This window comes from Mesorhizobium sp. M0771, assembly GCF_040320155.1.
Lineage (GTDB): Bacteria > Pseudomonadota > Alphaproteobacteria > Rhizobiales > Rhizobiaceae > Mesorhizobium.
On record NZ_JAMYPC010000025.1, the window covers coordinates 1 to 57,671 of the forward strand.

41 protein-coding genes, 4 pseudogenes and 1 riboswitch (1 of these 46 running past the window's edge) are annotated in these 57,671 nt (G+C 58.4%); of the genes and pseudogenes, 17 read left to right on the plus strand and 28 right to left on the minus strand.

Translation table 11 applies throughout. The features are described 5' to 3' along the window. Nucleotides 1–840 precede the first annotated feature (840 nt). Together NKI05_RS27930 and NKI05_RS27935 are read right to left on the minus strand one after the other, a co-directional pair. A pseudogene (locus tag NKI05_RS27930) lies at nt 841–1,246 on the minus strand (DDE-type integrase/transposase/recombinase); the annotation flags it as partial. A gap of 179 nt (nt 1,247–1,425) precedes the next feature. Continuing rightward, nucleotides 1,426–2,091, minus strand: coding sequence for a GntR family transcriptional regulator (locus NKI05_RS27935; RefSeq protein WP_352793703.1), 666 nt, complete (start codon nt 2,089–2,091; stop codon nt 1,426–1,428). 1,009 nt (nt 2,092–3,100) lie between these two features. On the opposite strand from NKI05_RS27935, the gene NKI05_RS27940 reads away from it, so the two are divergent. Continuing rightward, nucleotides 3,101–3,247 (plus strand): hypothetical protein, encoded by a 147-nt coding sequence (locus NKI05_RS27940; protein WP_352793778.1) that lies wholly within the window; start codon nt 3,101–3,103, stop codon nt 3,245–3,247. Here NKI05_RS27940 and NKI05_RS27945 read toward each other — a convergent pair. The 3 genes from NKI05_RS27945 to NKI05_RS27955 form a co-directional block, all read right to left on the minus strand. After that, nucleotides 3,234–4,751, minus strand: coding sequence for a M81 family metallopeptidase (locus tag NKI05_RS27945; protein WP_352793705.1), 1,518 nt, complete (start codon nt 4,749–4,751; stop codon nt 3,234–3,236). The genes NKI05_RS27940 and NKI05_RS27945 overlap by 14 nt on opposite strands. A 156-nt stretch (nt 4,752–4,907) precedes the next feature. Beyond that, the gene (locus NKI05_RS27950) at nt 4,908–6,155 is read right to left on the minus strand and encodes an ATP-grasp domain-containing protein (protein ID WP_352793707.1); all 1,248 of its coding nucleotides are present in this window, start codon (nt 6,153–6,155) and stop codon (nt 4,908–4,910) included. A gap of 198 nt (nt 6,156–6,353) precedes the next feature. After that, nucleotides 6,354–13,427 (minus strand): hybrid non-ribosomal peptide synthetase/type I polyketide synthase, encoded by a 7,074-nt coding sequence (locus NKI05_RS27955; RefSeq protein WP_352793709.1) that lies wholly within the window; start codon nt 13,425–13,427, stop codon nt 6,354–6,356. A gap of 412 nt (nt 13,428–13,839) precedes the next feature. Between NKI05_RS27955 and NKI05_RS27960 the strand changes: the two genes are divergently transcribed. Together NKI05_RS27960 and NKI05_RS27965 are read left to right on the plus strand one after the other, a co-directional pair. Next, nucleotides 13,840–14,511 carry a 4'-phosphopantetheinyl transferase family protein gene (locus NKI05_RS27960; protein WP_352793711.1) on the plus strand — a complete coding sequence of 224 codons (672 nt, stop codon included), beginning with the start codon at nt 13,840–13,842 and terminating at the stop codon, nt 14,509–14,511. A gap of 201 nt (nt 14,512–14,712) precedes the next feature. Further along, the gene (locus NKI05_RS27965; RefSeq protein WP_352793713.1) at nt 14,713–14,871 is read left to right on the plus strand and encodes a hypothetical protein; all 159 of its coding nucleotides are present in this window, start codon (nt 14,713–14,715) and stop codon (nt 14,869–14,871) included. A gap of 347 nt (nt 14,872–15,218) precedes the next feature. Here the strand turns inward: NKI05_RS27965 and NKI05_RS27970 are convergent. From NKI05_RS27970 to NKI05_RS27980, 3 genes and pseudogenes are all read right to left on the minus strand, one after another. Continuing rightward, nucleotides 15,219–15,773, minus strand: a pseudogene (locus NKI05_RS27970) (transposase); the annotation flags it as partial. Between the two features lie 100 nt (nt 15,774–15,873). After that, nucleotides 15,874–16,548 carry an OmpW/AlkL family protein gene (locus tag NKI05_RS27975; RefSeq protein WP_352793715.1) on the minus strand — a complete coding sequence of 225 codons (675 nt, stop codon included), beginning with the start codon at nt 16,546–16,548 and terminating at the stop codon, nt 15,874–15,876. Between the two features lie 150 nt (nt 16,549–16,698). Continuing rightward, on the minus strand, nt 16,699–17,211 hold the full coding sequence (locus NKI05_RS27980; RefSeq protein ID WP_352793717.1) for a hypothetical protein: 513 nt from the start codon (nt 17,209–17,211) through the stop codon (nt 16,699–16,701). Nucleotides 17,212–18,567: 1,356 nt separating this feature from the next. Here NKI05_RS27980 and NKI05_RS27985 point away from each other — a divergent pair. The 3 genes from NKI05_RS27985 (at nt 18,568) to NKI05_RS27995 (ending at nt 23,481) form a co-directional block, all read left to right on the plus strand. Continuing rightward, a complete protein-coding gene (locus tag NKI05_RS27985) occupies nt 18,568–19,872 on the plus strand; it encodes a lysine N(6)-hydroxylase/L-ornithine N(5)-oxygenase family protein (protein ID WP_352793719.1) in 1,305 nt (434 codons plus the stop codon). Nucleotides 19,873–20,372: 500 nt separating this feature from the next. After that, nucleotides 20,373–21,152: a phytanoyl-CoA dioxygenase family protein gene (locus NKI05_RS27990; protein WP_352793773.1), complete on the plus strand. Its 780-nt coding sequence runs from the start codon at nt 20,373–20,375 to the stop codon at nt 21,150–21,152. A 325-nt stretch (nt 21,153–21,477) separates the two neighbouring features. Further along, entirely contained in the window at nt 21,478–23,481 is a 2,004-nt protein-coding gene (locus tag NKI05_RS27995) for a class I tRNA ligase family protein (RefSeq protein WP_352793721.1), read from the plus strand. Nucleotides 23,482–23,836: 355 nt separating this feature from the next. Here the strand turns inward: NKI05_RS27995 and NKI05_RS28000 are convergent, their stop codons facing one another. The 5 genes from NKI05_RS28000 to NKI05_RS28020 form a co-directional block, all read right to left on the minus strand. After that, the gene (locus NKI05_RS28000) at nt 23,837–25,294 is read right to left on the minus strand and encodes an NAD-dependent succinate-semialdehyde dehydrogenase (RefSeq protein WP_352793723.1); all 1,458 of its coding nucleotides are present in this window, start codon (nt 25,292–25,294) and stop codon (nt 23,837–23,839) included. Between the two features lie 98 nt (nt 25,295–25,392). Continuing rightward, nucleotides 25,393–25,788, minus strand: a complete 396-nt coding sequence (locus NKI05_RS28005; protein ID WP_352793725.1) for an insulinase family protein — start codon at nt 25,786–25,788, stop codon at nt 25,393–25,395. Between the two features lie 25 nt (nt 25,789–25,813). Then, the gene (locus tag NKI05_RS28010; protein WP_352793727.1) at nt 25,814–26,044 is read right to left on the minus strand and encodes a hypothetical protein; all 231 of its coding nucleotides are present in this window, start codon (nt 26,042–26,044) and stop codon (nt 25,814–25,816) included. Nucleotides 26,045–26,199: 155 nt separating this feature from the next. Next, complete coding sequence (locus NKI05_RS28015; protein ID WP_352793729.1) at nt 26,200–26,391, minus strand: hypothetical protein; 192 nt, start codon at nt 26,389–26,391, stop codon at nt 26,200–26,202. Between the two features lie 733 nt (nt 26,392–27,124). Then, the gene (locus NKI05_RS28020) at nt 27,125–27,343 is read right to left on the minus strand and encodes a hypothetical protein (protein WP_352793731.1); all 219 of its coding nucleotides are present in this window, start codon (nt 27,341–27,343) and stop codon (nt 27,125–27,127) included. A 343-nt stretch (nt 27,344–27,686) separates the two neighbouring features. On the opposite strand from NKI05_RS28020, the gene NKI05_RS28025 reads away from it, so the two are divergent. Then, the gene (locus NKI05_RS28025; protein ID WP_023671852.1) at nt 27,687–27,899 is read left to right on the plus strand and encodes a cold-shock protein; all 213 of its coding nucleotides are present in this window, start codon (nt 27,687–27,689) and stop codon (nt 27,897–27,899) included. 226 nt (nt 27,900–28,125) lie between these two features. Here NKI05_RS28025 and NKI05_RS28030 read toward each other — a convergent pair whose 3' ends face one another. After that, nucleotides 28,126–28,599 carry a Ros/MucR family transcriptional regulator gene (locus NKI05_RS28030; protein ID WP_023693512.1) on the minus strand — a complete coding sequence of 158 codons (474 nt, stop codon included), beginning with the start codon at nt 28,597–28,599 and terminating at the stop codon, nt 28,126–28,128. A 399-nt stretch (nt 28,600–28,998) separates the two neighbouring features. On the opposite strand from NKI05_RS28030, the pseudogene NKI05_RS28035 reads away from it, so the two are divergent. Next, nucleotides 28,999–29,603, plus strand: a pseudogene (locus tag NKI05_RS28035) (transposase); the annotation flags it as partial. Nucleotides 29,604–29,763: 160 nt separating this feature from the next. Beyond that, a complete protein-coding gene (locus NKI05_RS28040; RefSeq protein WP_352793736.1) occupies nt 29,764–30,768 on the plus strand; it encodes a glycosyltransferase family 10 domain-containing protein in 1,005 nt (334 codons plus the stop codon). A gap of 137 nt (nt 30,769–30,905) precedes the next feature. Here NKI05_RS28040 and NKI05_RS28045 read toward each other — a convergent pair whose 3' ends face one another. Further along, a complete protein-coding gene (locus tag NKI05_RS28045; protein WP_352793739.1) occupies nt 30,906–31,259 on the minus strand; it encodes a hypothetical protein in 354 nt (117 codons plus the stop codon). Nucleotides 31,260–32,199: 940 nt separating this feature from the next. Between NKI05_RS28045 and NKI05_RS28050 the strand changes: the two genes are divergently transcribed. Further along, entirely contained in the window at nt 32,200–33,258 is a 1,059-nt protein-coding gene (locus NKI05_RS28050) for a cytochrome-c peroxidase (protein WP_352793741.1), read from the plus strand. A 438-nt stretch (nt 33,259–33,696) separates the two neighbouring features. Here NKI05_RS28050 and metE read toward each other — a convergent pair whose 3' ends face one another. From metE to NKI05_RS28110, 11 genes are all read right to left on the minus strand, one after another. Then, nucleotides 33,697–36,048 carry a 5-methyltetrahydropteroyltriglutamate--homocysteine S-methyltransferase gene (gene metE / locus NKI05_RS28055; protein ID WP_352793743.1) on the minus strand — a complete coding sequence of 784 codons (2,352 nt, stop codon included), beginning with the start codon at nt 36,046–36,048 and terminating at the stop codon, nt 33,697–33,699. A 95-nt stretch (nt 36,049–36,143) separates the two neighbouring features. Beyond that, nucleotides 36,144–36,340, minus strand: a riboswitch (cobalamin riboswitch). Between the two features lie 312 nt (nt 36,341–36,652). After that, a complete protein-coding gene (locus NKI05_RS28060; protein WP_352793744.1) occupies nt 36,653–37,645 on the minus strand; it encodes an adenosine kinase in 993 nt (330 codons plus the stop codon). A gap of 97 nt (nt 37,646–37,742) precedes the next feature. After that, entirely contained in the window at nt 37,743–38,918 is a 1,176-nt protein-coding gene (metK, locus tag NKI05_RS28065; RefSeq protein ID WP_352662744.1) for a methionine adenosyltransferase, read from the minus strand. A gap of 53 nt (nt 38,919–38,971) precedes the next feature. Beyond that, nucleotides 38,972–40,309 carry a serine hydroxymethyltransferase gene (gene glyA / locus NKI05_RS28070; protein WP_352793747.1) on the minus strand — a complete coding sequence of 446 codons (1,338 nt, stop codon included), beginning with the start codon at nt 40,307–40,309 and terminating at the stop codon, nt 38,972–38,974. 838 nt (nt 40,310–41,147) lie between these two features. After that, entirely contained in the window at nt 41,148–41,465 is a 318-nt protein-coding gene (locus NKI05_RS28080) for a hypothetical protein (RefSeq protein ID WP_352793749.1), read from the minus strand. A gap of 5 nt (nt 41,466–41,470) precedes the next feature. Further along, complete coding sequence (locus NKI05_RS28085; RefSeq protein WP_352793751.1) at nt 41,471–41,998, minus strand: recombinase zinc ribbon domain-containing protein; 528 nt, start codon at nt 41,996–41,998, stop codon at nt 41,471–41,473. Between the two features lie 125 nt (nt 41,999–42,123). Then, on the minus strand, nt 42,124–43,359 hold the full coding sequence (locus NKI05_RS28090; RefSeq protein WP_352544093.1) for an NAD(P)/FAD-dependent oxidoreductase: 1,236 nt from the start codon (nt 43,357–43,359) through the stop codon (nt 42,124–42,126). Nucleotides 43,360–43,446: 87 nt separating this feature from the next. Beyond that, nucleotides 43,447–43,767 (minus strand): non-heme iron oxygenase ferredoxin subunit, encoded by a 321-nt coding sequence (locus NKI05_RS28095; protein WP_023762853.1) that lies wholly within the window; start codon nt 43,765–43,767, stop codon nt 43,447–43,449. Nucleotides 43,768–43,881: 114 nt separating this feature from the next. Next, nucleotides 43,882–44,892, minus strand: a complete 1,011-nt coding sequence (locus tag NKI05_RS28100; RefSeq protein WP_352544091.1) for a sterol desaturase family protein — start codon at nt 44,890–44,892, stop codon at nt 43,882–43,884. A gap of 34 nt (nt 44,893–44,926) precedes the next feature. After that, nucleotides 44,927–45,820, minus strand: coding sequence for a 3-methyl-2-oxobutanoate hydroxymethyltransferase (locus NKI05_RS28105; RefSeq protein WP_352544090.1), 894 nt, complete (start codon nt 45,818–45,820; stop codon nt 44,927–44,929). A 203-nt stretch (nt 45,821–46,023) separates the two neighbouring features. Next, entirely contained in the window at nt 46,024–46,986 is a 963-nt protein-coding gene (locus tag NKI05_RS28110) for a ribokinase (protein ID WP_352544089.1), read from the minus strand. Nucleotides 46,987–47,230: 244 nt separating this feature from the next. Between NKI05_RS28110 and NKI05_RS28115 the strand changes: the two genes are divergently transcribed. Further along, nucleotides 47,231–48,094, plus strand: a complete 864-nt coding sequence (locus tag NKI05_RS28115; protein ID WP_352793755.1) for an AraC family transcriptional regulator — start codon at nt 47,231–47,233, stop codon at nt 48,092–48,094. Nucleotides 48,095–48,254: 160 nt separating this feature from the next. Here NKI05_RS28115 and NKI05_RS28120 read toward each other — a convergent pair whose 3' ends face one another. Next, nucleotides 48,255–48,947 carry a hypothetical protein gene (locus NKI05_RS28120; RefSeq protein WP_352544087.1) on the minus strand — a complete coding sequence of 231 codons (693 nt, stop codon included), beginning with the start codon at nt 48,945–48,947 and terminating at the stop codon, nt 48,255–48,257. A gap of 458 nt (nt 48,948–49,405) precedes the next feature. On the opposite strand from NKI05_RS28120, the pseudogene NKI05_RS28125 reads away from it, so the two are divergent. Further along, nucleotides 49,406–49,808: pseudogene (locus tag NKI05_RS28125) on the plus strand (pantoate--beta-alanine ligase); the annotation flags it as partial. A gap of 103 nt (nt 49,809–49,911) precedes the next feature. Next, entirely contained in the window at nt 49,912–50,100 is a 189-nt protein-coding gene (locus tag NKI05_RS28130; protein ID WP_352793775.1) for a hypothetical protein, read from the plus strand. 906 nt (nt 50,101–51,006) lie between these two features. Here the strand turns inward: NKI05_RS28130 and NKI05_RS28135 are convergent. Then, on the minus strand, nt 51,007–51,945 hold the full coding sequence (locus NKI05_RS28135) for a LysR family transcriptional regulator (RefSeq protein WP_352544139.1): 939 nt from the start codon (nt 51,943–51,945) through the stop codon (nt 51,007–51,009). Nucleotides 51,946–52,250: 305 nt separating this feature from the next. On the opposite strand from NKI05_RS28135, the gene NKI05_RS28140 reads away from it, so the two are divergent. The 4 genes from NKI05_RS28140 to NKI05_RS28155 form a co-directional block, all read left to right on the plus strand. Next, complete coding sequence (locus tag NKI05_RS28140) at nt 52,251–53,618, plus strand: ABC transporter substrate-binding protein (protein ID WP_352793757.1); 1,368 nt, start codon at nt 52,251–52,253, stop codon at nt 53,616–53,618. A 126-nt stretch (nt 53,619–53,744) separates the two neighbouring features. After that, nucleotides 53,745–55,826: an acetate--CoA ligase family protein gene (locus NKI05_RS28145; RefSeq protein WP_352544085.1), complete on the plus strand. Its 2,082-nt coding sequence runs from the start codon at nt 53,745–53,747 to the stop codon at nt 55,824–55,826. Continuing rightward, nucleotides 55,823–56,770, plus strand: coding sequence for a MaoC family dehydratase (locus NKI05_RS28150; protein ID WP_352793760.1), 948 nt, complete (start codon nt 55,823–55,825; stop codon nt 56,768–56,770). Before NKI05_RS28145 ends, NKI05_RS28150 begins: the two co-directional genes overlap by 4 nt. Continuing rightward, on the plus strand, nt 56,767–57,671 hold the 5' portion of the coding sequence (locus tag NKI05_RS28155) for an ABC transporter permease (RefSeq protein ID WP_352793762.1). It continues 52 nt past the right edge of the window; only the first 905 of its 957 coding nucleotides appear in the window; the start codon lies at nt 56,767–56,769; its stop codon lies off the right edge, out of view. Before NKI05_RS28150 ends, NKI05_RS28155 begins: the two co-directional genes overlap by 4 nt.

Consider the following 57,671-nt stretch of genomic DNA (forward strand, 5'->3'; position numbering starts at 1 on the left):
GACTACTGCTGCCGGCAGTTCGGCGTAGGTGAGGCTGGCGACCGTATCGGCAACGTCTTGTGTCAGCGACATAGGTTCAAACCGCAATGAGGAACGGGAAGTCAAATGCAGCGCCTGCGCATCCTGTCGGGGCCGACAGCTGGTCTGGGCCCACTCAGTGGGAAGGTGGCTATTTCTGAATCCAGGCGTTCCAGCGATCGATCAGCATTGGCTTGTTGGCATTGGTCCACTCGGGGTCCGGGAACCACCATTTTGGAACTGATCTCCTCGGCCGATGGCATGTCGGCATCGCGCCGCATGCACATATGGCGTTAATAAGCGTTGCGTTTCCAGATTCATGAGAACTCCCTTCAATTGTAGAGATATGCCAGCAACGGCAGCCAAAACATCAAGCGGGTAAGGACGCGTGGCTGCGAGTGAAGTGGGCGTAACTTCGAAATAGCCGTTGAAGAGGCTGTAAGCGCCCATCAATTTTTGATCGCACATTTGCCAGAAATGTGATTGCGCATCCTCACAGCGGTGTTCGTATTACGCAAGGGGCGCGTTAACGGCGCCGCGTGTGAAAACGAGGAGCGCTCGTGCCAAATAGATCCGGCAGCTAGTCCGCCTCCTTAGCCGTGACGTTTTGCGGATATCCATGCATGTACAGTGCCAAAAGAAAGTCATGTCAAAACAAACGGTTGCTCTAATACTGCAGTGTCGTAAGTCCGACGTGGTCGGACATACGACAATGCAAACGTGGTTGAATTGCAGCGATCACCCGCGCGGATCTCCGAACGATACTGGCGGTGATTGGTTCAGGCCGCTGCACGGCGATGTCACGTCGTCTGCATATAAACGCGTTGAGACGGTGAGGGCTTTCCGTTCCGCGTTGGCCTGCAGGTGGTAAATACGTGTAGCGAGATCGGAGCGTTTCGAGCGGGGGGCGGGACGAAGAGATTGCGCAAAAGCCGAGACCGCTGCAGTGCTCCTGATGATCGGAAGCCTTGCATCGTCCGCTCCCGTTTTCGCAGCGGCACATGTGCATTCTCCGCCCGGTGTTCGATACCTTGTGCGACCGATGCTCGACGCCCGGCATCACCCTGTCGCCTGCTGCTCCATGTCGGTGATCATGCGCTTCGGCGCGACGCCTTGATTATTCAGCAGCCGCGTCAGCAAGCGCTTGGCCGCCTTGGTGTTGCGGCGGTTCTGGACGATCTCGTCGAGCACATAGCCATTCCTGGTCGACGGTGCGCCACAACCAGTGTCATCCTGGCTTGGCATGATGCGACCGTATCGGCCGCGCTGCTCGCGTCCCGTGGACGCAGCTAAATCAAAATACCGTACTCGATTGTATTGTGCCTTGTGAGCAATCGGATTCGATAAGGTGAATGACATCATCACTCACCCGCAGGATCGCAAAAGCTTGATTTAAAAACATCCTTTTTATTCAGGCTTTAAGATTTGCAGGATCCTTAGACGGGCGGTGAGTATATCATTGACTATCGCGGCCTGGACAGCGGCAGTGTTTCTTGCCTTAAGTGCAGAGATTGCAGCGTCGCGAAATCTCTCGCCGTCGTTGTCCTCAAATCCCCGATTTGCAAGCAGGCCCAGTGTGGGGCCGATTGTCACCCAAAGATTGTCGATGATCGCCAGAAGCCTGGGCGCTTTCGACTGGGCATATAGAGCGAAGTGGAACTTGGCGTTTGCCTCAATCTTCGCCTTGGTGTCGTGAGCCCTCCGATGCGTGCAATAGACCAGATGAAGATGCTCCAACTCGCGAATGAAGGTCGCCGAGGCATTTTCCGCCGCAAGTTCCACTGCCCATCCTTCAAGGTTGACGCGGATCTTCGTGATTTCCTCCAAATCTGACGCCCCCAGGCTTGGGGCGATAATGGTCTTTGGAGCTGGCATTGACAGGATTTTCTCGGACACGAGGCGCGTGATCGCCTCACGGACGGGCGTCACGCTGACCCCCAGCTGAGAGGCTATGGCGCGATGCGTGATCTTCTCGCCGGGCTTATACAAGCCACATCTGAGGCTTTCACGCACCATGCGGTATGCCCTCTCGGACAGGGTCGCCGTCTGTGGATGTTCGCCCAGATCGTTCATTCGTAGGCGCACGCCCGACGTCGCGAATTTGCCGCCATCAACGAGACGCGACTAAAAGGCAGAATTGTTCGCGCATTCACAGCAATGTCCTCGCTCTGACCGGCTTGTAGTCGCTTCGATATTAGCGTGTGGATCGTCGGTCGAAGTCATGGGTCGGATCTCCACATCGCCTCAAGAAATTTCTTGTGCATGTCGACTTCTACCGGATGGCTTGCAACTTCTTCATTGCCAGTATGCGGAGAGTTGCGATGTTGAAGGGCCGCCGAGTTGACCGGTCTGTCATCCTTTTTATGTTTGCTGGTACTTGGCCTACGATCTCAGACACTGCGCGGCCTCGAAGAGATGGCCGAGTAAGGCATTTCGTCGATCGCACCACCATCTTGCGGCGGACGGTTTGCTTCACGCCTTTGTTTCTGGAATGTTTCGATCGGGGGTGTCGCAGTATCACCGGCAGGTGGCCTGTCGACGAAGTCTCTTCCGGGGCGAGTTCTGGCTCGCTGGGCGCCGTGATTTGGCGACGGCGGGGCGCTCCCTCTGGCGAGCGCGGATGGGTTGTGGCAGGCCCGACCACCAAGTCACCGACGGCAGTCGAAGCAATGTCATAGATCGCCCATGGCTGCCGGGAACATTCGCGGATCAGCTCATCGCCTTTGTTGACACGGATCGCCTCAAATCCCGTTGCTACAATATAGGCATATAAGGTGGAAGCAGCCGGCAGGGCAATTGGATGAATAAGAACACGCCTAGGTACCTTGACATAGGGAAGATCGCTACTCGTCAACTCGAGTAGCTCGTGCTTTTTACTCGACAAATATGGCTGTTTTTCTCTGCCTTCTGCTAGGCTCCGTCGCCTGGTTTTGTCATGGCGCATGAGAGATTATACACATTATTTTGTACCTTCTGATGGGCCGCCCATCTGTGTTTTAAAATATCATTTTCGCGGCACGATAAAACCTATAGCGGGTTTGAGAGCGAGCAATTGCGTAAATATTAAGGTGTGTTTTGACTAATGCAGAAACTAGCTGAGCAACTCGTGAAGAAGAGCGCCGATCCGGAGATCCTCAGCCGCACAGAGACACTGATCGCACAGGAGGAGGCGATTGCCAGAAAGAAGCTCGATGCCTACCAGCGGTCTAGCGAGCCTAGTGTCGCGTGAATGCCTTATACGGTAAACGCTCCACCACTTGAGCCGCCACAATGGGCGCGTCATCCACACTGGTGTCCGGCCAGACCCGTGCGCGTTTTTTGGGGAAAGCACCTGGTACGAAATAGGAGAGGCCCGCGGTTGCAACATAGATAGTCGCTGCAACGCCCTCGAAATTCCGATTGAAGTGGAACTGAGACTTCATGACGACAAAGTCCTGCTCGCTGATATTGACGTCGTGGGATTCGAAAATGGCGCGATCAACGACGAATCCTGGCTTTGACGTGGCGATCACAAGGAAACGGTCATCAATCTCGATAAGGGCCGTCTTTCCCATGGAAGCGGATTCGTTGGCAAAACTGGGTCCAATGAGTTTGACATCCCTGTTGTTGAGCATCTTGACCACGCCTTCGACCTCGAAGGGCAGATATAGCGGGGTTACCTTGCCGCCGAGACGCATCTTGATTTTTGCGCCGACGCCGGCGGCATGTGCCTGAGCGACGGTTTCCGGATCATTGACCGTCATCGCGCCCTCGAGCTTCACAGGATGCTTAAGTGCGGCCTGCAGGATCAAGGTGCTGTCGCCCGGCGCGCCGGCCAGCGTCCGGTCACCAAGATCGGCAAGCGCCTTGGTGATGCCGCTCTTGTCCTTCGCAGCGGCATCTAGGGCCTCTCCGATCGTCACGGTTTCATCCTTGAAGCACTCGCGCAGATCCCAGAACTCCTGGGCGTAACCCTCCACGATCGCCTTGGCTTGCCTATATGGCCCGTTGCTCAGTATCACAGCGGCCTGACCCATGTCCGTTAGATCCGCAAAGCGATAGGCGTTGTAGATGCTAAGGTCCACCACTGGCGCTTCCGACTTCTCGAGCGCACGGGCACGTGCGTGCATTTCTTTAAGTGGGCTGAGATGAGTTTCGAGCCTGCCTGGGGCAATCATTCGGGTTTTCGCGAAAGTATAGACCGGGCGCAGACGGCCGTCCAGGACATCCAAAACCAATCTGACGACCTTCTTGCCATTGTCGTAGTAATCGTCATGGGGATTGTTCTTGCAGGCGATGCAGATGTCGGCTGCCTTCAACATCTGCGGCGTGATATTGGCATGAAGGTCGAGACCTACTCCGATGACTGCGTTTCCGCCGATGGCGCCGCGAATGTATGAGAGGAAGTCACCTTCCGCATCTTCGAACTCAGTCGTGGACATCGACCCATGCAGGTCCATGACAATCGCATCGGGCGCGAGCTTCTTGAGTTCCTCGCCCCAGAACTGCCGTTGCTCAATGTAGAAACCATGATCGATGGCGCCGCTCGGTGCGATCATCGAATCTGAAACGGGAAGGATTTCAATGTCAGCGCGTTCGATCAAGGCGTCAACGATCCCGCCGAGCGTCGTGCCATTTCCCTTGGCGGCCTCGATCACTGTCTCTCCGCGAACGACCGTGATATCTGCCGCCGCTGTCGCGGGCGCATATCCATGCGATTCATGAAACAGGCGTCCGACTGCTATGCGCTTCATAATACTAAACTCCTGAATGTCAGGGTTTGATCGCCAGGGACTTCGCGGTTACCTGCGCCGATGTATTGCTGCGTTTTATGCAGCGGTTTCAAGTTCACGGTGCGATGGACTGGCGGGCGTGCCCGGCACAGGGTGCGCCGGGGACAAGTGCTTGAGTTAAGGGGCCGCAAGCCGCTCCTGTTCGCCAGGGTTTGGGAATGGTGTGATCGACCAATCGATTAAGTCGATGGCACGCTGAAGTAACGCCTCTGTCAGATCATGGGTGGGTGAAGAGGCGACTACATATCCGATCATGTCTCGGAGATCTCCTTTCCTGACGATCGGTGTCTTGGGTTCAACATAGAATTTAACCTCGGCTACACCGGGTATGGCAGCCGCCCGACTGTCGCCTCCGATCCAATCGAGAGTGCCGTCGCGATCAGGAACCAGGAACCGCATGGCCGCAGTCTGCGAATGCCTTCTACGCAAATTCCATTTCTCGCCGATGACAAGCTTGATGTGCTCGGTGACCAGATCAACACCGTAAGCCAGCTGAACCATTTGGGGAATGCCTGCGCCATGAAGACGGGGATTGACTTCAATGATGATTGGGCCACGCATCGTCCACCGGAATTCAATACCCGCTGGCCCCCAGCCAAGGTCGAGAGCTCGCAAACAGCTCAGCGAAAGATCGGCGATACGCTGATGCTCGTCATCAGTCAGCGGGGCCGGAAAAGTGCACTCCCGACCGACAAAATGGGGTAAGGGGCCGAAGTCAGCGGTGCCAATTCCAATGATCTGATCTCCCATTATATCCGCCCAATAAAGGGGACCTTGTGCGAATTCTTCGACCAGTATCCTCGGTGGGGATTGCCATATGTGCTCCCCGCCCAAAAGATAGGTCGTATGTTCGGCTAACTCATCGAAGCTGCGGCACAGTCGGACACCTCTGCTGCCGGCACCAACTGCTGGTTTAAGAATTACCGGCAGGCCGATCTCCGCGGCAAAACTTTCCACCTCAGTAGCATCCGTTGCCAAGCGATAAGCAGGTATTGGAACGCCGGCCTCTGCGAGTAGGTGACGTTGCTTGAATTTGTCGCAGCATTGTTCGATGGACGTAGGGTTCGGTCCCGACAGATCGAAATGGCGGCAGAGCTTGCCAACTGTCGCATAGAACGAGTCCCCGACGGACGTAATGCCAGCAATGTCATAGGTTGCACGTAGCACGGAACATTCGTGGATCAGCGCAGCGAGATCGGCTGTATCGACACGGACTGCCTCAATTCCTTCGGCCCCAAGATAGTCGTACTGAGCTGGATCAGCCGACAGGACAATTGGATGAAGACCAAGTTGCAGAGCTGCTTGGACGTATAGCGGACCATTATACCTTGAACCTTCAAGCAGGATAAGCGCTCTTCTCGCCATTTGCGTTGTCTCCGACGTTGCGTGCTGTGCGGCGGTCCGAGCGTACATCGGCCGTGCCTGATCTCAGACCTTCTAGTGAACGTACCATTGTCAGCGATTTGCGGTCGCAAGATTCTGTAAATTTACTTCAAGGATTTGTTGCAACAGTTTGGTCGCCCACCCTTGTCCCGCTATGCGATCCGCTGATGGTGCCGTCGCTTAGTCGTTTCGATTGAGGTAATCTTTGAGCTTCGTTGCCAGGACCCTCACATGTGGCGGAGCCACCATCGTGTAGTGGTCTCCTGGCACTTCGTGGATTTCCAGGCGCGCCCTAGCGAATTGCTTCCACCCAAGATCGCCATCAGGTTCATTAGTGGATGTGCGCAGCCCCTTCCTGGCTGCAAAAAGAACGGACCTACTGTCGTTGAACCGAGGCGTATATTCGCGCAGCGCAATTTTATTTGCCTCGGCAACTGCCAGGATATTATTGAGCTGCGTTTCGCCCATTTCGGGTACGTTGCCTGCTTGCATTCCTAAATCCAGCAATGCTGTTACCTGACACTCACGTTTGATGGATTTCAGCTTTCGCCAATCTTTCTTCAGTGCAGGAAAAAGGACGCTCAATGTGACCGCTTGCTCGCTAAGCCAGTCAGGAATACGGCGGTCGCCGAGCAAGCGATGATACCGGTCGCTTGTGTGCTCTTCATCCTTGTGAAGCGCTTTGGCATCGAGCAGCCCAACTATTGCTACCTCGTCACCAGCATCGCGCAATTGGCAGCCCATTTCCCAAGCAATGCTACCGCCCATGGACAAGCCGACGAGTTGATAAGGGCCGCGTGGTTGTACGCTCTTGATAGCCTCTACGTATTCCCGCGCCATTTCCGGAATGCTCAGGTGAGGTCCTGCCTCACCATCCAGACCGCGCGCCTGCAGGCCGAAGAGCGGCTGCTCCGTGCCAAGTGCCTTAGCAAGAGGCGTATATAGAAGCACATGTCCCCCAAAAGGGTGGGGGCAAAACAGAGGCGTCCGTGAACCGCCGGTTTGTATCGGCACCAATGCGTTCGGACGCGCGCTTCTACGGGTCTTCGACAGGGCTGTTGCGAGCCCTCGTGGAGTCTGGTGTTCCAGCAGCAGGGAGACAGCCCATCTCTCTCCCGTGAGCTGCTCGATGCGATCGATGACGCTTAAGGCGCTCAACGAATCCCCACCAAGATCAAAGAAGCTGTCGGTCAGGGCAACCTCATCCAAGCCCAAAATGTCCCGATAGACCGCCGCAATTTGGCTGTCTAAAGCTACCTCAACGGACATCTCAACTACAGCCGGACTGCGCGCCCCTTCGTTCCCAGTCGGGCGATCGACGGATGCGACTGCAATATCAGGCTGATTCGAATCGGCATTTTGTTCCTGCTCCTTGGTGACGACCGGATCGAGCCAGTAACGCTTGCGATCAAAAGGATAAGGCGGGAGGGGGGTCCGCTGCGGGGGCTTATGATCGTGCAGGCCAGACCAATCTATGCGAACGCCGAAGGTCCATAGCTTGCCCAATGTCTGTAGCAGTCTCAGGCGATCACCTTGCCCATGATCGACTCCTGGCAAGGCGGCAAAGGCGATGGGGCTGCGCAGGTTGACCTTTGACTTGGACCGCTTGGAATGCCCCGTCAGGGCTGCGCCAGGCCCCACCTCAATGAAAAACTCGTGGCCCGATTGCACCAGCTGATCGAAGGCCTGGTGGAATTGCACCGTCTCTCGCAGGTTGCGGAGCCAATAGCTGCCGTCGAGCTGTACGTCCGGCTCAAGCCAGTCCCCGAGCACCGTTGACATGAAGGGTACTTGCGGCGCGCGCAACTCGACCTTTTCCGCATGAATCATAAACTCCTGCAGGATTGGATCGAGCAGTGACGAATGGACGGCATGGCTAGCGCGTATCTGTTTGCTCGCAATACAGTTCACCTGCAATTGCTTTTGAAATGCTGCGATCTCGGATGAGGCCCCCGACACGACGCAGTGACGTGGACCATTTATTGCCGCCAATGAAAGGCGTTCGTTCCAATAGGGCTGGAGCTCTTCCGGCGATAGGCTGACAGCAATAATCCCGCCGGCGGGCACACGCGACGTTAACTGTCCTCTTATCAGCGTCAGTCGGATAGCATCAGGTAACGAGATAATGCCCGCAAAATGAGCGGCTGCATATTCGCCGATGCTGTGGCCGATCACAGCTGCAGGGAAAACCCCCCACGACATAAAGAGCTTCGTCATTGCATACTGCGTAGCAAAGATGACAGGCTGTATCACCGTCTCCAGCTCCGGCTCAAGCTCGCCATGAGATTTGCCTTCGCAGTAGAGCAGGGGGCGGAAATCGATATGTGCGAGCTCATCAAGCCAGTTTGCGCATTCGTCGATGGCGTTGCGGAATACCGGCTCTTCTTCATAAAGCTCCCGACCCATTCTGATCTGCTGCCCGCCCTGGCCGGAGAACATGAACACGATGCGGTGTTCACTGCTTGACGCCTCTCCAGACGTGCCCGCATTCAGTGCCGCCTGATCGAGTTGGTCGGCTAGTTCCCCCAAATCGGATCCGACGAAATTTGTGCGATAGCTAAGAGCGGCTCGACCTTTTTGCAAAGTGTATGCAATGTTCGCTGCGCTGTGCTGAATATCGTCTCGGCGCATAAAGCCGGCCAGTTGCCGGAGCATTTCAGTTAGTGCCGGCCTGCTCGCCGCTGACACCGGAAAGACGTGCAGCCTGCTGCCGCCTTGCTCATCGGTCCGCGCCGGAGCCTCCTCGAGAATCGCGTGCGCATTCGTGCCACCGATGCCAAAGGAGCTGACCCCGCCGCGCCTTGGCGTACCACCTTTGGGCCAAGCGGTGCAGGTCTTGGTTACGAACACCGGGCTCTCTTTGAAGTCGATATTTGGGTTGGGCTTATCAAAATGCAGGCTGGCGGGAATGACCCCCCTGTTCAGCATCGTGGCGACTTTGATCAATCCCGTCACACCCGCTGCGGCGTCGAGATGCCCGACATTTGCCTTCACCGAACCTACCGCGCAGAATTGCTTCCTCGCTGTGTGGGAACGGAAAGCCTTGGTCAGGCCAGAGATCTCGATGGGGTCGCCAAGGTAGGTTCCCGTACCATGCGCCTCGACGTAACCAATGGTGTCCGCAGAGACCTCAGCAGCGGAGAGGGCAGCTTGGATTACCGCTGCCTGTCCTTCAGCACTGGGGGCGGTGAACCCTATCTTGGCAGCGCCATCATTGTTGATGGCGGTCCCCTTTATGACTGCCCAGATATAGTCCCCATCTCTACGGGCATCGCTCAGCCGTTTGAGCACGACCACCGCTGCTCCGCTGCCTCTCACCGTCCCTTGTGCTTTCGCATCGAACGCACGACAGTGGCCGTCAGGGGACAAGATGTGGCCTTGTTGATGGAGATAGCCTTTTCCATGGGGCAGGGAAATCGATGCACCGCCTGCCAGCGCCATATCGCACTCATAGCTCCGCAGGCTCTGGCAAGCGAGGTGGACAGCAACCAGCGAAGTAGAGCATGCCGTCTGAACTGACACGCAGGGCCCGGTCAAGTTCAGCTTATAGGCAATTCGCGTCCCCGTGAAATCCTGGCCATTAAGAATGCGGATCTGCAATTTCTCTGAATCCAGCAGGTCCCTGCCCGCTTCCCGTTCAGCCAGATAGTGACTGGCCCCCACGCCGGCAAAGACACCGACACGGCCGTCTGCCGTCTCGCGCGATCCGTATCCCGCGTGGTCGAGCGCCTGATACGCGGTTTCCAGCAGGCTTCGCTGTTGCGGATCCATCCACGCTGCTTCCTTTGGCGAGATGCCAAAGAACGCTGCGTCAAACAGATCAATTCCGCTGATAATGGCTTCGCGTCTCACATAATTTGGCCTGCCATAGGTACTGGGATCGACGCCCGCTTCTCGCAATGTCTGCTCATCCAAGTCTTCGATGGACTCTGTGCCATCGATCAGATTGTTCCAGAATTGATCGACGTTTTCCGCTCCCGGGAACCTGCCCGCCATACCTATAATCGCAGCAGCATCCCGGTCCTGGTTGGGCTCGTTGCCGGTTCCAGCCGAACCAATTATGTTCTTTAGACCTCCGGCGGAGTGAGGAGCAGCTTGAGTTGCGGCCAAATGCGCAGCGAGCGTTCTTATGGTGGGATGCTCGAAAAGATCCAGTATGTTGCAATCAATGCCCAGACGATCTTGGATACGCGCCTGAACCTGGACGACAGCCAGGGAATGTCCGCCAACATCGAAGAAACTGTCTTCAACGCCAACGGAGTCCAACTTGAGCACGTCCTTCCAGATGTCAGCCACTTCCGTCTGCAACCTGCCGGTCGGAAAAGTTGCGGCCTTTAATGTCGAGGCGTTTCTCCTCGGCTCGGGAAGAGCGCGTCGATCGATCTTGCCGCTACGATTAGTCGGTAGCTGTGGAAGGAACACGAACTGTGAGGGAACCATGTAGCCAGGCAACGCGCCGCGCAGGAAAGTCTGAAGTTCATCGATATCCTCCGAAATTTCCGGTCGCCTCACCACATAAGCTGTCAGGCTCGCATTTTCGCCGAGACATTCTGTGAGCGTGACGCAGCATGCTTTGACGTTTTCGTGCTCCATCAGACACTGCTCGATTTCGGCAAGTTCAACACGCATGCCGCGGATCTTGACCTGTCCGTCGTTCCGACCCAGGAACTCAATCGTGCCATCTGACCGATACCGGGCCCGATCACCAGTTCTGTATAGTCTGGATTGCGGATCATCATCGAACGGGTTTGGCCGAAAAAGCTCGCGCGTGAGATCATCGTGATTCATGTAACCGCGAGCTAGGCCGACGCCCCCGATATAGAGCTCGCCGATTGCCCCAAGCGGTGTCGGATTACCATAGCGATCAAGGATGTATGCCTTGGTATTGATGGCAGGGCGCCCAATGGGCGGCTTTCGCCCGTCGGCACTCACCTCGGTCCTTACGCAATAGACTGTCGTTTCAGTCGGCCCATAGGAATTGAAGATGCGGCGGTTTTTGCCCCAGCGCTCGATCAGGCTCGATGGCAAGGGCTCTCCACCCGACTTGATCACGGTGAGATCAGGAAGATCAGTCGACGGCAAGGAGGTCCAAGCTGTCGGTGTAAGACCGGCAGCGGTGATGCGCTCACGCCGCATGAACTTGACAAGTTCTGCTCCGGGCACCGATGCCGATGGGGGTGCCAGGGACAGTCGACCACCAGAAGATAAGGCCAGTATGAAGTCGAAAACAGACGCATCAAATCCGCAGGAAGCGAACTGCAACACTCGGCTATCCGGCCCCAGCTGATAAGTGCGTCTTAGATCCTCCGCCATGTTGCAGGCGCTGCGATGTTCGATCATCACGCCTTTCGGCTGACCTGTGGAGCCGGACGTATACATCACATAAGCCAAGTCGAGGGAACCGGCGGGACAGTGCGGAGGCGTGACTTCGTGCAGAGCAACTTCGGTGTGGTCTTTGTCGAGGAGAACCACTGCGCATTGCTTGGCACCTTCAATGTTTCGCCCCGACAGGGCATCCCCGAGCGTCTGTTCTCTGACCTCCGACTTGCTGATGAGCGCAGTGGCACCAGCATCCCGCACCATGAAGCGTAGACGCTGGGGTGGCAGTCGCGGATCGAGAGGAAGATAGACGGCCCCCGCCTTCAAGATCGCCAGAAACCCGACAAGGAGATCGCACGAACGCTCAACGAGAACCCCGACGACGTTCCCAAGGCGGACACCTTTACCAATTAAATGATGGGCAAGCCTGTTTGCCCTTTGGTCAAGTTCGGCATAGCTGAGAGCCTCCGATGAGCAGCTGACGGCGATATTGTCTGGCCAAGCAGCAGCCTGCGCTTCGATCAGGTTGTGCAGGCAAATATCGGTCGGAAAAGATGCTGCTGTCTCGTTAAAATCATGGAGGAGCTGCTGCTCCTCCTCTGGCCCCAGCAGACTATAGTCGCCTATCCGTCGCGCTGGCTTTTCTGCGATCGCCTCAAGCAATACCTGATAGTGCTTCGCCAGCCGCTCTATGGTGCTAGCATCCCACAAATCCGCTTTTGCAACGAGGTCAAGGCGGACACTTTCCTTGCGGGCCAGGATTCGAAAATCAAGATCGATCCAGGTATCGGTCTCACAGAATCGAATTTGCGCAGGCAAGCCGGACAGGTCGACGTCGCTTGGCCTGAAGCCAAGGGAACTCACCGCCTCCGGAGTGAAGTTGAAAACAGCTTGCGCGAGCGGATTGCGATCAGGTGCAGGGGGGAGCTTGAGCTTCTCTAGGAGCAGGGGAAGAGGAAAATACTCATTGCTGCGCGCGCAGCGCATAAGCTTGCGCACCCGCTGCAAGTGGTCGAGGAAAGTGGGATTTCCGGAAAGATTCTGCCGTAATGCGCCAAGGGTGACAAAGTAACCGAAGGTCCCCGAAAAATTTCCCGCCGGACGACCGAGGCGTGGCACGTAAAGGGTGATGTCGTCCTGGTCGCAATAACGATGCAGCAGGACATAATAGGCAGCAAGCAGAACGGTGGACAGAGTCACTTTTTCTTTGTGCGCCAGTCGTTCCAAGCGCGCGACCACGGGCTTGCCGATATCCAGGGAGAAAACTGATCCTGTGTACGTCGCGGGCGCATTTCGTGGTTTGTCGGTCGGAAGGGCCAAGTCGGGCTCATGATCGACAAATTGGCTGCGCCAGTACGCCCCCATACGCTCTCCGTCGTCGCCGGCAAGGAACCGCTCCTGCCAGGCCACGAAGTCCCCGTAAGGAGCCGCCGTGGTCAGATCCGGCATATCCGTGTCGCCGCAAAACGCCTGGTAAAGCCCGCCGAACTCGTACAGGAAGGTCCGAATGCTGTAGGCGTCGGATATGATGTGGTGGAAATTGAGGAGGAGAACCTCTTCCGTGGCACTGCTGATGAACAGGTGAGCGCGAAACAATGGCCCATGTTCCAGGTCGAAAGGCGAGCGAGCTTCCGCTGCGATGGAATGACCGAAGTCCGCCTCTTCGAGTCCATGTAGCCGAACGACATGAAAACTCAGAAGGGCAGTCTCATGAATGCGCTGACGGATCCGCTCGCCTTCCTGGTGGAAGGTCGTGCGCAGCATTTCATGGCGGGCAATCAAAGACTCGAGCGCGCGCCGCAAGGCATCGATGTCGAACGGTGCCTTTATGCGCAGCTCGACTGGCAGATTGTATTCGCTACCGGTCGGTCGTTTTTGATGATGTATCCAAAGGCCCGTCTGGCCATGCGACAGCGGGCGCGTAACATGATCCATTGCTTTCTCCAGCCACATAGTTGTGCGGAGAACACTACCCGCCTTGTCTTCGGGGTGGTCTGAAATTTTTAGAGAATTATTACTACATTTATGTTAAGCAATGTATTAAGAAATACATATTTTGTAATATTTTGTAATAATTGTAACTGGCGACGGTATACTGGCGATGGTATATTGTAACTGACAATGGTATCATGTATGAGTTTTAAAGAAAAATACAAAGCTATATATAGGTATAAAGTCGTGTCACGACTTTTAAAAATGCCTACATATATCGTTACACATCACGAGCCTTCGGCAATGTAGAAGCGTTGCTGGATAACAACCGAGTCACCTGAAGCTGAAGGGTCTGAACGGCCAAAGCGAGTGAGCCGTTTTTGCTGATCAGGCAACAGCGTGTTGTGGAGCAAGCATGCATTCGAATAGGCAGACGGACACCATCGACGTTTGGGTTTTCCGGCATTCTCAGCTGACGATCCCTCCGTTGCATATGCGCGAAATGCTGAGCCCAACTGAGCGGGAACGGGCTGTGAAAATTCGTCACATGGATATGCGCCTTTCGTATCTTCAGGCAAAGTGCGCTTTTCGGATCATTCTTTCTGCGCACTTGCATGTTCCGCTGAGAGATCTCCAGATGACCATTTCGCGCTTCGGCAAGCCCCGATTGCCGGCGCACGATATTGAAGTGAGCCAAGCTCATAGTCGCGATTGGTCGGCCGTCGCGGTATCAACCTTGGGCTGCGTTGGGATAGATATCGAGGTTTGGCGCCCCCTGGCAAATTGCCGGCAGTTGGCTTCCCAGGTTATGACCAATCAAGAGGCAAGGGTTCTTGGAGACAAACCGAGCGAGCTGACTGTGCGAAAGTTCTTGGAGCTGTGGACCAGAAAAGAGGCCGTACTGAAATGCGCGGGTCTTGGTCTCCGCCAAGAGCCGCGCGGCCTTCATACAGGATGGGATGAGCCGGCCGTGCAATTTGCTGACGTGCAATATTCCCTAAACGCACTCCCAGTCTGCGGGCAATTGGTAGGGCATTTAGCATCGCATGCTCCTCAAAAGATCATCATGCGCAGCCTGCCATCATAATTGGACACTTGGCCGAAATGACGTGCTGCAGCAACGCCAATGAGCTCAGCGGCGACGAGTGGCTCGGCCTGATGCTGGATCGCGAGGCCGCCATTGCACGCCGATATGCGCGTCACGAACCGGTTCGCCTCAGCGATAGCTCGGAGCCTACGGGACGGGTTGTGGACTTCGAGGCGTTCCGGCGAGATCTGGAAAAGGCGCTTGCCTATACGAGCGGGGCTCTACGATCCCGTCATGATGCTGAAGGTGCTGGTGTTCCACAAGCAGGTTCCGACCTGGAATTACCCTGTCGCCCATGCCCTTGGCGGATCACAATCCACGAAGACGAGCGATACGTCCGCCGCAACGTCGCGAAGCTGACGCACAAACACGAAGCGGGCCAGCTCGACCCTGGAAGATCGGTGACACGCCGACAGATCACATCGACTCCATGGTCAAGGCCATCATCGCCCTGCAGATCAAAATCACCGCCTGTTGGGCAAGGCCAAGCTCAGCCAGAACATGGAACCGCGCGACATTCGCGGTGCGGGGGAAAAGCTGGTTTCCCAGGCGAGACAGAGGTGGGGCGGACCATGCTTGCAGCAGTAGAGGTGGGATCGAAATAGCAAGCGTTCGGTGGATACGGCGCACATGCGGCCGCTCGCCACCTCTGGCGAGGTATGGTTGTGTGCGTCAAGTTCTGCAAAATGGGGCGGCCATGATGCTGGTCATGCGGCTTGGCGCAGAGCGAGCTTCTTGTGCTCGCGCAGGTCGTCCATGTTGATGTATCGGTTGGCCTCCATCCAGTTTTCATTGGTCTCGACGGCCAACGCCCTGACCAGGCGCAGGCAGCTTTCGGTATTGGGGAAGATGCGCACGACATAGGTGCGCCGGCGGATTTCCTCGTTGAGCCGCTCCAGCATGTTGGTGGATTTAAGATGCTTGTGGTGCTGTCTCGGCAGCCTGAAGAAGGTCAGGGTTTGTTCGATGGCATCCTCGGCCCAGCCTGTCAGGCGCGGATAGCGTGCCGACCATTTGGCAAGCCATGCGGCAAGATCAGCCCTGGCCTCTGCGAGATCGCGCCGGTCGTAGAGCCAGCGCAATTCCTGCAGGCAGTCGTCGCCGTGCTTCCTCGGCAGATGATCGAGCGCGTTCCTGAGGAAGTGCACGTAGCAGCGTTGCCAGGCGGCTTCGGGGATCACCTCGCCGATCGCTGCCACCAGGCCGGCGTGATCGTCGGACACGACCAACTCGACGCCCTTGAGTTCCGCGCGCCCCTCGACAGCGGTTCTTCAAGTGTCGCCCGTTCAGGCCGTCGAAAAAGGGCGCACAAGGCGCCCTTCATTTCGATCGGCTATCAGCAGGCCGCCTCCGCTTTCGTTATCAGAAGCGGTAGGTGACACCTGCGCCTATCAACCAGGGATCGAACTCCGCCTTCCCCGTCAGCTTCGCGCCGTCGACCGTGACGTCGAAGTCTGGCTTGAGGAAAAGCTTCTTCACGTCGAAGTTGAAGCCCCAGTGCTGATCCACCATGTAGTCGAACCCGACCTGCAGCGCGGTGCCGAAGGTGTTCTTAACATTGAGAGCATCGGCGCTGCGGGCACCCTGGTTATAGAAGATCGTGTAGTTCACGCCGGCGCCTACATAGGGCTTCAACGCGCCGAGATCGGTAAAATGATACTGCAATGTAAGCGTGGGCGGCAGCAGCCAAACCTTGCCGACATTGCCCAGCGCGCCGATCGCTCCTTGGCCCTCAATGTTGGCATAGGTGGTGCCGAGGATAAGCTCCGTGGCGATGTTGTCCGTGAAGTAATAGGAGATATCGAGTTCCGGCGTCACAGTGTTCGAATACGAAAGGCCGGAGCCGGGCACTGCATTGACGTAGCCCGAATCCTCAGTAATGACCCCCAACGCGCGCAGGCGGACCTGCCAAGGATTTGGCGATTCCGTGACGCTCGCGGCTTGCGCAAGCTCGGCCGCTACGGCCTGTTGTCGCATCAGAATCAGGACGATGGCCGCTGTTACGCCCCGCGCCACGCCCATTCGCTTTCTCGCCATGGTATTCTCTCCTTGCTCTTCAGAAATGATGCACTGAACTACGAAAACTCTTGCAAATTGCGTGAGATTGGCGGAGCGCTCATGCGCAGTGTGCGCGGGACCGCGCACATACTATTTGCGCCGTGCTCGCAATCATCGACCTGTACTCACTTAGAAGTGAGCGGGATAACCAAAGGCCTGCAGCTTTGCGACCATCTTAGGCGCGTGGCCCGGGTGGGCGCGCTCGGCCACGCTTCGTGGTGGCGAGCAGGATCTGCGTAGGCGGCAATGGTGGTCCCGGCCCCACAATGAGGGCGGATTTCCGGCCGTTTTGCCAGAATTGTAGAGGTACTGACCGCGCCGCATGAACACGGGAACCTTGTCGGGACGGTCGAAGATCGCTGTCAGCGCGTCGTGGTCGGGATTGAACTGTGTTCCACTGAACTGCCCCAGGGTCCTGGCCGACTGGCTGGCGACCCAGGCAAGTGTCTGTTCTCGTTCGACATCTTCGAGCCAAAGATAGGGATCATCGTCCGGGGCATTCAGCGTTGGTTTGGAATCAAATACGGTCATCTCCGGATAACGTGAAGTATGGTGTCGACTGGAAAATAACCGCAACGTCCTGTCGGCTCGGAAAGGCCCGGTTTTCGCAGCTGCGACTGCATGTTCGGCGGGCTCGATCATGGCATGATTTCTCCTCAGTCCTTGCCGCAGCGCGTTTGCAGATAGTCTTGCACGTGTCGTGCCAAACGAGAAAATCATTTCACAACAATGACATGGCTCTGACTGCCGTGTGCCTAATGTCGACTTTGTCGCAGACCCGACAACCAGTGCAGCCGTGACCGCCCTGATAGAACCTCATGTGCGAACTCGGTGGGCACTGCGGAATAGCAGTGAAGCTCACCGCGAACTGGCCGAGCTTCGGATCGACATCGGCGACGGGCGATTGACGACGGCGACGTTGCCGGTGTCGGGCACGACACGGCCTGAGGAGCTCCGCGGCGGCGATCATCGATGACTGCGTTTACGAGGGCTCCCATTCCTGGCCGACCGGTAGGCGCGCAAAAGACTGCTGCCGCCGGGATGGAATGGCGTCGTGCTTTGGACTGGCAGAATGGTCATAACCAATTCTGTTCCGGCTATCTGTACAGAGATTCATTGATGCGCTTAGGCCGGGCATGCGCCCATCCGCGACCATCTGAGCATGAGCATCGATCCCTTTGCTTCCCCAGGAGAGAGGCCCCGCTGCGGACATGAGTTTGCGTCACTCTTCATGATCGCGCCTCCGAGGATGTCGGGATCGAGCCAGTGCAACGGCACGATAGGGCGAAGGATCTGGCAGCTCTTGCTATTGCTGAGCTCGGCACATCGTGATCTGTCCGACAGAGACGCAGGGTTCTGCACTGTCCGTTCATGAAGACTGTGCTGGTCCCCGTAAGAGAAGTATTCTGATGCAGAGGGTGCCCGATTAGCTATTCGGAAAAAGGCGACATCCGAAGTGCAAATCGGGCGCCGCCCTGAAGCGTCCCCCTCAATGTCGGATTTCGGACAGGATCGTAAATCCGCCAACCCGTTGTTTAATATAGTTTCCTTCTCTGGCATGGCCCATGCATGGGACTCTGCGAATGCATCAGCGAGACGTTGTCCATGATCATGCGCACCGAAAATGCCGTCGCCGTAGTGAACACCGCGCTCTCGCCTGCCATCAAGTCGCCGAAAGGACGGCGCGTCATGGTCGGGCCGGCGATTGGGCCGGCTTCAAACACCTTAATGGGCCTGCAAAGCGTCTCGCGTGACGGCCACGCGGGTATCCAGACGAACGGAAAGGCATACGTCGTTGCCCACGTCGCCGGCCTGACCCCTCGATTTACCGCGCCGGAATGCTCCGGTCCACATTCGACGACGCGAACGCGCTGGACAAATTCTCGCAAACCCGGTCGGGACCGGTGCTCCGAACGTCCGCGAGGGGGGGGCCAGTGGCTGCGGCCGATATTCGCCGCGAACAAGCAGCCTAGTGGGAAGACTCTATAGGAGGAAGCAGTGGAGTTATCTTGCGTTGGGATCGGTGCTGGCCCGTCCAATTTGAGCCTTGCGTGTCAGCTACACGAGCAAGTCGGGAAAGGGGCGGTGTTCCTGGATCGGCAGGCCGACTTCCGCTGGCATTCAGGCAGTGCATTCGATTCCTCGGAGCTCCAGGTCAGCCACTTCAAGGACCTGATCACTCTAGTGAATCCGCGATCAGCCTACACTTTCGTAAACTTCCTGCACGAAAAGGGGCGTCTGTATCACTTCCTGAACGCACAGTTCGAAGCCGTGCTCAGAGTGGAGTTCGAACAATACCTGAACTGGGTCTTCCACAGGAACCCACTTGTGCTTGGCGGCGAGACAGTGCGCGAAATCCGCTTTGACGGCGAGTTTCGGGTGCGGACGGATAAGGCGGTTCTCTGCGCCAGAGACGTCGTGGTCGGCATTGGCAAGCAGGCGCAAATTCCGCCTCAGTTCCAGGGCTGGGCTGGACGCAACCTGTTCCACTCATCTGTTTTACTGCACATCCACCCTGAGGTGCGGAGAAAGCATGTCTGCGTGGTCGGCGGAGGACAATCGGGAGCCGAGGTGATGTTGCATCTTATCGGCCTGCCGAAAGAACGGCGGCCTGCCTCGATCACTTGGGTCTCGCAGCGCGAAAACTACCTGCCTCTGGACAACAGCCCGTTCACAAACGAGTTGTTCATGCCCTGCTTTTCGGATCGTTTCGCGGCGATGAGCGAGTCGCAGCGTAAGCTGCTCCTGCGGCGTTTCGTGCTTGCCTCGGACGGCATTTCAGAAAGCACGTTGCGCGCGATCTATCAGGCGCTCTACCGCCACTCATTTTTCGAGCCAAACCGATCCGACATCACACTGCGGCCGGGCTGCACCGTCTCGCATTGCATGAACGCCGGCGCGGGTCACAGGCTGACCCTGCAGCACGGCATGGTCGAGGTCGAAGAAATCACGGCTGACATCGTCATCCTGGCCACCGGTTACGAGAACGCGATGCCAGACTTCTTGGAACCTATCGCGCACCGGCTGGAGCATATCGACAATGAATTAGCTATTCGCGACGATTTTTCGGTGAGCTGGGACGGACCGCGTGACAGACGCATCTTCGTACAAAACGCGAGCCTCGGGCAGCGCGGCCTGGCCGATCCGAACCTAAGTCTGCTGGCCTGGCGCGCGCGCCGCATCCTCGATAGCCTTCTTGGGCGCGCGCCATGCGCGAACCCCGAGCATCCTGGCTTCATTAGCCATACCTCGATCGAGAGCTGGCCCGCCCCCGTAGCCGAAGAAATGGGCAGCGGGATATGACTCGTAAACTTCTGATCATCGGCGGTGGTATCCTGGGAACGTTGTCCGCCTCCGCTGCGGCGAGGGCCGGAGGCTTCTCCGAAATCATCGTGACGGAGCAAGTTCTTGGACCAAGCGGCGCATCGCATTATTCTGCGGGCGTGCATTTCCCCTACGGTTGCCAAGACCGTACCAGGTCGCTCACACGAAAGAGCGCCGTGGTCTTGGCGGCCATGGCTGGGTCGGCGGTCAGCGGATGGTGCAGGCCTTTAGCGATGCTTGTAGCGGCTAGACCGGGTGAACCGATTGATCCGGCCCAGTTTACCGAAGCCCTGGACCCGGTTGAGCATGACATAGGCAGTCTCGCGCCGAGCTTCTGCGGAAAAAATCCGTCGGAGCGGAACGCACTTAGCATCGCCGTCCCACATGCATGGGACCGTTTCCGTGGACCGCAACTTGCCAGCGCCCGACTGCCCTATTGGGGTCCGACCAACCAGTCTTTCCAACAGGAGGCTTTTCGCATGCTGACTGATACACAAAGAGACAAGTGGCAGAAAGACGGATACGTCAGGCTCGAAAGCTTCTTTGCGCCAGCGGCTCAGGAAGATATCTCTAATTTTGTCGAAGATGTGTCACGCTGGGATGTCAGCGATGATAAATGGCTCATGTGGTTCGAGAAGACGACGGACAATCGAAAGATCATATCCAAGATCGAGAATTTTCTCGACTTGCATGACCCATTGCGTCGTTTGCTATTAGAAGATCAGCGCATAAAGTCAGCGGTCGAAGATTTGCTTGGCGAAGATTCGCGCAGGCTCAAGGAGTTGCTTATTTTCCACTACCCCGACAGCGGCGGCTATCTCCCGCATCAGGACATTTATCACATTCCACACAAGCTCCCCGACCGGATGGTCCATGCGGTGGTTGCCATAGGCATCGACGATTCCGACCCGGAAAACGGCGGGCTTTTCTTCAGCCCCGGCAACCACAAAAAGGGGGTCTTTCCCATGGATGCCGGTGGGGTGATCTATCCTCAAGTCGCCGAAACGTTCTCCTGGGAACCCGTAGTATGGAAGGCTGGCGACATCTTCATCTTCGACGATTACGCACCGCACTACTCACGACCGAACAAAAGCAATCGTTCTCGGCGGACACTCTACTTGGTGTTCCAGCGTGCCTCAACCGGTGGGCCGACCCGCGCTGAATATAACGTGCTTAAGCGCGCCCTTAACCCGCCCGAGGGCAAAGTGGCCGATCTCAACAATCTCAAGCCCCCAAATGGCATCTTCTATCGCGATTGAGCTCACGCAGCCAGGCGGAAGCATGCACACGAAACTGATCGACCGCTCAAACAATGCGCGCACGGTATGGCGGTCTGATTTGCGGGCTCGCGGAGCATCGGACGCTTTGGCACGTGGATTGTGGAGGTGGTCGCAGGCGGTCTTCTGTGTGCCTACAGCCCGACTAGCGCCCCCCCTTGGTCGCCCGCCTGCCGGCCCAGAGCTGCACTATCCTCGCCGGGCCGCAAACGGGTCGGGCTGCCGTTTCTCTCCATGAAGTGCACTTGAGGCTGTTCGTTGGCAGCCGAAGGTCCGTCCCACTCTTCAACAGCTTAGGTTCGTTGTCATGCGCAAATACACCTTTTCTCGAACGGAGCTGTCGCGGGCGTTCGGTATCGACACGGCCACGCTTGGAACGGGCAGCGCTCGCACGGGGTTTTCGTTCGGAAAGGTTGGACCCGGGGTCACATCCGAGCCCCACCGGCACGACGAAATCGAGGCCTTCGTGGTCCTGTCCGGTGCGGGCAAGGTCACCACCGACCTTGGGGAAATCTCGGTCGAGGCCGGCGACGTCGTTCTGTTCCATCCTTTTGAAGCGCATGTGCTGCGCAACGACGGGAACAAAGACCTGGATTTCGTCGATGTCTACTGGCGAGACGGCGAGGCCGCCCTTGATGCCGCTGCAAAGACCACGGCTCCACGCGGGCCGACCTTCGTCTTCTCCGCGCCGCCAACGCCAAATGGCGATCTGCATCTGGGGCATCTTTCTGGCCCCTATTTCGGCGCCGACGTCTATACCCGCTTCCTGCGCATGAAAGGAGTCGAGGCGTATCACCTGACCGGAAGCGACGATTACCAGAGCTACGTCGCGACACGCGCCGCTACCGATCAATGGACGCCTGCAAACGTGGCGCGCTACTACTCCGACGAGATTCGCGCCACGCTTGCAGTTCTCGATTGTGACGTCCACAGCTTCCAAGCCACAATGGGCGATGACGGTTACCGCGAATTTCAAGCCGCGTGTTTCCGAACTCTTCTGAGCAGCACGGCGGTAGATCTGCGCCAGAGCCCTGCGCTTTTCGATGCTGTGACAGGCCACTATCTTTATGAGCCGGATGTTAGAGGCCTCTGCCCCGCTTGCGGCGGCTCCGCCGCCGGCAACATCTGCGAGGAATGCGGCGCCCCAAACCTTTGCCACGACCTGGGTGCAGCGCGGTCACGGCAGTCTGCCGAAGCGCCGCTGGTCGGCTCCCTCCGCCGTCCGGAACTTGTCCTGGACCGCTGCTACGACAATATCGACCGGCATCTAAGGGCATCAGGCGTTCCGCTACGCATCTTGGATCTCTTCGCGCGCCTACGCCAACGCGGCGAATTTTCATTACCCATTACCCACCCCTCGGACTGGGGCCTGCCGGCCGAGGGGTTCCCGGGGCAAGTGATCTGGGTGTGGCCGGAGATGGCATTCGGTTTTCTGTACAACATCCAGGCGCTCGGCCGCTCGATGGGTCGCGACTGGAAGGCGGAGATGCCCGGCAACGACTGGCAGATTGTCCATTTCTTCGGCTTCGACAATTCGTTCTACCACGCGCTACTCTACCCCGCTCTTTACGCCGAGGTCTTCTCCCACTGGACCCCACACATTCGCTATCACGTCAACGAGTTCTACCTGCTCGACGGCAAGAAGTTCTCAACCAGCTGCCGCCATGCGGTCTGGGGCAAGGACGTTCTGAGCCCAAAGACAGTCGACGTCGTGCGCCTCCATTTGGGCCTGACACGCCCGGAAGGGGAGCGGACGGATTTCACGCTGGACGCGCTGCGCCGCACCGAGAACGAGGTGTTCCAAAGCATCTGGCTGAACTGGCTTGGGGCGTTGAACCAGGAAATCAAGCACGATTTTGCCGGCCGTGTACCCGATGCAGGCGACTGGAGCCCGGTCGACCGCGCCTTCTTTGCTCGCATAGAGATCTATCGCGCTGCGATGGAGCGGGCATATTCGGACGAAGGCTTCTCGGTCCGGCGCGCGGCCACTCAGGTCTGCGAATTCGTGCGCGATTGCGTGATCTACCGTGGGGCGCAAGACTTTGCGGCGGCGCGACGTTTCTATCCCGCCCGCAATCGGACTTCGCTAGCCCTTCAGACGACGGCCGGTGCGATCCTGGCACCGACACTCGCTCCGTTAATGCCCCGGTTCGCCAGAACGCTGGCGCGAGGCATCGATGGCGTCTCAACCGAAACATGGCCCCGGTCCGTCCAGCGCCTTGCACCCGGGACGCGCTTTGATCTCAGACCCGTGTTGGTGTTCTACGCCAAGTCCGGCAATCCTCATCTCGATGAGGAGGAAGCACTATGAGCCCAAAGGTGCACCAGTGAGCTGTCCCAATCTCGACCAGATTTGCGCGGCAACCAAAGCCGACCATGCCAAATATGCTGTCACTGGGGCGACCGAAGCCGCTATCAAACAGTAGAGACCAGATTAGCGGACCTGAACCAGCGCGTCGTCGACAACCCTGGCCCGCGCCTTCGAGGACCGCTCGGCCGCCGAAATGCAGACGCTTGTCGCGGGAGAGATAGATCCCTAAATTATTAGGGTACTCCTCGGGATTGCGTGTTTGCTCGGGTATGGACCGCCCTAATTGAGGAGCGATTCTACAATTCACATGTTTGGGAATCGCTCGCTAGGTACCCCGCCCGTGCAAGCCGATGCTTCAGATGCCGCCCATGCAGAGATATTTCATTTCGAGGTAATCCTCGAGCCCATAGCGGGATCCCTCCCGCCCGATGCCGGACTGTTTTATCCCACCGAACGGCGCCGCTTCCGAAGACATCCGGCCGGTATTTACCCCCACCATTCCGTATTCCAAGGCCTCGGCGACACGCCAGACACGCTTCAGGTTGGAGGCATAAAAATAGGCCGCGAGGCCGTAGATCGTTTCATTGGCATCACGCACCACCTGATCCGCATCTTTGAAGCGAATAATCGGTGCGAGCGGCCCGAATGTCTCTTCTCGCGCGACGGTCATCTCGCTGGTGACACCGGTCAGGACCGTTGGTTGGAAAAACGTGCCATTCGTGCCGATGCGTTTGCCCCCGCATCGAATCGCGCCGCCTTTAGCTACGGCATCGGCAATATGGGATTCAATCTTGGCCAAAGCCTTCTTGTCGATGAGGGGTCCTATGTCCACTCCGCGCGCAAAACCGTCACCAACTTGAAGTTGGCGAGCCCGTTCAACGAATTTCTCGACGAACTCGTCGTGAACGCCCGACTGGACGTAAAGGCGGTTCGCTGAAACGCAGGTCTGGCCGGCATTGCGGTACTTCGCCTGGATCGCACCGTCAACCGCGGCATCGATATCGGCGTCATCGAAGACGATGAAAGGTGCATTGCCGCCGAGCTCTAGGCTGACTTTTTTGATCTGGGCCGAGCACTGGCGCATGAGTAGGCGCCCGATCTCAGTAGACCCCGTGAAGCTGATCTTGCGGACCTTGGGATTTGTGCAAAGTTCGCGGCCGACCGCGTCAGCTTCGGATGCGTAGATCAGGTTGACGACGCCTTCGGGAAAGCCTGCCTGATGGGCGAGGGCGAACATTGCTCCAGCCACGAGCGGCGTCTGTTCAGCGGGCTTGAGGACGATCGTGCAGCCCGCCGCCAAGGCTGGGGAGATTTTGCGCGCCACCATCGAGGCCGGGAAATTCCATGGCGTTATCGTGCCGACGACCCCGATGGGCTGCTTGATCACCAACATTCGGCGGTCGGCCGATGGTGCGGAGATCGTCTCGCCATAGACCCGATTTGCCTCCTCGGCATACCATTGCAGATACGCCGCAGCATGCGATATCTCCGATTTGGCTTCCGCAAGCGGCTTGCCCATCTCCGCAGTGAGAATTGCAGCGAGATCGTCGGCGTGGTCGATGATCAACTGATGCCATCGCCATAGAACGTCGCTGCGCTCACGTGCGGTAAACCCTGCCCATCCAGGCTGCGCGACATAGGCCTTGTCGATCGCAGCGCATGTCTCCTCGACACCCATATCGGGTAGCTCTGCCAGCACTTCGCCGGTCGACGGGTTGAGAACCTCAAATGTCCGCTCGCCCATCCGCGTGCCAAGTGCCGGCAGGCGATCGATGGGTCCAAACAGGTCAGGGGATCGCAGGTGATGGATCATCGGCGGGCACAGGGGCAATACCGGATTCCTCCTCAACGCAGCAGGTGTATATAGTCGGTGGGGTGTGTATTCCGGACGTAAAGGTGCCTTAGAGGGCCTCAGCCATACAGCGCAGACCACGGTACCCAAGTGGGAGGGAGAATATCTGAATTCGCTGCAAGACGCCTAGCGGTTCTACTAGTTGGGCTCGACGGTCGGTTGCGCGGTGGCAGGTCCGGCCCGCGCGCAACCTTTCCATAGGTCTTCGCTGCCAGCGCCTTCACCGTCTCAGGCTCTGCGTCGCCGGCCACCACCAGCACGGCGTTGCTGGGTATCCGTTGGAGATCGTGAATGCGTCGGTGGCGTTCAGCTTCTCCATGTCCTGCCTCCAGCCGTTGGCCGGAATGCGGTAGGGCTGATTGGCCGCAACGTCGCGTTGACCTTCCCGTCCAGCAGTTCGTCTCTGTGCGGCAACGGCGCTCCTTCAGGATCGCGTTTCGCTCGCTCTCGATCATGGTCGTTTAGCGGCCTCGAAGCCCATCATCTCGCCCAAAGCGATTTATAGGCGGTGAGGGCGGTATTATAGCCGCTGACTGAGACGGCTCCGTCGAACTCGCTGTCGGCGCGGTTGGGCGTCGCCCTAAACATCAGACGCTCGAGGGAAGGGGCAAGTTCGGTGTTGCCCGGTGGCTCGTCGGCGCTGCGGACCTTGTGCCAGCTCATATGAGTGACGATTTGCGCGGGGTCATGTCGACCGTTCCATGCCATCATCGAGCAGGAAATCCGTAATCTTGCCGCCATCGGTGGCGGCCAGAGCCGGAGCGGTCGTCGCCAAGGCCAGGGCGGTGGCAGTGAATGCCTTGCGCAGCCAGGGGCGATCGATGGCTCCGGTTGGAAAGGCAAGTTTCGAGGCAGTGATTTGTTCCTCATTTTCCTGAACGGGCTGCGTCTTCGATCCCCGTGGGAGGATCGGCGGGCAGGCCGAGCCAGATGATCATGCGGCCAAGGCTCACTCGAGCCCCATCTTGGGATGAGCCCAGGAGACCGGCGGCGGTGTTCTTGGGGGGATGGTCATTGGAGAGACTTTCCTTGATCCGCGACGCCTTGCGGACGACCATGCATGCACCGTGCCAGATCAGAAAACATTCGAGGCATGTGGACAAGTCAGTCTGACATGTTGTGCATCCGACATTGTGGGCCATCGAACAGGGCTGAAGGCGACGCGAGCACGGCTGAGAATATCTTCTTCATTGGAAGACGATTGGGCGCGCTGCTGGGGAAGGGGGACAGGATGCGCTTCGAAGGCCGCTGCACCGACGGTCAGAATTGAAATGTTGTCGCTCCAGCGGACCGATGTCCTCGACAGTCAGACCGGGGGTGCTGAAGGGTAGAGGCGTGAGCAGCGTAGCTAAGTGGGCGCGGACCCAGCTCGCGCGCGAAGACGTACCTGAAAAAAAACGGCGGGTGGCGACATTCGCGAGGCGCTGGAAAACGAGGTCGTAGGACTGGGCGGGAAAAACGATGCCGTTGCTGTCTTCTGGCGTGATGGCCTGCCGCGAGGCGGTTGAACAGTGATGAGTTGCTGCGGAAAGGGGAGTTTTTTCGCGGGACCTTGGTCAACGTAAGAAACAAACGTCGAGCTCGCCTTGGATGGGGGCATGCAGCACATTTGCCGCTGCAGGACAGCAGCACGGAAGCTGTCCGCGCTTGCCGTCGTCCATGGGAACCAAACAGCAGAATTTAGCGGTCGCGATTGATTTCATGTGCATAAAATACCGCCTGGTGCGCTCGGCTGCAAATGCACCCTGGCGAGTGGTCGCTTAGGTCAAGAGCATCGCGTGAGTAACAGCCTTACCTGATGCGCGCTAACCGCCTCGCCGGATTGTGGAACTGCTCGCGGGTGGCTTCTACCACAAACAGCAAGGTCATGAAATCAAGCAGGAAGTCGTCAATCGCTTGGGCGATTGTTTCTGACTTGCCCTTGAACTGATCCAGCAAAACGCGCGCGCTATCGATCGCTTCCACGCTGGTCGCATCGATCAACCCCTCGACCCTCTTGAAACAATCCAACTCGAAACTCCTTAAGGCGCTCCCAAGGTGTTATGCACGAAGGCAGCTCCGTGAACTACCCGGCCTTTTGACCTGGCGGCACGAGCAGCGGTCGGCCTTACGTCCCGCGCCTCCAAACACGAGCCATCGACGTGGGCTGAGGAGCGTTGGAAGAAATTGGGCGCTTCCGGCCACGCTCGAGCGGTAGTATAGGACAGTGCTTGCTGGCGGCTACGCCCACAATGGAGTGCGCCAGCTGATCGGGGCTTAACAATTTTTCGCTTTTTGCTGCGCCCAACTCTCGGCTATGACTCGGACAGGCCTAATGGCCGCCCACGTGCATTATAGAAGAAGGAACAAGTATATGACGACTGGAACGGTAAAGTGGTTCAACAGCACCAAGGGGTTTGGATTTATCCAGCCCGACAATGGCGGTCCGGATGTTTTCGTCCACATTTCCGCTGTCGAACGCGCGGGCCTCTCGACCCTCGCTGACGGCCAGAAGATCAACTATGAGATCGAGCAGGACCGCCGCACTGGCAAGTCCTCAGCTGGCAGCCTGAGCAAAGCTGGTTGAAATTTTCTCCTGCGAAGTCGCAAGAGTGGGCGTGTAGGCCCGGAAGTGCTCACTGCCGCTCGATAGGGACGAGCAAAAAGTGAGGGCAGCAGATTGCTGCATGGGTCGCGAATTCCTCATGAAACAAGTTGTTGGAAAGGAAGGCGGGGTTGGCCCGCCTTTTTTATGCGACGCCCAGATTTAGCCGACGGCTGCAACGCTGCAGAAGGAATTTCAATTGCCGCAATCAAGCCGCGACCTTCTTGCGAGTTCGCTTCGTCGGCACCGGCGCTTCCGGCTCTCTCGGCGCTTTCGGTTTGCGGCCGAGCCCCATCGTTTTCGCCAGTGACGAACGCTTCGCGGCGTAGTTCGGCGCCACCATGGGATAATCCACCGGCAGGCCCCATTTGGCCCGATATTCACCCGGCGTCAGCCCATAGTGGGTCGACAGATGGCGCTTTAAAGATTTGAATTTCTTCCCGTCTTCAAGGGAGATGATGTAGTCCGGTGTCACCGACTTCCTGATCGGGACTGCAGGCGTAAGGGCAACCGGCTCTTGTGCAGAGATACCTCCGGCCGTCGCTCTCAGAGCCGCATGCACTTGGCCGATGAGGGCAGGGAGATCCCCCACCGGGATCGGATTGTTGGACACGTAGGCCGACACGACATCGGCGGCAAGCTCAATGAGGGTGTCGACGTTTTTTCCGGCTTCTTCTGTCATGAAACTCTCCAGGCGGTGAAACATAGTCAGCGAAGCGTCGCTTCATAGGGCCGGTTGCCGCTGAAAGCAACAATGTCTCTGACTGCGTTATTGCCAATGCTCGTCCAGAAGCGACATCGATGCACCATATTTCGCGGCGTGACCGCTGAGCCACTCGATGTTGGCGACCCTGCCGAGGTGCGTGGCGCGTGCCGCTCTAACTTAGCGCCGAAGTCGCTAGTAGCCTCGAGGCTAAGCGCGCTGTTTTTGTCTCGCTTTGCTTCTTTGGAATGTGAAATCGAGCGATAGTAATCGCTTGCTGGTGGCGTCAGGCACGATGGAACAAACGTTCATTGGCAATGGCCAAAGTGATGTAAGTTCATCGCCCGGTGAGCCGCTCTTGCAAGGGGGCTGGGAACCGCCGCTGATAAACCAAGGACATCAATGTATTTCGAGGCGTTTCTTAGCCGGTCCTGGAGAGACGGCAATCGCTGCGGACGACACCTGTTCCACGATATCAAACAGCGCGGCGACACGGGCAGCTTCTCGAATCTCGAGCGGCTTCTCGCAAGCTGGCGCCGCGCCAAGAGGCCGGGCAAGGACAGTGCGTCGCCTGCTTCAATCATACGCATCAACCAGCCAGCGACGCTGTCCCACACGGAATCCCACGACCGGCCGTGTGATCTCGCCGGTAGTCGCCGAGGCCCTCTGCACGAAGCCTCGGGATGTGCTGACGATCAACAGGCCAAGAAGGTCGACGTCCTGAAGCAGGGATCACATGAGTTTGCCACGATGCGCAGGCTTGCCATGCGCTTCCGCGGCATTTTGCGGTGCCTGTGAATTCGGCAAGCTCGACACTTCGATCGACGTGGCGTCAACTCCGGGCTCGTCGCCATCACGCGTTTCGGTCTAGTCCTACGCCGTGACGTTGACGCCGTTCGCGCCATTGAACTACCGTGGAGCAACGGCCAGGCGGAAGGGCTGATCAACCGCCTGAAGACGATCAAACGTACCATGTAAGCTGAGCGGGCTGCGAACTCCTTAGGGCACGCATGCTGCCACTCAGCCGGCCTGATCACCACACAAAACGAGGAAGAACCTAGTCAAGTGCAAAGGGACAATTGCCTCGACAGCGGGTCCCGGAAGGTTTATGCTGCCCAATGTTACCGCAATCCGGAATGGCGATTGAGTACCTTCACGAGTGAAGGGAGTGGAACTGCTTTGTCGGCCAAATTGTTGACGGAACGCCCGGCGCCCATTGTTGCTACATGTCTAGATTCTTGGGGCGTTTTGGATGATGCAATCCACCATCTCACTCCAAAGGGCAGTGGAATCTGGAACAATGTCGCTTTTGTACGCACGACATCCTTCGTGCCCGATTGGCATATTGTCTTTAACTCTGCTTCTCTTTTTGGGCTCCCTGTTGATATCGAGGCGAGCCCAAACAGGACAATTTTTGCAATCGGTGAACCGCCGACGAAAGCTCATCGCGCATTTCATGAAGGGCAGGGGAAAAATACTATCGTCCTGACGTCTGACGCAGAGCTGGCTGCTCGGAAGAATGCAGAGCGTCGATTCGTTTTGTCTCCACCGATCACTCGGTCCTGGTCTGTAAACAAGACATATGACCAACTTCTGGTCAGCGAAGTCGTGGACAAGCCGCTTCGGCTCTCATGGATTACCAGTAACATCGCCCTGCTTAAAGGACATCGATATCGGCTGGCGTTTCTGGAACGGCTGAGAAAGGAGCTCGACTTTGACCTGTTCGGCCGAGGTTTTCGGCTGATTGGAGATAAATGGAACGCACTCGCACCTTACCGTTACAGTATAGCGTTCGAGAATACTCGTGCTGATTACTATTTTACAGAGAAGCTTATGGACTGCTTCGTTGCTGAAACAATGCCGATCTATTATGGCAGCCCGGCAATCACGAGGTTCTTCCCTTCGGACTCTATGGTTCTGATTGACCCAGAGGACAAGAACGTAATCCAAAAAATTCAAGAAATCATCAACTCGGACCTCTGGAAGGAACGTCGCGGCGCAATAAGAGAGGCGAAGCGGTTGGTCCTCGAGAAATACAATACGTTTGCTTACCTCGCGGGCTTCATCGAAAGCGTTCAGGATAAACCCTTACCGCCCGAAATTATACACATCGATTCGCCTGAGGTCGATTTTGGAATAGACGAATGAAGTACTCCAACGCTCGCTTCGCGTGCCCGGCGGTTGGTGGTCTGGCGAGATCGGTGCGGAGCGCTCGGCGGAGAATGCCTGCTGCGCAGACGGGCCGGCACGGGCGCACAAGGTCATGCGCCCCCGGCTGCCGCTGATCAGACGAACTGGGGAAGGCCAGGAACGGAATTGAGGACCTCGTCCACGAGTTCGTCGCCGGCATGTTCCTTGGTGAAGGCGATCGTCTCGTTGGCGAGGGCGGCGATCTTTGCCATGCTGAGACCCTCACCCATCAATTGCTGGCCGAGCCCCATAAGGCCGCCACCCTCTGGGTCGTCGCCATGATACTTCGCTACTAATTCCGAAGCTCCCGGAATGGCCTCGATCATGCGGGCAACGGGACCGTCGGCCGCGTGGCTTTGCAGGAAACCCAGCATTAACCCAACGGCCTTCTCTGCGAGAGCCGGGCCGATGCCGGCACCAGTGGCGATGCGCGGTAAGAATTCTTCCATGCAGGGTCTCTCTCTCTTTAGACGGGGCCGGTCCGGCGCCCAGCGCCCTTGGCCGAACCAAATTGAATTCCACAAAAATAGGCCGAGCGGAAGTGCTATTGCGCGTAAAACCGCCTCTGTCAACGCAAGCTGCGTCGGACGTGCGTGTTTCGCAAACCGAAGATCATTCCAATCACTTCATTACGCATTGGCAACCGCACAGTTTGCGGTGGCTCGCTTATGGGCCAATGCCCGCCCCCATCAAATGATGACGACAACTTGGTCATCGCCTAGGATCTGTGGATCAAGGTGTGAGGCAGTTACAGCGGGTGGACCTGCTCAAGCGCCGCGCCGTCGACACAAGGGCTAGATTGGCGATACTGCGCGTGTTGGCCATGTCTTTCCTCGCGTGATGGGATGTTCGTAGAAGCGGAGCTATATGCCGGTGTGACGACCGATAAGGCGGACCGGCTATTCCGACAGGGCATCCATACTGTCGCATAGACCGTCGCTGCTTAGGTATTGAAACCGCCATCGCTGGTGACATCACAATGTGCAGTCGGCGGGTGTCGATAAGGCCGATTCACGCAATCAGCAGGTCAGGAGGAACGAATGAACCCTGAGGTTTCAGAAGCTCACTTTTCGCAAGGCGTGCAGCGCACATCGTGCAAGAGATTGCCAGTCTTGCGGATGCTATCGACTTTCTCAACGATGGCGGGAAGATCGCATTGACCGAATCTACGAAGCCCCCCTCAGGGCGTGCTTTGATGCCGGTTGCCGAGCAGGGATATTCCTCCTCCCTGAAGTCCAATCGAGAAGAGCGATCACTTCCAAGAGGGTCCCAGCTCAGCCGGGAAAACAGGTGTCAGACCCCGGTCCTCTCCCTCAGTTGATCTAGCTCAGGGCGTTCATGAGCCGCAGATCGCATAGTGGCTGCGTGCACGACGCAGGAAGACCATTTATGAAAATCCTATTCAGTACGATGATGGCTGTCACCTTGCTGGCACCCACCGCCTTTGCTGCGGATTCGATCCCCACCGACCTCAGAGATACGGCATTGGCCACCTTCAGGGCTTTGCCATCCACCATGCCGACAGTCGCCAACAACCCGATCACCCCGGAAAAGATCGCGCTCGGCAAGGCACTATTCTTCGATCCACGCGTATCGGCGTCAGGCGTCTTGTCGTGCAATTCGTGCCACAACCTGGCCACCGGCGGCGACGACAATCACGAAACCTCGATCGGCCATGGTTGGCAGAAGGGACAGCGCAACGCGCCGACCGTACTGAATGCTGTCTTCAACATCGCTCAGTTCTGGGATGGTCGTGCCGCAGACCTGAAGGCTCAGGCGAAGGGACCGGTCCAAGCCGGCATCGAAATGGCCAATACACCGGGCCAAGTCATCGCCACGCTCAAGTCCATGCCGCAATATGTCGAGTGGTTCGATGCAGCTTTTCCGGCTGAAGCGGATCGGGTCACCTTCGACAACTTCGCCAAGGCAATCGAAGCCTTCGAGGCGACACTGGTCACGCCGGCCCCCTTCGACAGCTTCCTGAATGGTGATGAGGTTGCGATGACTTCCGAACAGAAACAGGGCCTGGCGCTTTTCATGGACAAAGGCTGCTCGTCCTGCCATGCCGGCATCAACGTTGGTGGGGAAGCCTATTACCCATTCGGCCTTGTGGAACAGCCCAGCGCCGAGGTCCTGCCGGACAAAGACAAGGGCCGATTTGCGGTCACCAATGCAGCTGACGATTCCTATGTTTTCCGCGTGGCGCCGCTGCGCAACGTTGCACTCACGGCGCCATACTTTCATTCGGGCAAGGTTTGGGATCTGAAACAGGCCGTCGCCATCATGGGGACCACCCAGCTTGGTGTGGTACTGGCGGACGAAGAAGTCGACCTGCTTGTTGCCTTTCTCAACTCGCTGACCGGAGAGGCGCCCGACGTCGCCTATCCCATCCTACCCTCAGAAACGGCGACAACGCCCCGGCCTGTAACGCAGATCTCAGGAAAATAAGGGCCAGCTGGCTGCGGACGTCGCAATCCAAAATGAGTGCGACTTTTACTTGGGCGACACGGAACTGCGACGTCCATCTCCGAATTGGCGGGACGCTAGCGATACCCGAAACCTGCCACCGCGCCGTAGTCTGCGCGAATCAAGTGGAGGCGGACAGACGCAGCACCATATATTGTGGCCGCCTGAGCGAAGGCGCCAAGCAGTCTACTTTAAGAAACGACGCGTGTACGATTTGTTCGAGGCGCGGGGCCCTGTATGTTCCCAAGAACCAATATTATAGCGTGGTGCCACATTTAGATTTCTGCGGGATTAGGACAAGTGCCGAAGGAAAATTGCACATTTTCGCCGGTGCTTATTTCCAAGAGTGTGCCGGTTTGGCATATTCACGGCCGACATGCGCCAGCCGGTAGCTCACCACACGGTGAGGAAGGAGAAGGCTCAGGCCTGCACTTTCTTCCGGAGCGCGCGCGCTGCAGCGACCATGTTCATGAGGGCAGGGCGGACCTCCTCCCATTTGCGTGTTTTGAGGCCACAGTCCGGGTTTACCCACAGTTGGCCGTCGGACAGTCGCTCGCGTGCAAGCATGATTAGGTCCGAAATCTCGCCGACCTCCGGGACACGTGGTGAGTGAATGTCATAGACGCCGGGACCGATTTCGTTCGGATATTTGGTGCTCGTGAAGGCGTCCAGCAGTTGCATGTTCGAGCGCGACGTCTCAATCGAAATGACATCGGCATCCATTTCAGCAATTGCGTCGATGATCTCGTTGAACTCCGAATAGCACATGTGGGTATGGATTTGAGTCGCGTCCTTTACACCCGTTGAAACGATCCGGAAGCATTCGACAGCCCATTCGAGATAGACATTCCAGTCGGACTGGCGCAGTGGCAATCCTTCGCGAAACGCGGCCTCATCGATCTGGATCATCCTTGCGCCGGACCTTTCGAGATCCGTGACTTCGTCGCGGATGGCGAGCGCGATCTGGCGGCAGGCTTCGGAGCGGGGTACGTCGTCGCGAACAAAGGACCAGTTGAGAATGGTGACTGGGCCCGTGAGCATTCCCTTCACGGGCTTTTCCGTAAGCGACTGGGCGAATTGCCACCAGCGCACCGTCATCGGATTGCGCCTCGATACGTCCCCGAAGATGATGGGGGGACGCACGTAGCGCGACCCATAGCTTTGTACCCAGGCATGCTGGGTGAAGGCGAAGCCGGACAGCTGCTCGCCGAAATGCTGTACCATGTCGTTTCGTTCGAACTCACCGTGCACCAGCACGTCCAGCCCGATCTCTTCCTGCCAACGAATTGCTGACTCGATCTCCTTCTTCAGGAAAATCTCGTAGTCGACATAACTGAGCTGGCCCTTCGCATGAGCGGACCGCGCGCGGCGTACCTGCGGCGTCTGCGGGAAGGACCCGATTGTCGTCGTCGGGAACGGCGGCAGCCCGAGCGTGCCGGCCTGGACTCTGGAGCGCTCGCCAAAAGCGCTCTCTCGTCGTTTCATGCTATGGTCAATGCTGGCGATCCGCCCCTCAACAAGCGGATCATGGATCTTCGTGGACGTCAAGCGAGTGGCGGCAGCCTCGGCAGTCGCTTTCAACGCGCCTGCCACCGCATCCCTGCCTTGGGACAGGGCCCGGGCCAGCAAGACCAGCTCGTCGGTCTTCTGGGCCGCGAAGGCGAGCCACGACCTGATGTCGGCCTCGAGTTCCGTCTCCATGCGCAGGTCAATCGGCACATGCAGCATCGAGCAAGAAGGCGCGATTTCGACGCGGTCCAAGGGCCAGCCGGCGACGATCGGTTTGATGCGGTCGAGAATGGCGGGCAGGTTCGCACGCCAGACGTTGCGGCCATCGATCAAGCCAAGCGAGAGCACCAGATCCTTCGGAGCGAGCCGACCCACCGTTTCCAGCTGCTCGGGAGCGCGCACGAGATCAATATGCAGCCCGGCCAGGGGCAGAGAAACCGCGGTTTCGAGATTGTCTCCCAGCGACCCGAAATACGTAGCCAGCATGATCTTCAGCTCGGGCGCGGCTTTCGACAGCTGGCCATAGGCGAATTCGAACGCAGCTTGTTCGTTCGGGTTCAGATCGAGGACAAGCGCTGGCTCATCGATCTGCACCCAGTCGGCTCCCGACAGCTTCAGCCTCTGCAGGACTTGCTCGTAAACGGGCAGCAGCCGCGGTAGGAGCGCGATGGGACCGAACCCTTCGGCAGGCGATTTCGCCAGCTTGAGGAAGGTGATGGGTCCAAGGATGACTGGGCGTGTGTGAATGCCGAGAGCTTTAGCCTCGAGGAAGTAATCGACCGGCTTCGATGACGAGAGGGCGAACGTCTGATCATCATCGAGTTCCGGCACAATGTAGTGGTAGTTGGTGTCAAACCACTTGGTCATTTCCATCGCGGTTACACCAGGTCCATGAGCCTCCTCCTGGTGACCAGCGTGTCTACAATCCTCGGTCTGAGCCGGGTTGCCGCGCGCCATTGCGAAGTAGATGTCAAGTGGGACCTCGCCGCTATTCCAGCCGTAACGGGATGGAACGGCGCCGACCATGGCTGCGGTGTCGAGCACATGGTCGTAAAGCGAGAAGTCGTTCGACGGGATTTTCGATACGCCGCGATCGCGCTGCTCCTCCCAGCTAGCGGCACGGAGCGCCTTCGCCATCGTGAGAAGATCACTAGCGGACGATGTTCCGGACCAGTAGCTTTCAAGCGCGAATTTCAGTTCTCGCCGACGACCGAATCGCGGCACGCCGAGCGTTGCTACCGGAATTCGCTGAGAGACAGTCATGTCATACCCCGTTGATTGGGGCGTCGGTGACAAGGAAGACGCTAGCAGGCCGGCACCAACGCCGGGTTGCAGCGGCCACCGAGACACCCCGCCCGTGGACGTAATTCGCCGTGGCAGGTCTCCTGGCTCGCGGGGTCACTACCCGTCTTCCCGAGGGTATTCGCCTCGGTGACATGAGTGGGGTTGACTCGCCGCTAACAGTTGCGGGGGCAGCGCCGGCATCGCACCGGCTTCCCTCTTAGCTTCGCTGCGGCAGCGCCGCACGCGAAGAACCACGACACGCAGACAATCACAACAATCCGCTCTCTTGTCAATGACGCATAACGAAATGTTTATGTCGTTATGCGATCGCGCTTTTACGCTTGTCTAACATTGTGAAATATTCAGTCGCCCATTGGCGGCGCTGCTGCGCTGCCACCATTGTCCAACTAATGGATTCCTGTCGGGCTGCGACATCCCTCGCAGGGTCGCCCATGAAGGATTTCGGACAAGACTTCAAGCGCGTGACAACGTCGTTAGAATGCAGAAGATCGCAGCGAGCTTTGACACAGTTCCGCCACTGCGATGATCGCGTCAGTAGGGCGGCTGGTTAGTTGCCGCGCATCTACAGCAACCCAGCCCGTTCCGCCTCGCGGCGCAAATTCTGCCTTGGCCTTGGGCCGATCTGCTGGATCACCAGGCCGGCCGCCAGCGAGCCAAGGTCGCCGCAATCCTTCAGGCTGCGCCCGCTCGTATAGCCATAGAGGAAACCGGCGGCGTAGAGGTCGCCGGCGCCGGTGGTGTCGACCAGCTCGCGGATCGTAGTCGCCTGAATGGTGACGGTCTCGTCGCCGCGCACGATCACCGAGCCTTTTTCCGAGCGGGTGACGGCGGCAATCTTGCAGTCCTTGCGGATCGCCGCCAGCGCCTCGTCGAAGGATTTGGTCTGGTAGAGCGACTTGATCTCGTGGCTGTTGGCAAAGACGATGTCGACGGTGCCCGAGCGCATCAACTCGAGGAACTCGTCGCGGTAGCGGTCGACGCAGAACGAATCCGACAACGTCATCGACACTTCGCGTCGGGCCGCGTGTGCGAGCTTCGCCGTCTGCCGGATCGCCTCCTTGGCGCGCGGCGGATCCCACAGATAGCCCTCGAAATAGGTGACCTTGGCGCCCGACGCCTTGTCGGCCTCGACGTCTTCCGGCCCGAGTTCGATGCAGGCGCCGAGATAGGTGTTCATCGAACGCTCGCCGTCGGGGGTGACGAAGATCATCGAGCGCGCCGTCGGCGGCTGTCCCTCGAGCGGCCTGGTGTCGAAGGCAACGCCCTGGGCATGGATGTCGTGGGCGTAGATTTCGCCGAGCGGGTCGTTCGACACCTTGCCGAAGAAGGCGGCGCGGCCGCCGAAGCTGGCGACGCCGGCCGCCGTATTGCCCGCGCTGCCGCCGGAGGCCTCGATCGCCGGGCCCATGCGGCTGTAGAGCAGCTCGGCGCGCCTGGTGTCGATGAGGTTCATCGCACCCTTGATGATGCCGTTGGTCTCGAGGAATTCCTCGTCGCACTGGGCGATGATGTCGACAATGGCATTGCCGATGCAAAGCACGTCATAATCGGGCATCAATGTCTCCGCCAAAAAACCCGAGCCGCTTCTCGCCACGCCTGCCAGGCGTGGGTCTGCCCGGTGGGAATGGGCTTTTCCAATCCGTTCGCCGGTCTCACGGGGCGGCGAGTCCTGCCTCGCGACGCAATTCGTCTGCCCTGTCTGTCTTCTCCCAGGTGAAATCAGGCTCTTCACGGCCGAAATGGCCATAGGTCGCTGTATTGCGGTATATAGGGCGTAAGAGATCAAGCATCTTGATAATGCCTTTCGGTCTGAGATCGAACAACTCTGGAATGAGGCGCTCGATCCTGCTCTCCTCAACCCTGGCTGTCCCGAACGTGTTGACCATGACGGAAACCGGACTGGCCACGCCGATTGCGTAAGCAAGCTGCACCTCGCACACGTCTGCGAGTCCGCTAGCGACGATGTTCTTTGCGACATAGCGGGCCGCATAGGCAGCTGAGCGGTCAACCTTGGACGGGTCCTTGCCCGAGAAGGCGCCGCCGCCATGACGACCCATCCCGCCATAGGAGTCGACGATGATCTTGCGTCCAGTGAGACCGCAGTCGCCGCGCGGCCCGCCGACTACGAACCGCCCCGTCGGGTTGACCAGAATTCTGATGCCTTCCGTCTCCAGGTGGGTCGGCAGGACAGGCTTTATGATTTCCTCAATGACGCCCTCGCGGACAGTCTCTTGCGAGACCTGCTCGTCATGTTGCGTCGACACGACGATGGTATCCAGGGCGACCGGGCGCAACCCCTCATAGCGCACTGAGACTTGGGATTTCATGTCAGGACGCAACCAGCCAAGCTGTTGTGCCTTCCGGACATACGCCTGCCGTTTCGTCAAGCGATGAGCGAGCTGGATCGGCAAAGGCATCAGGGTATCGGTTTCTCGGCATGCGTAGCCGAACATGAGGCCCTGATCTCCCGCTCCCTGCTGGAGGTCTTGCCCTCTTCCCTCGTCAACGCCTTGGCTGATGTCGGGCGACTGCTCGGTGAGGGCATGAACGACGGAGCAACGCCGGCCGTCAAAGCCGACGGCCTCGTCGTCGTATCCAATGTCGAGAATCGTATCACGCGCAACTTGGCTATAATCCACCTGGGCATCGCTGGTAATCTCGCCAGCCAGAACGACTATCCCTGATTTTACCAACGCTTCACAGGCGACGCGCGCCTTGGGATCTGTGCGGAGGATGGCATCGAGGATGGCATCCGAGATGTTGTCAGCCAACTTATCCGGGTGCCCCGCGCCAACCGATTCGGAAGAGAACACGAACTGCCTAGCCATGAATACCTCGCTTCGGATGTTGGATGTGGTATGGGCATTTTGCTTGGCCCACCTTACTTGTCGGAGATGCCCGGGACCTCGAACGCAGCGCACAAGTCGGCAACGTCTCTTCGCACACAGGCATGGAGATCTTCGTCGTCTGGCCGCTGGAGGACGGAGTCAATGAAGCCAGCAATTTGCTCCATTTCCACATCGCGCATGCCCATTGACGTCACTGCTGGCGCCCCCAGGCGAATTCCGCTTGTGACCGCCGGATCCCGCGGGTCGCCAGGAACCATGTTAAAGTTTGTGATGATTCCTGCCTTTGCTAGTCGCTCGGCATAGGCCTTGCCCGATAGTGGCCGATTGCGAAGATCAAGGATCAGCATGTGATTGTCCGTCCCCCCGGTAACCAGGTCATAACCTCGCTCAAGCAGTGCAACTGCCAGAGCCTTGGCATTCTTAACCGTCTGTTGGCCGTAGCTTCGGAAGGACGGGTTCGCGGCTTCGTGCAAGGCAACCGCTAGCGCAGCGATGGCATTCATGTGAGGCCCGCCTTGCAGGTGAGGGAAGACCGCCCGGTCTATTCGTCTGGCGAGATTGTATTTGCTCTTTGTATGATACAGGGCCTGATAGCGATCTTCGTTCCTTGACAAAATGAAGCCACCGCGGGGACCGCGGATCGACTTATGGGACGTGCTGCTGACCACGTCGCAATGGCCCACGGGATTCGGGTGCGCTCCCGCGGCAATCAGGCCGCTGATGTGCGCAATGTCGGCTACGAGATAGGAGTTCGCTTCCAGGGCGATTTCTGCCATTGCCGCGTAGTCAAAGACACGCGGGTAAGCAGTTCCGCCGACCCAGATGAGCCGCGGCCGTTCCCGCTTGGCTGTCTCGCGCAAGCGGTCATAGTCAATCTGCTGTGTCGTTTCATCCAACCCATAGGGGACGCGTTGATAGTCAGTACCGGAAAAATTGATGGCCCAACCATGAGTCAGATGGCCCCCTTCCGGAAGGGGCAAGCCCATGACTTTGTCACCGGGACTCAAAAGCGCACGATAGACAGCCTGGTTGGCCGGTGAGCCGGAATAAGGCTGGACGTTGGCATGCTCGCTGCCAAATAGTGTTTTCAAGCGCTCAATGGCTAGCTTCTCAAGCTCATCAACGATCTCGTTTCCAGCGTAGTAGCGCGCACCGGGGTACCCCTCGGCGTACTTGTTCGTGAAAATCGAGCCGTTCGCTTCCAGCACGGCCGAGGACGCAAAGTTCTCTGAGGCGATGAGCTTGAGGGTCGTCCGCTCCTGCTGCTCCTGTCTCAGAAGCAGCTCGTGAACGCGGCAATCAACCGCGGCCAAGGAAGACCGCCCATAGGTGTCGGGCTGCGCGATCGCGCCGTCGGCGGAGTTGTCCATGGTAGCTTCGCACTCCAATTGGATTGACCTACTTCACTATCAGGCATGCGGTCCCCTTCGGCCGCGTGTTTCGTACCGCTTCAAGCCTTTGCAGGTCCTGTTTATTATAGCCGTCGCGATGGGGCAGGAGATCGACCAGTAATCGAACCAGCCCGCCGTCGTTGGATTCTGCTTTGAGATGGTACGAGCGCCACGGAGGCTGTTCGTTGCAGCAAAGCAAGTCGGCTCTGGCGAGTAGCCGGACGTGTCGCGCAACCCGCTCTCGACACACGCCCAGAATCTCCGCTAGCTCGCAGACAGTTAGGTCCGCATGCGCACAAAGGCCCAGGATTCGAAGGCGATCAGAATGGGCTGCCGTGCGCAGGCGACTGACCAGTGCCATCATGGGTCAGGCCCAAGTTCTACCGAATTTCTCATTTCCCGTTCTCCACAGAAGTTGCAGCTTTCGAAGGTTGTCCAACGACCAGACAAATCTCGGTGGCCGTGACCGACCGCCGAAATCGCTGTGTCGAACAAACTAATGGGCGCTCTTCTTGCCATTGCCTTTAGCCGAAATTGCAAGCAGTTCGGCGAGTCGGAGGATAAGCGGCGCCAAGGTTTGACCACTGATCTCAGATGTTGCAATAAGCCTACCATTCACAGCGAGCCGGAGTTGCTAAGAGTCTATGAATTTCCTTGAAGGATCTGTTGCAACGGTTGTCGAGCTGGCCTGCTCCCGGTTTGCAGCGATCAATCTCGAGCAGACTGACCGTGATGCAAAGATGAAGGAAGGTTCCCTTTCAATCCGATCTTCTTCCCGACCAAGTAGTGGTAGTCTCCTGACCTGACGATCACAGGTTCAAATCCAGTCCCCGCAACCAACGATTCTTGCGAAAGCAAGGCACCCAAAACCCCGGCCTCCGAAAGGACGTCGGGGTTTTTCTTGTTCGCCGCGAACCCGCAGGATTGCGGCAAGGTCGCCGCGAAGCACGATCGCCAGCTCATCTTCGGCGGGCACGAGGGTGACCTGATCGACCAACGTCCGGAAAACCTCCGCTGCCTCGGCCTTGCTGTCCGCGCTCTGTAGGCTCTCATAAAGTGTCGAAATACGCTGGCGGTATATCTCCGCCATGTTCAGATGCAGAAGCGGCGGCGGCTCGTCGACGTTGGCCAGCAACTCGGTCAGTTCCGCCTTGCGGGCTTCGAGGTCGCCAATCTTGTCCTTGAGCTGAGCCCCGGGCACACCATCCAGTATGGCTTGAATCGCTCGCTCCAAGTCTCGGCGGACGCGTTCCAACTCTTTGCGCTGGCTGATGACGTCCGAGCTACGCTCAATCCGAGCCGATTCACCTCACGAGTGAATTCCTCGCAGAATTCCTTGAATAGCTCGGGCTCCATCAGGTTGGTCCGTAAGCCGCTGAGCACCGAGGCTTCCAGCGCGTCCCGCCGGATATTCAGCCGGTTATCGCAGGTGCCCTTATTCCGTGACGTTGCGCAGCCCAGCAGATCCTTCGAGATCATCATGTAGCCGCCGCCACAGCAGCCACACTTCACAAGGCCGGCAAACAGGTGCTTCGGATGCCGTCGCTTGTTCAGCGCATTCTCACCGGGCTCAGACGTCTCATAGGCGAGCGTTTGCTGGCGTGCCTTCACATTGTCCCAGACGTCCTGATCGAGATGCGCATCTCCGGCACTTCCTGCATCATCCACTCGGACTCAGGATTGAGACGCGACACGCGCTTTCCCGTATCCGGGTCTTTCGATAGCGGAGCCGGTTCCAGACGAGGCGGCCGATATGAAGTTCGTTGTTGAGGATGCCGACGCCGCGCTTCGGGTTAGCTGACAAGCAGTGACTTGAGACTCATCGTGGGGTCGGCCAGTGCTGCAGGCGAAAGCTTGAGGCGCCTCGCGATCAAGGTCTCGGAGAAGCGGATCTCCTTTGCGATGACGCCAAGTGAACCGAAGCCACACGCCGCAACAAGTTTGCTGTCGTGGTCCAGGTAGAATAGGACCGTGCCCTTTGGACCAAGATCTCGGTGCACGGCAGAGTGATCAGGGCAAATGCCCGCGATCTGAAGCGTCTCTTCATATTGATCCGACCAAAACCACGGAATGACGTCGTAAATTTGGTGTGCCCCCAGCATGTTGGCAGCCGCAGTCATCCCCTGACGTCGGGCGTTCTGCCACGCCTCCAGTCGCAGCCGCCTTTCATAAAGGGGGTGTGGAAACGAGCAGCAGTCCCCGGCAGCAAAAATGTTGGGATCGCTGGTCGCTAGTGTCTCATCAACAACTATGCCGTTGTCGACGGACAGACCGGCTGCCTCTGCTAGCTTCACGTTGGGCACGGCGCCGATCCCAACGACGACTTTGTTGGCGTAAAAAACTCTCGCGTCGTCAAGAATGATCAGCGTCTGCTCGGCGCGCCTTTCTATCCTGGTGATGGACGCAGCTGTAACGATCTGAACGCCAGCTTCCTCGTGCCTACCCTGAATCAAGCGGGCCAAGACTTCAGGCACCGCCCTGGTCAACAGACGCGGTCCGGCCTCAAGCACGACACACGATGCCCCGCGAGAGACCGCACTCGCGGCGACCTCCAGTCCGATAAAGCCCCCGCCAATGACAACGATTTTAGAGCCTGGTCCAATGGCCGCCCTCAAGCGAACTGCGTCGTCGTGTGTCCGAAGGGTGAGAACATTCTGCGCGCTGCCGTACCTCGGTGGGAGTGTACGGGGAGCGGCTCCAGTCGCAAGAAGGAGCCGTTCGTAAGGAACGTTCGGTCCATCGGAGATTTTCACCGTTTGACGCGAGCGGTCGATCGATAAGGCCGATCGACCGAAGAACGTCGTTACGCGGAGCTCCCTCAGACGATCGGATGTCAGTATGTGCCGTGGGCCCGGCGGCGGTTCTTCCACCAGAAACGCCTTGGAAAGGGGAGGCCGCTCATATGGCAAAGAATCTTCCGAGCCAATCAGGATCAACGGTCCAGTCCAGCCACCTTCGCGCAAAGCGGTGACCGCGGCTGCTCCAGCCTCGCCGGCGCCAACGACGACCATGGCTCGTTCGCTTTCCATTTGTCCCTCCTGACCAGTTCGCGTGTGTTGCCGCGATAAAAAAGGCGAAATAACCTCTGGCTGCGCCGGTCGCGATCGACTTTTCGGTCACATCCTGATGTAAACGGAGTCGGCTTCAACCTTCACTTGATAGCTTTTGAGGTCGATACAGGCCGGCAGGGCGCGTGACTCTCCAGATCGATAATCGAAGGTGCCGAAATGTTTGGGACACTCGATGATGTTACCGTCGACTATACCATCGGCGAGATGCACCTTTTCGTGCGAGCAGTGGCCATCCATCGCGAAGAACTTGCCGTCGGGCGACCGCACGACAACAAACGTTCGGGAGCCGACATCGACCCTCAGGGCTTCCTCGGGTTGGAGTGCGTCGACGGTGCACGCGACTACCCAGTTTTCTCCACTTGTCATAAGAGCTCCTTGAACATGGGTCGGTTCGAATACTCGCCGACATTGCTAGAGGTCGGCCCCGTCACAGGGCCGAGATTTTGATGTTGGATCGCTGGAAATTGCGATGTGTCTTGATCAGGCGGAGCCACCGCGGGTGTATTTCTTCGCCTTGATCCGCCTGGCCATCACCTCGTCGGACTCTGGCGAGCCGTCGTGGAAGGTGCCGAACCATTCATCGAGCGGGATGCGCTTCTCTCCGTAGTTCACTTCGAAATACTTGTGGTGGAGATAGTGATAGTAGTTGTCGGTATCGATCATGTGGTCTCCATCCACGACCATCTTGTCGAATCCCACATGCGACTTGGCGGGAGAGAGTCCTGCATGCATGAGTTGGAACATCGAATGAAGCGGATGTGAGGGTACGACGAAATGTATCACGACGCCCGTGAAGTACAGGAAGTGCTCGACGGGATGCATGGAAAGACCCGACCACGGCCCCGGGTTGACATTATTGTGGTGAAGTTTGTGAACCCAGTGGTATAAAGGGCCCACATGTATTAGGCGGTGAATTAGGTAGAAGTGCAGTTCGCGCCAGGCGGGCACGAGGATGAGCAGTGCTACGAAGTAGACAGGGTGCTTGGCGAAAGCGACATACGGGAGATACCCGTTGGCATAAAGCCACCATGTGGCGGCCTCGACCGCTGTCCAAATTGGAACCGCACTGCACATCGTCCAGAAGATGTTCTCCGCGTTCTGATTGCCGAACAAGAAGGTCGGGTTATCGATGTCGGGCCACTTCGCATTATACTTGAACTTCGTCTGCTGGCGCCGCATGACATAGAAGATGAGGTGAAAGCCTCCATAGAGAGCAACCGTCAAAGCAGCGTTTCGGGCAAGGATCAGCGATATCCATTGCGCATGAAACTCCCGCATGGTCTCGAGCGAAGGAGTAAGATAAAGCCATACGATCAATGAAGCTGCGAAATAGCCGGCATTCCAAGGCCAGAGGTAACCGGGGTATCCCAGAAACCAACGCAGGAACTTCAACGGCTGAGCTGGCCAAACGAAGATAGGCGAGCGTTGTAGCTTCTTATTCGGCGTCCAGTTCCCGCGCTTATCGCGCTTTCCGTAAAGGGTGTCGTCCATTTCCTTTCTCCAGTAAATCGGCATTCTGAACCCGTCACTTGCGCCGGGTTTGACCGTAGGGAGCAATCAGAGCTCTCGATGTTACGGGCCGGTGAGCTCTCAGGCCTTTTGCATCGAGCGCAGAGACGAAAGCTTCGAATTCCATGTCGCTGATCTTCGACATTTCCCGGTCACCGGGAAATGCCCTCATACAGACGTCATCACGAAACGCCCGCAGCGCGCGGACGCGCTCTTCCTGCACACGCTTCTTCAGTTCATGCAGATTGCCGTAGGCTTTGGCGTGTCGAGGCAGGCGCTCGGCCTCACCACATATGTCTTCCGTAAAAAGGAAGAGCGCGTCGGCATCGGGACCAGAACCAAGTGACACGGTCACAAGACCGGTACGTCGCCGTATCTCTGACATCACTTTGGCAGGAATAACTTCGCATTCGACTGCGAAGGCGCCAGCATCCTCAAGTCGCCGGAATCGCTGATACAGCTGGACGGCTTCGTCCGTGGTTTTTCCGACTGCGCGGAGCTTTCCCACCCATGTGGATTTTCTTGGTACCAGTCCGAGGTGACCCATCACCGGGATGTCTTCCGCAGCCAGAGCGCACACCGTGGACAGCCCCCTGGCAGTTATCACGGCGTCCGCTCCATCGGTGAGTGCCTTGAACGCGGATCGCAGAATTTCGTCGGGCGTCACTGCCTCGGCAAACCCAAGGGCAGCCGTTGTGAAGATCCTGCGCGATCCTCTTCTAACCGTTTCGACGTTGCGGGCGCGAGCGACAACCATCTCTATGCCCGCCTCTTCGGCTGCCGCGGCTTCCTCTTCCGTGTTAGCAGTGACCTGCGTGTACCGTTTGCCAAGCGACCGGGCGGCTCGGAGATCCGCAACGGTGACCGTACGTTCGGCCTCTTTGGCACTCCAGTCGAATATACGTTGCATGCTGGGTTTTCCTTCCCGTGAACTCACGGAGCCGTTTGGGCGATCTTGACCTCGGCCGCACAACACGTGCGCGACCGAGGAGGCCTTGGGAGGCATGGTAGCTAGTTCAAGCGGTGGGTATATTCGATGGCTTTGCATCGCTCATAACAGGAGCACCGCCCACCGCATCATCGGATCTGGACCAGACACCGGGCTTTCCCGGCCTAGCTACGCTGGCACATGTTCAGCGCGCTCTGGGAGAAGTTCAGTGAACGGTACATCTCATCGACTGCATCTCGTCTTGCCATCCCTGGAATTACCCCAAGCTTGGTGCACACCAGAGCGCCACAGGCGATGCCGAGCTGTGCTGCCTCTACGACGCCACGCCCCTCGGCTAGTCCCACAGCAAAGCCGGAGTTGAACGCGTCGCCGGCGCCTGTAGTATCGACGACATCGATCTTGGCTGCGGGAATTTGCACATCGATCGAATCCGTCACGATTAGAGCTCCCTTTTCACCAAGCGTGACGACCACATTTCGCGCGCCGCGCGATCGAAGAATATCGACCAGTTCGCGAGAGGGGCGAGGATCGTCGGCTTTGAGCCCGAGAAGGATCCTCAGTTCGCTTTCATTAGGGGTGAGATAATCCACGTACTGGAATATCTCATCCGGGAGCGGCGTCGCGGGCGCGGGGTTCAGGATGGTAATCTTGCCGTGTTTACGGCCTAGTACCATCGCGCGCATTGCCGCGGATACAGGCGCCTCTAGCACCGCCATCACAACGTCGCTGTCCTGGATGCAGCTCTCGGCATCATCTACGAAAGTGGCGTCCATGAGGCTTGTGGCGCCGTGGTCAATGATGACGAAGTTTTCGCCTTTCTCGTTGAGAATGATGAAACCAACTCCGGTCGGGCTATCTGCCACTTGCCGCACATGAGCGCTTCGGACGCCTTCGAATTTGTAGAGGTCGGTAGCGATCTCGCCGAACTTGTCCTGCCCAATCATTGCCACCAGTGCAGAGTCAGCTCCCAGACGCGCAGTAGCGACGGCCTGGTTAGAACCCTTGCCGCCCGGCCCCATGTCGAAGCTGCTGCCAAACAGGGTGACGCCGAAAACAGGGATTTCGGGAGTCCGAATGGTCAGGCCGACAGCGAAACTGCCGACGACCGTGATTTTAGGTTTAGTCATAGATCCCTCCCTCGGTAGCTAACGGGCAGCCGCCTCGAAGCCGTTTCGATTTATGGATCCATGCCGAATGAGGCGTCGGGGACAGCGGACATAAAGTACCTTCATTTCTCTCCTCCCAGTGCCTAGGATCACCTACGCATACAAAACGCGCATACTCCGGAGCGACCCGAAGGCCCGCCGTCAATTCACGAAAGCACCATAAGCTGGCCAGATAGCGCTGGAAATGGACAAATGTCGCGCCGACATGTATCAGACGCGCATGACAAATATACCGCAGCACACTCTGTTTCCGGAGAGTCACTACTACGTCCCGGAGGATGGCTGGACTCAACACGCTTACACCGTGGTACGAGCCGGTAAAGCCGTTACGTCGGTCGATCATTTTATTCAGCGTGACGCTTATCCGGGTCAAGATGTCATGGTCTGTCTATCAGGTCGCGGCTTTGTCCTGACGGAGGGTAGGACATTGAATGTTGAACGCAATCAATTGGTCTGGATTGCAAATGAACTCCCCCACGCCCATTGGCCGGATAGGACCGATCCTTGGACCGTGCTGTTTATAAGGCTCGACGGACCAAGTTGCACCGCGATTCGCAAGAAGGTCTTTGGTTCGGGACCGACGAGCGTTACTCTAGCTTCACTGGAGGAAATCGAATCTTGGTTCGGGTCACTGTTTGAAGCACTGCGTGCTCGAAGGGACGATATCGACCTCGCACTTAACCGCTTCGTTGGGGAGCTGGTTCACAGCATCGCAATGCCACGGACAACTTTCGGTAAAACCAGGCTTCCTGCCGCCTTGGCCGACATCGTCGGCAGGATGCGCAAGGAACCGCAACGATCCTGGCGTGCGGAAGAATTATCCGCGGTATCTGGGCTCAGTCCTGCTCAAACTCGACGGCTGTTCCAAAAGCATCTGCAGATAAGTCCCCGGCGGTGGCTTTCCAAGGAGCGCATTATGATGGCGCAAAAGATGCTCCTTGAGACCGATCTGACCGTTAGCGACGTCGCCGATCAATGCGGTTTTTTTGACGCCTATCACTTTAGCCGCGAATTCAAGCGGAGCATTGGTACAAGTCCGCGCTATTGGCGACGAGGTGAAGGACGTTGAATATCGCAAAAACCGCCACAACTATGCAAGCTCGCGGTGAGCCCCGATGCGGTACAGCCTCCCGCCGCGGACTGACGCCGTATCGATTGATGCAAAGATTGAAGCTTCCACCAATACCTCATGATCACCTCTAGCCAGCAGAAGCTGCGTGATTGGCGCTCTAAAACTTTTCAAACCCGACCATTTTCATGGCCCAGCAGCTGACGCCGCCTTTGTCGTTGCGATGGATGAACATCTTTCGGATCGACGTCTCGAGGTTTCTGCGCTCGATCGGGGACAGGAAGGCAATGTCGAGCCCGCGCGTGTGCTTGAACCTCTCGACTACCGCAGCGGTTGGGTTACAAGACGGCAATCTTGCGGCAGTTAGGTTCGTGACATGCAGATCCTCGATGATGTAAAAGCCGCCAGGCTCGACGATAGGAAAAAGCTTTGCTAGAGCAAGTTGCTGATGGTAAGCGGCGTGCGAGGCATCGTCGATGATGATCCTTACGGGCGGCAGTGAGCCCGCAAGGCGTTCCAGGGCTGCCGGATCGCCCATGTCCAGCCGCTCGAAACGAAAGCGGTCTATCTTGAAGGCACTGAAATCTGAAATGTCGCAGCCGATGATGTTAGCTTTGGGAAAGAACTCCAACCACATCTTGATCGACGGTATGTCTTCGACCTTGCGAGTGAACAGTTCTTCGGGATCGGCACAGCCCCGCTGCAGTCCAATCTCGACCATCGTGAAAGGTTCGCGCCGAAATTCCTCGAACAGAAACGAGTAAAAGCTGGTGTAGCCATGGGCGTGGTAAACCTCATCGCCCTTGTCAGTTCCGAGCGCATTGGCCAGTTTCGTCAAATTTGGAACGCTCATTGTGAAATCACCCTTTTTTGCACCACCGCCACACGGAACGAATATTATCGGCTAGCACTGTCGTTACGAAGATTTGACGGAGCGAGCCATAGCGCTGATCATTGACCAGGCGATGCGTTCAAGACGCGTGCCAAACGTCCAGTGCTGATTTGTCTTGGCTATCCCGTCTGGCATGTGTCGCGTGCCGGACAGAACGTCGTAACTCCGACATCGGATCGCAGGCGTTCCATCTGGATGTCGTGCTTCTTAAGCCTGCAGCCGATCTGGCGCCTCGACGACAGGCCATGTCGAGGAGGGCCGGTTGAGGAAATGATCATGGCGGCGGCTCGATCGAAGCGGGGACGGAAGACTGTGCCAACATCGTGGTCCCTCCTGCAGTTTAAGTGAACTGACCGCTTTCCAGCGGCCGAGCATCTGTTCGGCGATGCGCGAAGGACGGTCAATCGTGGAGAAGGCGCATGAGCATCCCGATCGCACGAACCGTCGCCGAGTTGCGCATAGCTGTGGCCGGATGGCGTCAGGATGGCCTGAAGGTCGCTGTCGTGCCGACTATGGGTGCCTTGCATGAAGGCCATCTGAGCTTGATGCGTGCCACGCTCGCCAAGGCCGCGCGGCCGATCGCGCGGCCTACCCGCGCACTGAGCATGACAATGCCGCCAAGCTCCCGCCGCTCGGCGCTCATCTGCTCTACGCGCCAAATGCAGCGGACGTCTATCCGGAAGGGTTCGCCACCATGGTGTCGGCGGGTGGGGTGAGCGATGGCCTGTGCGGCGCGTTCTGTCCCGGCCATTTCGACGCGTGGCAACCGTCGTCGTCAAGCTCTTTCTGCAGACGCGTGCCGATCTCGCCTTCTTCGGCGAGAAGCATTTCCAGCAACTGCACGTCGTTCGCCGGCTCGTCCGCGATCTCGACATCCAATCGAGATCGTCGCAATCCGACGGTGCGTCAAGCCGACGGCCTAGCAATGTCGTCGCGCAATGTCAGGCTCTCGGCCGAACAGAGGTTAGCGGCGCCCAAGCTCCCCAAAATCCTCCCCACCTCGGCCGAGCGCTGTCGGCGGGGGCGCCGGCGGAGCTTGTGCTTGCCGAGGCCAGGCAAGCGACCCTGCCGGTTACGACCAATTCGAGTATCTCAAGCTACGAGCAGACCATGACCTGTCGCCACTTGGAGAGCATGAGGAACTGTGGGGCGGTTGTGGCGGAGGTTCTCTGAACGGGCCGGAACCGCGCCACAGAAAGTGCCCGTTTTGCCGCAGCGTGACTGCCCCACAGTTCCTCATGCTCCCCTGTAATTCGTCGTGAGAAGCTTCGCCCTGTGCACGGCTTTCCCGCGCTCCGACTACTACGGAAGCTCCGCCCTTGGTGCCGTCTATCTCCGGCCGTCGCGGCTAGCCCAGTGCCATACTGGGCAGACAGTCCAAGTTCCCGTGTTCCGATTTCCGACCTTGATGCCCGTAGGCGGTGAGCTTTACCCCAGGCGATGCGGAAGACAGGGCCATGAGCGCTCCCCCGTCCGTCTTGGGCGCTTTTGACGCGCCCCGCAGGGGACCAGCCGACCGTGACTGATCGCTTCTTACCTGCCATGCCAACAGCACGATTTGGAGGCGTCAACGGTTGAATCCGAGGCTTCCGGCGCTCGCTTCGTTATCTCGCCATAGACACTGTGGTAGCCCGGCCTGCGGTCGATGGTCTGCACCCGGTACAGTTCAGGCCGATCTGCTTCTGACACCCAGCCGGCGACGCCCGGTCGAGCTTCTCGGCCCCCTTCCGCCCGCGCTCCTGCAGGCGGGGCGGCATTGCAGCCGCCGGTCGAAAATCAGCAAGCTTGAGAGGTGGCTATTCCATGTTCACCTCCGGCGCCGCCATGGCGCACCGTCGAGACCGATATACCGCTCCATGGCTGTCCTCCGTTCGATGCCTGGGCCCAAATCGGAGCCCGTTCTTCATCCTATCGGGATAGCCAGCCGGCTAGAGGTTCGAACATCGCCGCCACGTCTGAGGTGGCCACCGCTCCCGCGATTACGTCATGTTTGTTCTTCGGTCCCCGCAGGTCAGTTGCTTTATGCGGTTTGCCGGTTGCTTACCGAATTCCAAGGGCACGAGCTGATGACGTCCTCAATCGCGGAAACAAGCATCTCACCAAGACGCACCGAAGCACGCGAGCGCGCTTGCTCGGGGGGCGCGATTAACATCAGATCGAAGAACGGAGCATTCTTCAACGGCCTGACCTCCGCATCAAAAGCGTCCTCGAAATAGTGAGCGGTAAAGGGATCGACCAGCGCGATGCCCAGTCCCGCCATCGCCAGATGGGCCGCCGTGAGAGAAATGTGGCCGTCGACGCTGCTTTTCTCCTGAATCAAACGGGCGAGCAGCGTGTCCTCGCATAAGGCAAGCATGTATCCCATGCCGGGCACGATTAGCGGTGTGTCGCCGCTGTTGGCGATGTCGAACACCTTGCCGGTGTCGCCGAGGCCTGTGTGGTGGGGGCCCCCCAGCGCGACATAGGGCAATCGCCACCGCGCCACGACATTGATGTCGCGCATGTCACTGAGCGGGCTCACCAGGCCGAGGTCGAAACGGCGAGTGCGGACCCAATGAAAGATGCGCTGCGTGCCGCGCAATTCCACAGTGATCGAAATGTCGCCAAACGCTTTCTGCCACGCGCTGACCGCTTTCGGTATCACCTGCGAAACGGCAGCCGGCACGGTTCCGAGTGTGATCTGGGTGCCTTTGTATTCACCGATCTCCTGCGCGGCGCGTTCGATTTCCGTTAAGCCATTGAACGAGCGGTCGACCTCTGCGAACAGCATTTCGGCCTCCGGCGTCGGCGAAACGCCGCGGCCATGACGGATGAAAAGCGGGTAGGAAACGCGGCGTTGCAACACGGCGATTAGCCGCGTGACGTTGGGCTGGGAGGTATTGAGCATCCGGGCGGCGGCCGAGATTGAACCGCTCGTCATAACGGCCCGAAAGGCCTCAATTTCACGGAATCCGAGCATCGCCAACCTATATCATATGTTGATATCATACATCCAACTTCATATTAGTCGAGATAGGTGAGATGTGCTTTTCTTGGGCAGTTCCAAGGGAGGACAAGACCATGACTCAAAATTTCCAAGCCGCGATCTCACGGCGCCAGTTCGGGCGGATGGCGGCAGCGCTGGGCGCCGGTGCTGCGCTGTTGCCGTTTGTCGGCGGCGTTGCTCGCGCTGAACCGAAGACCGGAGGGCGGCTGAGGATCGGCGCCAACGGGACCAATGCTTCGGAAAGCTGGGACCCCGCCACTTGGGGGGTCAGCGTCATCATGGGCCTTGGCGGCTTCGGCTGCATCTATAACAATCTGGTCGAGATCGGCTCCGATGGCGTGCTCAAGCCGGAATTGGCCGAAAGCTACGAGGCCGCGCCTGACGCCAAGACATGGACCTTCAAGCTGCGCTCCGGTGTGACCTTTTCCAACGGCAAGACCCTGACGGCCGATGACGTGGTGGCCTCGATCAATCACCATCGTGGAGCGGACTCGAAGTCGTCGGCCAAGCCAATCGTCGACGGCATCGCTAATATCAAGAGCGACGGCTCGAACACGGTCGTCATCGAGCTCAGCAGCGGCAACGCCGACTTCGGCTATCTGTTGAGTGACTATCATCTTGTCGTCGGCCCAGCCGACAATGGGAAGGTCGACTGGAGCGCCCATATCGGCACCGGGGGCTATACGTTGGCCGAATATGACGTCGGCAACCGGCTTCTGCTGAAACGCCGCGACGGCTATTGGAAGCCGAACGCCGCCTGGTTCGACGAAGTCGAGATCATTGGGATCGACGACGTGGCGGCCCGTATGAACGCCGTGCTTACTGGTGAGGTTGACGTCATCAGTAACGCCGATATAGCGACAGTGGGTCGGCTTAAGGCACGCTCGGACGTTGTTGTGGACGAGGTGACCGGCACCCAGCAGTTCACCATGCCAATGTTCACCGACACCGCGCCCTTTAACAATGTCGATGTGCGGTTAGCGCTCAAATATGCGATCGACCGCGAGGAGATGGTCCAGAAGATCCTGAATGGGCATGGCAAAGTCGCCAACGATCAGCCGATCGCCCCGGCTAACCGCTACTTCAACACCGACCTACCGGCCCGAGCTTATGATCCCGACAAGGCCAAATTTCATCTGAAGAAGGCGGGGGCCGACGGCCTTAAGGTGGATTTGCATGCCGCAGACGCGGCGTTCCAGGGTGCGCTGGACACCGCTGTGCTGTTCAGCGAGCAGGCTTCGAAGGCCGGCATCAACGTCAACGTCGTCCGAGAGCCGAACGACGGCTACTGGTCGAATGTCTGGACAAAAAAACCCTTCGTCATGTGTTTCTGGCAGGGCCGCCCCACCGAGGACTGGATGTTCAGCCAAGTCTACGCCGCCGACGCGCCGTGGAACGATACGCACTGGAAAAACCCGCACTTCAACAAGCTGCTGATGGAAGCGCGCAGCGAGCTGGATTATGCGAAGCGCAAAGAAATGTACGGCGAGATGCAGAGGCTAGTGTCCGACGACGGCGGTGTCATCATACCAATGTATGCCAACTATGTGTTGGTCCGCCGTGCAGAGGTAGCGCACGGCCCAAGCCTGAGTTCCGTATCCGAACTCGACGGATTGAAGTGCGGCGAGCGCTGGTGGTTCGCGTGACGAATAGTGAGGCCAGCCAGATTGGGACTGGCCCTCACACCTGATCTTCGACAAAAAAATCTGTCACCCAACTGGCCGCAGCTCGAGAGCGGGCGGCATGTATTTGCCGTGAATGGAGTATTATTCATGAACGAGAAACGACGGCTCAACCTTCGCCGTCTTCTGAAGCCGCGGTCCGTCGCCCTTATCGGCGGGCGCGCGCTTGCGCCATCGGTCCAGATTTTACGGCGCGCCGGCTTCGAGGGTAGGATCGATATCGTTAATCCGTCGCATGCCGAGATCGGTGGAATTGCATGCGTGCCGACTATCGACGACCTGCCGGAAGCGCCGGATGCCGCCTTCCTGAACGTCAACAGACATCTCACGATCGAAGCCGTTGCGGCGTTGGCGCGTCGGGACACCGGCGGTGCGGTGTGCTTTGCCGCCGGCTTCGGCGAGACGGGGGAGAACGGCAAGTCGCTGCAGAGTCGGCTTGTCGCCGCCGCCGGTGACTTGGCGATTGTCGGCCCCAATTCCAACGGCCTGCTCAACCGCCTCGACCGGGTGGCGCTGTGGCCCATGAACGACCATGAGCCCTACGCGGTCGAGAGCGGCGCCGCCTTCATCTCGCAGTCCGGCGGCATCGCCTATGCGTTCGTGCGCGACCGGCGCCAAGTGCGGGCCGCCGTCGTGGCGTCGACCGGCAATCAGGCCCTGCTGGATGTCGCCGATTGGCTGGCGGTACTGGGCGAGGATCCGCGCATCACAACCATTGGCATCTTCCTGGAAGGGCCTGGCGACGTGGCGGCGCTATCAGAAGCCGCCAAGGTCACCAGGGCGCGCGGCGTGCCGGTGGTCGTGCTGAAGAGCGGGCGCAGCGCGCTTGGCGCGGAGATGGCGCTCACCCATACCGGCTCGATGGCTGGCGACGACCACCTGTTCGACGCCTTATGCGACCGGCTCGGCTTCACCCGGGTCCACACGCTGCCGCAGCTTCAGGAGACGCTGAAGGCGATGAACGTTTGGCGCGGCCGCCTGCCGGGCAACCGCATGACGGTGCTGACGGCGAGTGGAGCGTCCCGCGCGTTGTTCGCCGACGCGGCGGCGGATGCTGGATTGGCGCTGCCCGCGCCCTCGGCGGCGACCGCGGCCTCGCTACGCGAGCAACTGCCCGACTTCGCCCATGTCTCCAATCCGCTTGACCACAATGCCGCCTACACCGGCATGGTCGGGCTTTCGCTGGAAAACGAGCCGGCGCTCTACGAGTGCTTCCGCACCATGCTGGCGGGCGGCTACGACATCGGCGTGATGAACTCCGACAGTGGGGACGGACTCGAATCGCCGAGCCTCAAGGCATGGGTGCGTGCAGCGAGGGACACCGGCATTGCCTCGGCGCTGGTCACCACCATGCCGGACTACATCTCCGAAAATGCCCATCGAATCTGCCGGGAGAACGGCATCGCTGCACTGCACGGGGTGGAGGACGGCGTGGCGGCGATCGCGGCGGTGGTCCGGCACAGCCAGCGCGTCGCGGCGGCTACTGATGGCGATATTGGACTTCCCGAGGCGGTCGCAGCCGACGGCGGGTCGCAGATTATCGACGAATGGGGCTCCAAGGCGGCGATGGAAGCGGCCGGCGTGCCTTTCCCCGACCGGCGCATGGTGGCGCGAGGCGAGGTGACATCCGCCGCCGCCGCGATCGGTTTCCCAGTGGTGCTGAAGGCGGTATCACCTCTGCTGCTGCACAAGAACAGGATAGGCGCGGTAGCCGTCGGCCTTGCGGACGGGGCGGCCCTAGCTAGCGCCCTCGACCGGATGGAACAGGCACTTTGCGCCGCGGGAATCAAGCCGGACGGCTTCCTTGTGGAGAAAATGGTTTCGGGCGCCGCCGCCGAGATCATCGTAGGGATCAAGGCAAGCCGTATCTACGGTCATGCGCTAGTGATCGGCGCCGGCGGCGTCGATGTCGAGCATATGAAGGATTCGACGGCTCTGCTTTTGCCGTCGACGCGCGCCATGATAGAGGCGGCCATCGGTGGCCTGAGAACGACCAAAAACTTAACTGAACAAGCCAAGAGCCGGCTGGCCGACATTGCCGAGGCAGTCGCTGCCTATGCGGTAGAAAACCGGCGTGAATTAGTATCGCTGGACATCAATCCGGTAATCGTTACGCGCGATGGCGAGGCGGTCGCCGTCGACGCTCTGATCGAGAGGAGGGTAACGGCATGAGCAACGAAGCCATCATCGGCGTGCGCGGCCCGGATTTTGAGGTGCCGATCGAGCGCGGTGCCATAAGGCAATTCGCACGCAGCCTCTATTCCTCGCATCCCGCCTGGATGGAGGCACGCGACGCTGTCGTGCCCCCGACCTTCCTGGTCATGGCTGGCTATCACTGGGGCTACATTCTCGAGCGACCGCCGGCCGGATCGGCCCTTGCCGGGATCGATGCGTACGGGACGACTGACGGCGAGCAGTCTTTCGAGTTTTTCGGTCCGCCGCCGCACGCCGGCGACAGCCTGATCGCCTCGACCGAGGTCGCCGATCATTTCTTCAAGGAGGGCCGATCCGGCAGGCTCGAATTCTTCGTCATGAAGACCGACTTCCGCGATGCGACAGACGGGCGCTTGGTGGCGCGCTGGATGCCAACTTCCATTAGACCGGACCGCCGTCCCGGGTTCGCCCCCGCTAAAACGGTGCGCGAGCGCCCATGGCTCAGGCGGGGGGAATCCCGGCTCGAACTCGATGAAGTTCGCGCCGTGAAGACGACTCTCGGAATTGGCGACGGCCCCGGCGAAGTTACGGTTTCGGGCCTGACGATGACCGAGATGATCCGCTATCAATGTGCGTCCGGAGAAGACTCACCAGCTCACCACGATACGTTCGCGGCACAGGCAGAGGAGGGGTTGCCGGATTTTATTTCCGTCGGTATGCACCATGCCGGCGTGCTGGGCGCCTACGCCGCCCACTGGCTGGGACCGGAGAATGTGAGAGCCATGCGCGCCCGCTTCCTGGCTACCGTCTGGCCGGGGGATGTGCTGACGTATGTTGGCCGGGTTCGCGGTTTCGGCGAGCGTGAGGAGGGCCAGACTGTGGAACTCGACCTGGAATGTCTGCGCGATGGCATGGCCGTGGTGCGTGCCCAGGCGACGTTCATGGGGCCAAAAGGATTATGATGCAAATAGCTAGGCTCGTCCTGCACCGGTTGGCGCTCGGCTTCGTCACACTTCTGATCGTCTCGATCTTGATCTTCTGGTCTGTGGAATTGCTGCCTGGCGACGCCGCGCAGGAAATCCTCGGCCAGTCGGCGACGCCCGAGACGGTGGCCGCGCTCCGCCACCAACTCGGCCTCGACCAGCCGCCCATGACCCGCTATGCCCACTGGCTGCAGGACATTGCCCACGGCGATTTCGGCACGTCGATCGCCAACAGGCTGCCTGTCTCGCAACTGATCACTGGGCGGCTTGGCAATACGCTGTTCCTGGCCGCGTTCGCAGGCACCATAGCCGTTCCGCTGGCTCTGATGCTCGGCATCCTCGCGGCGCTTCTGCGCAACTCCCTGTTCGACAGGGCGGCCAGCGTCTTGACGCTAACCGCGATCTCGTTTCCCGAATTCTTCGTTGCCTATATCCTGATCCTGTTCCTGTCAGTGAAGCTGGGGCTTTTCCCGTCGATCTCCAACATCACGCCGAGCACGGATTTCGCCGAACGGGTCTACCGCTCCTTCCTGCCTGCGCTGGCGCTGACGCTCGCGATCACGGCGCATATCATGCGCATGACGCGCGCTGCGCTCATCAACCTGTTCAGCCTACCCTACATCGAAATGGCCCGGCTTAAAGGCGCGTCACAGATGCGCGTCGTCATGGTGCATGCGCTACGCAATGCGCTGGCGCCAATCGTCAACGTCGTCGTGCTGAATCTCGCCTATCTTATCACCGGCGTGGTCATCGTTGAGGTCGTTTTTGTCTATCCCGGCTTCGGCCGGCTATTGGTGGATTCAGTGTCGAAGCGCGACGTGCCGGTGGTGCAGGCCATTTGCCTGATCATCTCGGTCACCTACATCTTGCTCAACCTGTT

Excerpts from the sequence above, each read along its gene's own strand:
- NKI05_RS27935 (WP_352793703.1), bottom strand. The coding sequence starts at position 2,091 with ATGAACGATCTGGGCGAACATCCACAGACGGCGACCCTGTCCGAGAGG.
- NKI05_RS27940 (WP_352793778.1), top strand. The coding sequence starts at position 3,101 with ATGCAGAAACTAGCTGAGCAACTCGTGAAGAAGAGCGCCGATCCGGAG.
- NKI05_RS27945 (WP_352793705.1), bottom strand. The coding sequence starts at position 4,751 with ATGAAGCGCATAGCAGTCGGACGCCTGTTTCATGAATCGCATGGATAT.
- NKI05_RS27950 (WP_352793707.1), bottom strand. The coding sequence starts at position 6,155 with ATGGCGAGAAGAGCGCTTATCCTGCTTGAAGGTTCAAGGTATAATGGT.
- NKI05_RS27955 (WP_352793709.1), bottom strand. The coding sequence starts at position 13,427 with ATGGATCATGTTACGCGCCCGCTGTCGCATGGCCAGACGGGCCTTTGG.
- NKI05_RS27960 (WP_352793711.1), top strand. The coding sequence starts at position 13,840 with ATGCATTCGAATAGGCAGACGGACACCATCGACGTTTGGGTTTTCCGG.
- NKI05_RS27975 (WP_352793715.1), bottom strand. The coding sequence starts at position 16,548 with ATGGCGAGAAAGCGAATGGGCGTGGCGCGGGGCGTAACAGCGGCCATC.
- NKI05_RS27980 (WP_352793717.1), bottom strand. The coding sequence starts at position 17,211 with ATGATCGAGCCCGCCGAACATGCAGTCGCAGCTGCGAAAACCGGGCCT.
- NKI05_RS27990 (WP_352793773.1), top strand. The coding sequence starts at position 20,373 with ATGCTGACTGATACACAAAGAGACAAGTGGCAGAAAGACGGATACGTC.
- NKI05_RS27995 (WP_352793721.1), top strand. The coding sequence starts at position 21,478 with ATGCGCAAATACACCTTTTCTCGAACGGAGCTGTCGCGGGCGTTCGGT.
- NKI05_RS28000 (WP_352793723.1), bottom strand. The coding sequence starts at position 25,294 with ATGATCCATCACCTGCGATCCCCTGACCTGTTTGGACCCATCGATCGC.
- NKI05_RS28005 (WP_352793725.1), bottom strand. The coding sequence starts at position 25,788 with ATGATCGAGAGCGAGCGAAACGCGATCCTGAAGGAGCGCCGTTGCCGC.
- NKI05_RS28010 (WP_352793727.1), bottom strand. The coding sequence starts at position 26,044 with ATGATGGCATGGAACGGTCGACATGACCCCGCGCAAATCGTCACTCAT.
- NKI05_RS28015 (WP_352793729.1), bottom strand. The coding sequence starts at position 26,391 with ATGGTCGTCCGCAAGGCGTCGCGGATCAAGGAAAGTCTCTCCAATGAC.
- NKI05_RS28025 (WP_023671852.1), top strand. The coding sequence starts at position 27,687 with ATGACGACTGGAACGGTAAAGTGGTTCAACAGCACCAAGGGGTTTGGA.
- NKI05_RS28030 (WP_023693512.1), bottom strand. The coding sequence starts at position 28,599 with ATGACAGAAGAAGCCGGAAAAAACGTCGACACCCTCATTGAGCTTGCC.
- NKI05_RS28045 (WP_352793739.1), bottom strand. The coding sequence starts at position 31,259 with ATGGAAGAATTCTTACCGCGCATCGCCACTGGTGCCGGCATCGGCCCG.
- NKI05_RS28050 (WP_352793741.1), top strand. The coding sequence starts at position 32,200 with ATGAAAATCCTATTCAGTACGATGATGGCTGTCACCTTGCTGGCACCC.
- metE (WP_352793743.1), bottom strand. The coding sequence starts at position 36,048 with ATGACTGTCTCTCAGCGAATTCCGGTAGCAACGCTCGGCGTGCCGCGA.
- NKI05_RS28060 (WP_352793744.1), bottom strand. The coding sequence starts at position 37,645 with ATGCCCGATTATGACGTGCTTTGCATCGGCAATGCCATTGTCGACATC.
- metK (WP_352662744.1), bottom strand. The coding sequence starts at position 38,918 with ATGGCTAGGCAGTTCGTGTTCTCTTCCGAATCGGTTGGCGCGGGGCAC.
- glyA (WP_352793747.1), bottom strand. The coding sequence starts at position 40,309 with ATGGACAACTCCGCCGACGGCGCGATCGCGCAGCCCGACACCTATGGG.
- NKI05_RS28090 (WP_352544093.1), bottom strand. The coding sequence starts at position 43,359 with ATGGAAAGCGAACGAGCCATGGTCGTCGTTGGCGCCGGCGAGGCTGGA.
- NKI05_RS28095 (WP_023762853.1), bottom strand. The coding sequence starts at position 43,767 with ATGACAAGTGGAGAAAACTGGGTAGTCGCGTGCACCGTCGACGCACTC.
- NKI05_RS28100 (WP_352544091.1), bottom strand. The coding sequence starts at position 44,892 with ATGGACGACACCCTTTACGGAAAGCGCGATAAGCGCGGGAACTGGACG.
- NKI05_RS28105 (WP_352544090.1), bottom strand. The coding sequence starts at position 45,820 with ATGCAACGTATATTCGACTGGAGTGCCAAAGAGGCCGAACGTACGGTC.
- NKI05_RS28110 (WP_352544089.1), bottom strand. The coding sequence starts at position 46,986 with ATGACTAAACCTAAAATCACGGTCGTCGGCAGTTTCGCTGTCGGCCTG.
- NKI05_RS28115 (WP_352793755.1), top strand. The coding sequence starts at position 47,231 with ATGTATCAGACGCGCATGACAAATATACCGCAGCACACTCTGTTTCCG.
- NKI05_RS28120 (WP_352544087.1), bottom strand. The coding sequence starts at position 48,947 with ATGAGCGTTCCAAATTTGACGAAACTGGCCAATGCGCTCGGAACTGAC.
- NKI05_RS28130 (WP_352793775.1), top strand. The coding sequence starts at position 49,912 with ATGTCGTCGCGCAATGTCAGGCTCTCGGCCGAACAGAGGTTAGCGGCG.
- NKI05_RS28135 (WP_352544139.1), bottom strand. The coding sequence starts at position 51,945 with ATGCTCGGATTCCGTGAAATTGAGGCCTTTCGGGCCGTTATGACGAGC.
- NKI05_RS28140 (WP_352793757.1), top strand. The coding sequence starts at position 52,251 with ATGGGCCTTGGCGGCTTCGGCTGCATCTATAACAATCTGGTCGAGATC.
- NKI05_RS28145 (WP_352544085.1), top strand. The coding sequence starts at position 53,745 with ATGAACGAGAAACGACGGCTCAACCTTCGCCGTCTTCTGAAGCCGCGG.
- NKI05_RS28150 (WP_352793760.1), top strand. The coding sequence starts at position 55,823 with ATGAGCAACGAAGCCATCATCGGCGTGCGCGGCCCGGATTTTGAGGTG.